Source organism: Pseudomonas sp. UFMG81 (assembly GCF_015354575.1).
GTDB lineage: Bacteria > Pseudomonadota > Gammaproteobacteria > Pseudomonadales > Pseudomonadaceae > Aquipseudomonas.
The window spans coordinates 230,282-277,680 of the sequence record NZ_JACAFQ010000002.1 but is presented as its reverse complement, the minus strand read 5'-3'; the positions used below and the strand labels follow the sequence as shown (position 1 = coordinate 277,680).

General features: G+C 64.3%; 33 protein-coding genes and 1 other RNA gene (1 of these 34 cut by a window edge). 12 read left to right on the top strand and 22 right to left on the bottom strand.

The window, feature by feature from the left end; translation table 11 throughout:
* The 8 genes from IX761_RS03035 to IX761_RS03000 all read right to left on the bottom strand — a co-directional run.
* The coding region (locus tag IX761_RS03035; protein ID WP_194787856.1) for a transposase at positions 1 to 280 on the bottom strand (280 nt) is incomplete at its 3' end.
* A 201-nt stretch (positions 281 to 481) separates the two neighbouring features.
* The gene (locus IX761_RS03030; RefSeq protein WP_194788154.1) at positions 482 to 2,428 is read right to left on the bottom strand and encodes a hypothetical protein; all 1,947 of its coding nucleotides are present in this window, start codon (positions 2,426 to 2,428) and stop codon (positions 482 to 484) included.
* Between the two features lie 27 nt (positions 2,429 to 2,455).
* Positions 2,456 to 2,842 carry a hypothetical protein gene (locus IX761_RS03025; protein ID WP_194788152.1) on the bottom strand — a complete coding sequence of 129 codons (387 nt, stop codon included), beginning with the start codon at positions 2,840 to 2,842 and terminating at the stop codon, positions 2,456 to 2,458.
* 163 nt (positions 2,843 to 3,005) lie between these two features.
* An RNA gene (ffs, locus tag IX761_RS03020) (signal recognition particle sRNA small type) lies at positions 3,006 to 3,102 on the bottom strand.
* Positions 3,103 to 3,292: 190 nt separating this feature from the next.
* Positions 3,293 to 5,647 carry an NAD-dependent DNA ligase LigA gene (gene ligA, locus IX761_RS03015; RefSeq protein WP_194788150.1) on the bottom strand — a complete coding sequence of 785 codons (2,355 nt, stop codon included), beginning with the start codon at positions 5,645 to 5,647 and terminating at the stop codon, positions 3,293 to 3,295.
* A 99-nt stretch (positions 5,648 to 5,746) separates the two neighbouring features.
* Entirely contained in the window at positions 5,747 to 6,625 is an 879-nt protein-coding gene (gene zipA / locus IX761_RS03010; protein WP_194788146.1) for a cell division protein ZipA, read from the bottom strand.
* 204 nt (positions 6,626 to 6,829) lie between these two features.
* Positions 6,830 to 10,318, bottom strand: a complete 3,489-nt coding sequence (gene smc / locus IX761_RS03005; protein WP_194788143.1) for a chromosome segregation protein SMC — start codon at positions 10,316 to 10,318, stop codon at positions 6,830 to 6,832.
* A gap of 3 nt (positions 10,319 to 10,321) precedes the next feature.
* The gene (locus IX761_RS03000; RefSeq protein WP_194788138.1) at positions 10,322 to 10,981 is read right to left on the bottom strand and encodes a GntR family transcriptional regulator; all 660 of its coding nucleotides are present in this window, start codon (positions 10,979 to 10,981) and stop codon (positions 10,322 to 10,324) included.
* A gap of 270 nt (positions 10,982 to 11,251) precedes the next feature.
* Between IX761_RS03000 and xdhA the strand changes: the two genes are divergently transcribed.
* The 4 genes from xdhA to guaD all read left to right on the top strand — a co-directional run bounded on the left by xdhA (position 11,252) and on the right by guaD (position 17,413).
* Positions 11,252 to 12,706: a xanthine dehydrogenase small subunit gene (gene xdhA, locus IX761_RS02995; RefSeq protein WP_194788136.1), complete on the top strand. Its 1,455-nt coding sequence runs from the start codon at positions 11,252 to 11,254 to the stop codon at positions 12,704 to 12,706.
* A complete protein-coding gene (xdhB, locus tag IX761_RS02990; protein ID WP_194788134.1) occupies positions 12,699 to 15,098 on the top strand; it encodes a xanthine dehydrogenase molybdopterin binding subunit in 2,400 nt (799 codons plus the stop codon). The genes xdhA and xdhB overlap by 8 nt, the downstream gene beginning before the upstream one ends.
* A gap of 153 nt (positions 15,099 to 15,251) precedes the next feature.
* On the top strand, positions 15,252 to 16,097 hold the full coding sequence (gene xdhC, locus IX761_RS02985) for a xanthine dehydrogenase accessory protein XdhC (protein WP_194788132.1): 846 nt from the start codon (positions 15,252 to 15,254) through the stop codon (positions 16,095 to 16,097).
* A gap of 11 nt (positions 16,098 to 16,108) precedes the next feature.
* A complete protein-coding gene (guaD, locus tag IX761_RS02980) occupies positions 16,109 to 17,413 on the top strand; it encodes a guanine deaminase (RefSeq protein WP_194788129.1) in 1,305 nt (434 codons plus the stop codon).
* Positions 17,414 to 17,790: 377 nt separating this feature from the next.
* On the opposite strand, the gene aqpZ is transcribed toward guaD, so the two are convergent.
* Positions 17,791 to 18,489 (bottom strand): aquaporin Z, encoded by a 699-nt coding sequence (gene aqpZ, locus IX761_RS02975; RefSeq protein WP_194788127.1) that lies wholly within the window; start codon positions 18,487 to 18,489, stop codon positions 17,791 to 17,793.
* Positions 18,490 to 18,642: 153 nt separating this feature from the next.
* Positions 18,643 to 19,398 (bottom strand): GntR family transcriptional regulator, encoded by a 756-nt coding sequence (locus tag IX761_RS02970; RefSeq protein WP_194788125.1) that lies wholly within the window; start codon positions 19,396 to 19,398, stop codon positions 18,643 to 18,645.
* Positions 19,399 to 19,755: 357 nt separating this feature from the next.
* Between IX761_RS02970 and IX761_RS02965 the strand changes: the two genes are divergently transcribed.
* Entirely contained in the window at positions 19,756 to 21,105 is a 1,350-nt protein-coding gene (locus tag IX761_RS02965) for an NCS2 family permease (RefSeq protein ID WP_194788123.1), read from the top strand.
* Between the two features lie 41 nt (positions 21,106 to 21,146).
* Here the strand turns inward: IX761_RS02965 and IX761_RS02960 are convergent, their stop codons facing one another.
* Both IX761_RS02960 and rlmKL read right to left on the bottom strand, forming a co-directional pair.
* The gene (locus tag IX761_RS02960) at positions 21,147 to 23,543 is read right to left on the bottom strand and encodes a diguanylate cyclase (protein WP_194788121.1); all 2,397 of its coding nucleotides are present in this window, start codon (positions 23,541 to 23,543) and stop codon (positions 21,147 to 21,149) included.
* Positions 23,544 to 23,638: 95 nt separating this feature from the next.
* The gene (gene rlmKL, locus IX761_RS02955; RefSeq protein ID WP_194788119.1) at positions 23,639 to 25,837 is read right to left on the bottom strand and encodes a bifunctional 23S rRNA (guanine(2069)-N(7))-methyltransferase RlmK/23S rRNA (guanine(2445)-N(2))-methyltransferase RlmL; all 2,199 of its coding nucleotides are present in this window, start codon (positions 25,835 to 25,837) and stop codon (positions 23,639 to 23,641) included.
* A gap of 550 nt (positions 25,838 to 26,387) precedes the next feature.
* On the opposite strand from rlmKL, the gene rmf reads away from it, so the two are divergent.
* A complete protein-coding gene (gene rmf / locus IX761_RS02950; protein ID WP_023533691.1) occupies positions 26,388 to 26,603 on the top strand; it encodes a ribosome modulation factor in 216 nt (71 codons plus the stop codon).
* Positions 26,604 to 26,761: 158 nt separating this feature from the next.
* On the opposite strand, the gene IX761_RS02945 is transcribed toward rmf, so the two are convergent.
* Complete coding sequence (locus IX761_RS02945; RefSeq protein WP_194788116.1) at positions 26,762 to 27,784, bottom strand: quinone-dependent dihydroorotate dehydrogenase; 1,023 nt, start codon at positions 27,782 to 27,784, stop codon at positions 26,762 to 26,764.
* A gap of 125 nt (positions 27,785 to 27,909) precedes the next feature.
* On the opposite strand from IX761_RS02945, the gene IX761_RS02940 reads away from it, so the two are divergent.
* The 5 genes from IX761_RS02940 (at position 27,910) to cobA (ending at position 33,724) form a co-directional block, all read left to right on the top strand.
* Entirely contained in the window at positions 27,910 to 29,124 is a 1,215-nt protein-coding gene (locus tag IX761_RS02940; RefSeq protein ID WP_194788113.1) for a CmpA/NrtA family ABC transporter substrate-binding protein, read from the top strand.
* A gap of 10 nt (positions 29,125 to 29,134) precedes the next feature.
* Positions 29,135 to 29,710 (top strand): ANTAR domain-containing response regulator, encoded by a 576-nt coding sequence (locus tag IX761_RS02935; RefSeq protein WP_194788111.1) that lies wholly within the window; start codon positions 29,135 to 29,137, stop codon positions 29,708 to 29,710.
* Positions 29,711 to 30,030: 320 nt separating this feature from the next.
* Positions 30,031 to 31,242, top strand: coding sequence for a nitrate/nitrite transporter (locus IX761_RS02930; protein WP_194788106.1), 1,212 nt, complete (start codon positions 30,031 to 30,033; stop codon positions 31,240 to 31,242).
* Between the two features lie 9 nt (positions 31,243 to 31,251).
* Positions 31,252 to 32,922, top strand: coding sequence for a bifunctional protein-serine/threonine kinase/phosphatase (locus IX761_RS02925; RefSeq protein ID WP_194788104.1), 1,671 nt, complete (start codon positions 31,252 to 31,254; stop codon positions 32,920 to 32,922).
* A 28-nt stretch (positions 32,923 to 32,950) separates the two neighbouring features.
* Positions 32,951 to 33,724, top strand: a complete 774-nt coding sequence (cobA, locus tag IX761_RS02920; RefSeq protein ID WP_194788102.1) for a uroporphyrinogen-III C-methyltransferase — start codon at positions 32,951 to 32,953, stop codon at positions 33,722 to 33,724.
* 115 nt (positions 33,725 to 33,839) lie between these two features.
* Here cobA and IX761_RS02915 read toward each other — a convergent pair whose 3' ends face one another.
* The 8 genes from IX761_RS02915 to ppsA all read right to left on the bottom strand — a co-directional run bounded on the left by IX761_RS02915 (position 33,840) and on the right by ppsA (position 42,165).
* Positions 33,840 to 34,877, bottom strand: coding sequence for an OmpA family protein (locus IX761_RS02915; protein ID WP_194788099.1), 1,038 nt, complete (start codon positions 34,875 to 34,877; stop codon positions 33,840 to 33,842).
* Positions 34,878 to 34,987: 110 nt separating this feature from the next.
* Positions 34,988 to 35,554, bottom strand: a complete 567-nt coding sequence (gene sigX / locus IX761_RS02910) for an RNA polymerase sigma factor SigX (protein ID WP_194788097.1) — start codon at positions 35,552 to 35,554, stop codon at positions 34,988 to 34,990.
* Positions 35,555 to 35,668: 114 nt separating this feature from the next.
* Complete coding sequence (locus IX761_RS02905) at positions 35,669 to 36,493, bottom strand: mechanosensitive ion channel family protein (RefSeq protein WP_194788093.1); 825 nt, start codon at positions 36,491 to 36,493, stop codon at positions 35,669 to 35,671.
* Between the two features lie 2 nt (positions 36,494 to 36,495).
* Entirely contained in the window at positions 36,496 to 36,759 is a 264-nt protein-coding gene (locus IX761_RS02900; RefSeq protein WP_194788088.1) for a CrfX protein, read from the bottom strand.
* A 202-nt stretch (positions 36,760 to 36,961) separates the two neighbouring features.
* A complete protein-coding gene (locus tag IX761_RS02895) occupies positions 36,962 to 37,957 on the bottom strand; it encodes a zinc transporter ZntB (protein WP_194788086.1) in 996 nt (331 codons plus the stop codon).
* Positions 37,958 to 37,984: 27 nt separating this feature from the next.
* A complete protein-coding gene (gene rraA, locus IX761_RS02890; RefSeq protein WP_194788084.1) occupies positions 37,985 to 38,476 on the bottom strand; it encodes a ribonuclease E activity regulator RraA in 492 nt (163 codons plus the stop codon).
* A gap of 160 nt (positions 38,477 to 38,636) precedes the next feature.
* A complete protein-coding gene (locus tag IX761_RS02885) occupies positions 38,637 to 39,629 on the bottom strand; it encodes an alpha/beta fold hydrolase (RefSeq protein ID WP_194788081.1) in 993 nt (330 codons plus the stop codon).
* 160 nt (positions 39,630 to 39,789) lie between these two features.
* The gene (ppsA, locus tag IX761_RS02880; RefSeq protein ID WP_194788079.1) at positions 39,790 to 42,165 is read right to left on the bottom strand and encodes a phosphoenolpyruvate synthase; all 2,376 of its coding nucleotides are present in this window, start codon (positions 42,163 to 42,165) and stop codon (positions 39,790 to 39,792) included.
* Between the two features lie 182 nt (positions 42,166 to 42,347).
* Between ppsA and IX761_RS02875 the strand changes: the two genes are divergently transcribed.
* Positions 42,348 to 43,166 (top strand): pyruvate, water dikinase regulatory protein, encoded by an 819-nt coding sequence (locus IX761_RS02875; RefSeq protein WP_194788075.1) that lies wholly within the window; start codon positions 42,348 to 42,350, stop codon positions 43,164 to 43,166.
* A 1,171-nt stretch (positions 43,167 to 44,337) separates the two neighbouring features.
* On the opposite strand, the gene IX761_RS02870 is transcribed toward IX761_RS02875, so the two are convergent.
* Positions 44,338 to 47,399, bottom strand: partial view of an NAD-glutamate dehydrogenase gene (locus tag IX761_RS02870; protein ID WP_194788073.1) — the 3' portion only. The gene runs 1,804 nt beyond the window's last position; only the last 3,062 of its 4,866 coding nucleotides appear in the window; the start codon falls outside the window, past its right edge; its stop codon occupies positions 44,338 to 44,340.

Genomic DNA, 47,399 nt, shown 5'->3' with positions numbered 1-47,399 from the left:
TGGCAAAGAACACTGCCGCCTTTTTTAAGATTTCACGCTCCATCTTGAGCTCAGCGATTTCGGCTCGTAACCGCGCTAGTTCGCTGTCTTCCTTGGTGATGGTTTTACGCTCGGGAGAGCTCAGCGGCAGGCCTTTACGCGTAGCATCAACCCAGTTGTCGAGCGTTTTGACGGACATCTCAAGCTGACGTGCAGCTTCAGTTCTGCCAACGCTTTCGGCTAGAGCTACGGCTTGCGTTTTGAACTCATCGGTGTAGTTGCGGCGAGTACGTGGGTACATGGCGACCTCCAAGAGAACGATGTAAGTATCGCTTCTTGGCGTCCGTTGTCAGGGGACAGGCCCAATGAGCCTTTTCTCAAGAAATAGCGGGAAATTCCTAAAAGTGAGTAGGACCAATCCATACACGGCCTTGTTATTTTAAACGCTGCACTTTTCTCAAGACATGCGCCAAGGCGCGGGATGGATGTAAGCGCCAATGCCTCAGTAACCGTGCAGCTCCCGGAACGGCTGGCTCTTGTGGTAACTGATCCACTCTTCCACGTCGTACGGCAGGTACAACTGGCGCCGTGCCCGTGACAGGGCGATGTATACGGCGCAGATGCGTGCATCGAAGGCGTAGGCATCCTTGAAGCGGTTGGTACTCATCAGCTCGGGGGTCAGCAGTACCTGATCGAACTCCAGGCCGCCGGCCTCCTGCGCTTGCATCAGCATGAGACTGGCGCGCTGCTCGGCGACACGCGCTGCCAGCACGGTGAGATCGGCCAGCTTGAAACCGGCCTGCAACCGCGCCTCGACCCACAGGAACGAGGCGTCGAAACGCTCGGACTCGCGTACCTGCTGCCAATCGAGCAGGTGCGCGAAATACGGATGCGGGCCTTCGGCATCCTGCAAAGGACCTTGAAACGCCGCCCGGAAGAGGCTGATCGCGGTGGCCATGAAGCGGCGCATGTCGGGCCAGTCGGGGAACCTCAGCAGGCAGGCAGACTCGCCCAGTTCCATCGCCCAGCGCATGCTGTCCCAGCGCGAGGCGGTCAGCACCACGCAGCCTTCGGGTGGGATGAAGCCCTGGGGGAAGTGTTCGATGCCGACATCGACGCTGCGCGCTGCCTCGAAGGCGACCTTGGATTTCTGCGAATGCACGTCGATCAGCGGGTTGATCAGCCGCTCGACCTTGGGCCCCGAGCGCACGGCGAAAGCGATGTCCTTGTGCCGCACCTGCCGCTCGCGGCGCACCACCGCACCGTCGGCTTTCTGGTATTCGTCGCCCAAGGTGATCAGCACCTGGCGCCCGCGCTCGATCACTTGCAGCAGCGCTGCGGGCACATCCTGGCTCTCGTCGATGACGACATGGCTGAACCGCGCGGGTACACCGCAGCCGGCCAGGCTGGCGCGCTTGATCAGCAGCAGCGCCTCGAAACCGGTCTGCGCGCCCCACGCGGGGTGCCCTTCCAGATAGCGCCACAGGCGACTGGCGTACTCCAGCAGCACCTGGGCATCGAGGTTCGACAGCGCCTGGCGGAAGAACGGCAGGTGGCGGCTGGACAGGCTGTAGTCGCGCGACTCGCAGTAGCTGTGCAGCACTTCCAGGCAGATATCCAGCGCATGCCCGGCGTCGTACTGGCGCAGCCCGACAATGCCCAGCTCCTCGGCCAGCCGTTGCTTGCCTGGGCCGCGCGCCGCCGCCCGCGAGGAGACTGGCTGGGCATCCTTGAGCAGCGCCTTGGCGAACTGGCCAAAGGTCATGCCGACCTTGGCCTGCGGGTCCAGCCCCATGCGCTGGCGCAGCGTAGCCAGCTTGGCCGGGGTGCGCGCCAGGGGCAGCACCTTGCCACGCGGCAGGCAGTCCATCAGCGCGCCGAGCAGGTAGCTTTTGCCGATGCCGGCATAGCCTTGCACGTGCAGGTCTTCGTCCAGGTTGGCGCGCACCACCTTGAGCAGCTTGTCCTGTTCGACAGTGAGCCAGCGCTCCCGGTCGAACCCCGTCACCACCCGCTGGCTGAACGGGTTGTCGTCATGATGGCGACGGATGCGGAAGTCGAAATCCCATTTGCCGTCGGCCAGCAGGTACGCCCGTTGCTGCACCTCTTCGGCACCGAGCAGGCGCAACCCGGAACCCTTGATCACTTCGAGGCCGAAATACAGCTTGCGCGCATCGAACAGCCGGCGCGCCTCAGACAGCAGGCTCACCTGGGCCGAATGGCGCCCGTCGACGGCCCATGCCAGCAGGCGGCCCAGCACCTTTTCCGCGGCCTGCGCATCGACCTTGCCACCCTGGGCCAGGTTCTGGATCACCAGCAGGGCCGCCAGCTCAGGCTCGCACAGGGCGTCCAGCGCAGGCGCGCCCTCGGCCTGCAGCAAGCCTTGGCAGACCTCGGCGCAGATCGGCAGGTAGACAGGGCGGGAGAAGTCGAAGTGTTCGGGTTGCATGTTCGCTCTAGGTCCGGGCGGCAGGGGTCACTCGAGGTTGCACGGGCTGACGTGCAGGTCGAACTGGTAGGCACCCAGCGAACCTGCCATGCCACCTGGGTGGCTGGCGCCCGGTTCTGAATCGTCGAGCACGCCATCGAGTTCGTGCAAGGCCAGTTCGAGCAACTTGCGCAGGTCGCGCGCATTCTGCGCCGACACGTTCAGGCGTAGCTCGAGTGCCGCGCCGGTGTCGGGTTGCGCTACAACCGTCGTCGCCTCGCCGAGAATACGCTCATGCTCTTCTTCCATCTGGTCGAGCACCTGCGACAGCTCCAGCACCCGCTCGGGGTGGTTGGCCATCTGGTCCTTGATTTCCAGGCGGCGCAGCTGCCATTCCCGGATCTTGTGACGGGTGAGGTCGTCGACATGTTCCACGATCGCTATCTCCTGGCCGAACGAACTGACACGCGGACAGACATGATAAGGCGCCGCGAGGGATTGTGCAGGGGCAAAGGCTTGCAGAGGGGTAAAGAAAGGTGACAGGCGGGGTGCGAACGCTGGGCGGCGTGGAAAAAGCCTACGCCCAAAATGGAGGCGGCCCCACCAGCCACACCCCGGCACTCGATGTTCCCGCTATGGCTGCTCCCTTCCGGGCCTGACCAGGTTAACGGGTAATCAATGCGGGGGGACCGATGGGGCCACCACGACGGCTCGCCATGCGACGAGCCGCGCCATTGTACAGCGCCAGCGCGAAGTTACAACCTCTGCCTGAGAAAAAACCATCATTTCTCAAGGACTTGTGGTGACCTCATCGCGGGCAAGCACGCTCACACAGGGGCCTGGTGTCCTGTGGGGGCGGGCTTGCCCGCGAATAAGTCGTCGGATTCAGAGCTCGATACCCTGCCCGGCCATGAAGGCGACGAATTGCTCCTCGTCCAGCACCTTGACCCCCAGTTCGTTGGCCTTGGCCAGCTTGGAGCCGGCACCGGGGCCGGCGACCACGCAGTGGGTCTTGCCGGACACCGAGCCGGCCACCTTGGCGCCCAGGCTCTCCAGCTTGTCCTTGGCGACATCGCGGCTCATGCGCTCCAGGGTGCCGGTGAGCACCCAGGTCTGACCCGCCAACGGCAAGCCTTCGGCAGCTTTCTTCTCGCACGACCAGTGCATGCCGAAGNCCAGCAGCTGGGCTTCGATGGCGCGGGCCAGGCGCTGGTTGGCCTCGTCCTTGAAGAACTCGCGCACGCCCTCGGCCTGCTTGGTATTCAGCGCCTGGCGCAGGTCGATGCCGTCGGCAGCGATGATCTTGTCCAGGGTGCCCAGCTTATCCACCAGTTTCTCGGCGCCGGTCGGGCCGACCGAAGGGATGTCGAGCTTGGCGAGCATCCCGGCAAGGGTGGTGCTGGCGGCGAACTCGGCGCCCAGGTCGCCTTCGTCTTGCAGTTGCATGCCGCTGGCCAGCAGCTGCGCGATCACTTCGCGGTTGTGTTCGTCCTCGAAGAAGTTGTGGATCTCGAAGGCGACCTCCAGACCGATGTCCGGCAGGTAGGTAAGTACCTGCGGCAGGGCAACTTGTACCCGCGCCAGGCTACCCAGCGAGCGGGCCAGGACCTTGGCGGTCTCCTCGCCGACATCGGGGATGCCCAGGGCGTAGATGAAGCGAGCCAGGGTCGGGCGCTTGCTGGCCTCGATGGCAGCCAGCAGCTTGTTGCTGGAAACCTCGGCAAAGCCCTCCAGGCCGACGATCTGTTCGAATTGCAGCGTGTACAGGTCGGCCGGCGAGCGGATCAGGCCCTCGTCGACCAACTGCTCGACGCTCTTCTCGCCCAGGCCATCGATGTCCATGGCGCGGCGCGACACGTAGTGGATGATCGCCTGCTTGAGCTGGGCGGCGCAGCTCAGGCGCCCTACGCAGCGATACACCGCACCCTCGCTGGTGGTTTCCTTGCCCTTGCTGCGCTTGACCAGCTGGGTGCGCTCGACCTGCGAGCCGCACACCGGGCATTCGCTGGGCACCTGCACTGGGCGTGCACCTTCTGGGCGGCGCTCAAGCACCACCTGCGTCACCTGCGGGATCACATCGCCGGCGCGGCGGATGATCACCGTATCGCCAATGCGCAGGCCCAGCCGGGCGATCTCGTCCATGTTGTGCAGGGTGGCGTTGGACACCGTGACCCCAGCCACTTTCACCGGCTTCAGCCGGGCAACGGGGGTCACCGCCCCGGTACGGCCAACCTGGAACTCGACGTCGAGCACTTCGGTGAGTTCTTCCATGGCCGGGAACTTGTGGGCGATCGCCCAGCGCGGTTCACGGGCGCGGAAGCCCAGTTCGCGCTGGGAGGCCAGGCTGTTGACCTTGAACACCACGCCGTCGATCTCGTAGGGCAAGTCATTGCGCCGGGCGCCGATGTCGCGGTAGTAGGCCAGGCATTCTTCGATGCCGGCGGCGCGCCGTAGCTCGCGGCTGATCGGCAGGCCCCAGGCCTTGAGTTTTTCGAGGATGCCGATATGGCTGTCACCAAACGGCTCGGAGACCTGGCCCACCCCATAGCAGCAGAACTCCAGCGGGCGGCTGGCGGTGATCTTCGAGTCCAGCTGACGCAGGCTGCCGGCCGCGGCGTTGCGCGGGTTGGCGAAGGTCTTGCCACCGGCCTCGGCCTGGGCGGCATTGAGGCGGTCGAAGCCCGCCTTGCTCATGTACACCTCGCCACGCACCTCGAGCAGCGCTGGCCAGCCTTCACCCTGCAGTTTCAGCGGGATATTGCGCACCGTGCGCACGTTGGCACTGATGTCTTCGCCGGTGGTGCCATCGCCACGGGTAGCCCCCTGGACCAGTTGGCCGTCACGGTACAGCAGGCTGACCGCCAGGCCGTCGAGCTTTGGTTCGCAGCTATAGTCCACGGCGGCCTGGGTGGCGAACAGGTCGCCAGCCGGCAGGTCGAGGCCTTCGACCACGCGGCGGTCGAAATCGCGCAGGTCGTCTTCTTCGAAGGCGTTGCCCAGGCTGAGCATGGGCACTTCGTGACGCACCTGGCTGAACGCCGCCAGGGCCGCGCCGCCGACACGCTGGGTGGGTGAGTCGGGGGTCACCAGGTGCGGGTGTTCGGCTTCCAGCGCCTTGAGCTCGTTGAACAGCCGGTCGTATTCGGCATCGGGCACGCTGGGCTCGTCGAGCACGTAGTAGCGGTAGTTGTGCTGGTCGAGCTCGGCGCGCAGTTCGTGGATTCGGGATTCGGCGTTCATCTTTCTCTTCTCTTGCAAAGCAAAAGAGCAGCCCCAGGCTGCTCTTTTGCTTGAATCATCGCGGCGCGGACCGAGGCGGGATCCGACCGCGGGGCTGGATCAGCGTTTTTGCGTCAGCGCGCGGCGCTCGAACTCGACGATGCGCTGGCGGTAGTGCTCGATGGTCTGGGCGGTGAGCACGCTGCGCTGGTCATCCTTGAGCTCGCCATTGAGCTCGTGGGCCAGCTTGCGCGCGGCGGCGACCATCACGTCGAAGGCTTGCTTGGGGTGACGCGGGCCTGGCAGGCCCAGGAAGAAGCTCACCGCGCGGGTGCTGAAGTGGTCGATGTCGTCCAGGTCGAACACGCCGGGCTTGACCGCGTTGGCCATGGAGAACAGCACTTCGCCGTGGCCGGCCATGCTTTCGTGGCGGTGGAAGATGTCCATTTCGCCGAAACGCAGGCCGCTTTCCAGGATGTTCTGCAACAAGGCCGGGCCCTTGAAGCCGCCTTCGTCGCGAGAAATTACGCTGATCACCAGGACTTCTTCCGCCGGTGGCAGCTCCTTGGCGGGGGTGCTGGCGGCGAAACCGCTGTTGCGATTGCTGTCGGCAGCCAGTGGCTCATCGCTGTCGGCGAACAGGTCGGGCTCGCGCTCGGCGGCCAGGTTGAGGTCGCCCTGCTGCGGTTCGCTGTGGTTGCGCTTGCCGCGCTTGGGCTGCTTGGCCGGCTTCGGCTCGCGTTCACGTTCGCGCGCGGGCGCGCTGAGCGAAGGCAGGTCGGTCTCGTCCAGCTCGGGCTCTTTGTGTGTTTCCAGCACCCGCGAAGGGCCGAGCACCTCAGCGCCGCCCTCTTCGTCCGGAGCGTTGGCGTAGCTACGATCCAGACGGAACTTCAACTTGCCCTTGCCGCCGCGCATGCGGCGCCAGCCGTCGAAAAGAATACCGGCGATGACAATGATGCCGATGACGATCAGCCACTCGCGCAGACCGATTTCCATGTAATCCCGTGCCTCTAAGAAAAATATGCTTGAAAACAAAGGCTTCAAAGGCCTTTAACACGTGGCGCCAACTCTATGTTCTGACAGGCGTTTTACCCACGCAAAAACAAGTGACGTAAAGCTAGCACGACCAAAGGCAACTTTACACCGTCTGTCGCACCTGCTGGGCTTTTTGCCTGCATGTTCACACCCTGAACGGGCTCGTCAGGCGTCGACCATGGCCATGGCCTCCTCCACGTCGACGGCGACCAGACGCGAGCAACCCGGTTCGTGCATGGTCACCCCCATCAATTGATCGGCCATTTCCATGGCAATCTTGTTGTGGGTGATGTAGATGAATTGCACACTTTCGCTCATTTCCTTGACCAGGCGGGCGTAGCGCCCGACGTTGGCGTCGTCCAGCGGTGCGTCGACTTCGTCGAGCATGCAGAACGGCGCCGGGTTCAGTTTGAAGATGGCGAACACCAGGGCGAGGGCGGTCAACGCTTTCTCGCCACCGGACAGCAGATGGATGGTGCTGTTCTTCTTGCCCGGGGGGCGCGCCATGATCGTCACCCCTGTATCGAGTAGATCTTCGCCCGTCAGTTCCAGATAAGCGCTGCCACCGCCGAAAACTTTCGGGAAAAGTGCCTGTAATCCGGCATTTATCTGATCAAAGGTATCCTTGAAGCGGTTGCGGGTTTCCTTGTCGATCTTGCGAATGACGTTTTCCAGGGTCTCCAGTGCCTCGACCAGGTCGGCGTCCTGGGCGTCGAGATAGCGCTTGCGCTCGGACTGCTGCTCGTACTCTTCGATGGCCGCCAGGTTGATCGCGCCCAGGCGCTGGATGCGGGCTTCGAGCTGCTCCAGTTCCTGCTCGGTGCCCTGCTCGCTGGCCTCGGCGCCGAGGGTGGCGAGCACGCCTTGCAAGTCGTAGCCGTCGGCGAGCAACTGCTCCTGCAAGGTCTTGCGGCGCACATCCAGGCCTTGCGACTCCAGGCGCTGCTGCTCCAGCTGGCCGCGCAACAGTTGCGACTGCTGCTCGGCCTGGGTGCGCCGGCGCTCGGCATCGCGCAGTTCGCGGTCGGCTTCATCCATGTGCAGCCGGGCCTGGCGCATTTCCTCATCGACGCTCATGCGCCGTTCAAGCAGCTCTTCGAGCTTCAGGCGCAGCTCTTCTTGTGGTGCCTCGCCCTCTTCCAGGTTCAGGCTCAGCTGCTCCTGGCGCTCGCTCAGGCGCGCGGCCTGTTGCTCCAGGCGTTCGAGGGCCTGACGGGTGGAATCGTGCTGGGCGCGTAGCGAGCCCAGGCGAACCGCCAACTGGTGGGCGTGATCCTTGTGCTGGCGGGCCTCCTGGCGGATGCGGTCGAGGCCTTCGCGCAGGGTGTCGCGACGGGCCATGAGTTGCTCGCGCTGCTCGGTGTCCTGGGCCATCAGGTCGAGGGCGTCCTGCAACAGCAGGCGCGCTTCACCCAGTTGCTCGTGTTCTACGGCGCGCTGTTCCTGCAGCTCGGCCAGTTCCTCTTCCAGGCGGCGGCGGCGCAGCTCGAGCTGTTCGGCGCGGGCTTGGCCGGCGGACAGGCGTGCCTTGAGTTCGCCGTGCTGGCGGTTTTCATCCTGGCTGCGGCGGCGCAACTGCTCGCGCTGCTCTTCCAGGTCGAGTTGCTGCTCGCGCAGGCGTTGCAACTGTTCTTCCAGTTGCTCCAGCTGCGCCTGCTGCTCAAGCTGCTCCTGGCCCAGGCGTTCGATTTCCTGGCCGCGGGCCAGCACACCACCCTGGGACTCACCGCCACGGCTGACCCGCAGGAAGTGCCGGCCAACCCAATAGCCGTCACGGCTGACCAGGCTCTGGCCGTCGGCCAGCGTCGGACGCAGCGCCAGCGCCTGCTCCAGGCTTTCCACCGGCTTGACCTGACCGAGCCAAGGCGACAGGTCGGCTCGACCTTCGACCTTGTCGAGCAGGCTGCCGGCCACCCGCGCGCCCTCACCTGCGCCCATCAGCAGGCGCAGTTCGCCTTGCTCCAGCGCAGCGAAGTCAAGGTTGTCGAAGCTGTCCAGCAGCACGGCCTGCAGGTCGGCACCCAGCACGGTCTCCACCGCCAGTTCCCAACCGGCCTCGACGCGCAGGCCCTCGGCCAGGCGCGGCCGCTGCGCCAACCCCTGCGCGCCCAGCCAGTCGGCAGCCCCGGCACCCGGCTCCAGCGCGGCCTGTTGCAGCGCCTCGAGCGAGGCCAGGCGGCCGCCCAGACGTTGCAGGTCGCCCTGCTGTTGCTGTTGCGCCTGGCTGGCCTGCTGCAACTGGTCGCGCAGGCTTTCCAGCAACTCGATCACTTGTTGCTCTTGCAGCTGCAATTCGTCGAGCAACATTTCGCTGCCGGCCAGCTGCTCAGAGAGCTCGAGCATGTCGTGCTCCTGCGGGTCGGCGCCGAGCTGGTCGTTTTCCTCACCCAGCTTGCGCTGGCGTTCGGCCAACCGCTCGAGGCTGGCCTCAAGCTGGGCCTGGCGCGTTTGCTGCACTTCGGCCTGGCGGCGCGGCTCGGCGGAGCGGGTGTTGAACGTGTCCCACTGTTCCTGCCAGCCGTGCATGCCCTGCTCGGCTTCTTCCAGCGTGGCGGCGGCTTCCTCGGCGGCGGCCAGGGTCAATTCCTGCTCGGGCTCGAGCATCGCCAGCTCTTCACCGAGGGTGGCCAGCAGGGTACGGTCGTGGCCCAGGTGCGACTCGGTTTCCAGGCGCGTACGTTCGGCTTCCTTCAGATCGTCGTGCAACTGGCGCAAGCGCTGCTGGCCATGCTGGATGCTCTGCTCGACGCGGGCGATGTCGCCGGCCACCGAATAGAAGCGCCCTTGCACCTGGTTGAAACGCTCGGACAACTCGTGGTGGCCATCGCGCAGGCGTTCGATGCTGGCGTCCGCATTGCGCTGCTCGGCCACCAGCGCCTCGAAGGCGATTTCCTGATCACCAATGACGCTTTCGCGCTGGCGCACGCGCTCATCCAGGTCGCGCCAACGCAAGGCTGAGAGTTGCGCCTTGAGCTGGCGCTCCTGGGCCTTGTACTCGCGGTATTTCTCGGCGGCCTGGGCCTGGCGGTGCAGGCGTTCGAGCTGGCGCTCCAGCTCTTCGCGCAGGTCGGTCAGGCGCGCGAGGTTCTCCTGGGTGCGGCGGATGCGGTTCTCGGTCTCACGGCGGCGCTCCTTGTACTTGGAGATGCCCGCCGCCTCCTCGATGAAGTTGCGCAGTTCTTCGGGCTTGGCCTCGATCAGCTTGCTGATCATGCCTTGTTCAATGATCGAGTAGCTGCGCGGCCCCAGGCCGGTTCCGAGGAAAATGTCGGTGATGTCACGCCGACGGCACTTGGTGCCGTTGAGGTAGTAGGTGTTCTGCGCGTCGCGGGTAACCTTGCGACGGATCGAAATCTCGGCGTAGGCGGCGTACTCGCCGACCAGCGTATTGTCGCTGTTGTCGAACACCAGTTCGATGCTCGCCTGGCTGACCGGTTTGCGACTGGTGGAGCCATTGAAGATGACGTCGGTCATCGACTCGCCGCGCAGATTCTTGGCCGAGCTTTCGCCCATCACCCAGCGCACCGCGTCGATGATGTTGGACTTGCCACAGCCGTTGGGGCCGACCACGGCCGCCATGTTGCTGGGGAAGTTGACGGTGGTCGGGTCGACGAACGACTTGAACCCGGCCAGGCGGATGCACTTCAGGCGCATCGGTCAGACACGCGCCAGCGCCGCCAGCACCAGTTCGCAACTGCGCTGGCAATAGGCGGCGAGCACCTCGCGGATGCACGGCTGGTCGCGGGCGACCACGGCTTCGAGCAAGCGGGCGAACAGGTTGAGGTAGTCGACCATGTTGGCCTGACGCTGGTCGAGGGCGAGGTAGTAGGCACGGCTCATGGCCGGCTGCAGGTTCTCGACGGTTTCCTGAAGGTAGGGGTTGTTGGCGAACGGGTAGGCAGCGCGCATCACCGCGAAACTGTCGGCAACGAAGGCCTTGATGTCCTGGCTGGCATGGGCCTGCGCCAGGCGCTGCTGGATCTCCAGGAATGGGCGCAGATCGGCCTCGGTGCGCCAATGCAGGGCGACGGCGTTGCCCAGCAGGATGTAGAACTCGCTCATCAGGGCGCACAGGCTGCGCACGCTGTTCTCGTCCAGCTCGGTTACATGGGCACCGCGCCGGGGCAGGATCGCCACCAGGTGGCGGCGTTCGAGAATCAGCAGCGCCTCGCGCACCGAACCACGGCTGACGTTGAGGGCCTGGGTGACTTTCTGCTCCTGGATGCGTTCGCCGGGCGCGAGTTCGCCGCGGATGATCCGCTCGGCCAGGTAGTGGGCAATCTGCTCGGAGAGGCTGTCCGGCGCCTTGAACGTCATGGTTTTCCTTCGAAACTTAAGTCGCTGTGCACAAGCGCGCGATTGTAGCGCACTTGCCCGCCACTCGCGCAGCGGGAGCGCGTGCTTTCTGCGACTGCCGGGCAACTTTCCTACACGGCGCGAACTATGCTTGGGAAAAGGCTGATGAGGCAGTTCGGAAGGCATTTGAGCGCTTTCTTGACCTTTGAGTCAGAAATTTATTGACCACAACGTCAAGCGTTGCTTAGAGTCCGCCCGAACAACAATAAAACCATTGCGAGGCCCTCCCCCGTGATCCAGTTTCTCGTCAACCAGGAGCTGCGCAACGAGCACGCCCTGGACCCGAACATGACGGTGCTGCAATACCTGCGTGAGCACCTGGGTAAACCCGGCACCAAGGAAGGCTGTGCCAGCGGTGACTGCGGCGCCTGCACCGTGGTCGTCGGCGAACTCGTCAGCGATGACCAGGGCAGCGACAGCATCCGCTACCGCAGCCTCAACTCATGCCTGACGTTCGTCTCTTCCCTTCACGGCAAACAGCTGATCAGCGTCGAGGGCCTCAAGCATCAGGGCGAACTGCACAGCGTGCAGAAGGCCATGGCCGATTGCCATGGCTCGCAGTGCGGCTTCTGCACCCCCGGCTTCGTCATGTCGCTGTTCGCCCTGCAGAAGAACAGCGAAGGCCACGACCTGCATCAGGCCCAGGAAGCCCTGGCCGGCAACCTGTGCCGCTGCACCGGCTACCGGCCGATCCTCGACGCCGCCGAGCAAAGCTGCGCCCGCCCCTGCCGCGACCAGTTCGACGCGCAACAGGCGCAGACTATCGCACGCCTGAAGGCCATCGCCCCGCAACAGACCGGCGAGCTCAACAGTGGCGACAAACGCTGCCTGGTGCCGCTGACCGTGGCGGACCTCGCCGACCTCTACAGCTCGCACCCCGAAGCGCGCCTGCTGGCCGGCGGCACCGACCTGGCACTGGAAGTCACCCAGTTCCACCGCACCTTGCCGGTGATGATCTACGTCGGCCATGTCGCCGAGCTCAAGCGCATCGACAAGACTGCCACGCACCTGGAAATCGGTGCCGCCACGCCGCTGACCGACTGCTACACCGCCTTGAACGAGGAATACTCCGACTTCGGCGATCTGCTGCACCGCTTCGCCTCGCTGCAGATCCGCAACCAGGGCACCCTGGGCGGCAACATCGGCAATGCCTCGCCGATCGGCGACTCGCCACCCCTGCTGATCGCCCTGGATGCACAGATCGTCCTGCGCCAGGGCCAGCGCCAGCGCGTACTGCCACTGGAAGACTACTTCATCGATTACCGCATCACCGCGCGCCAGGACAGCGAGTTCATCGAAAAGATCATCGTGCCCCGCGCCACCAGCGATTGGGCGTTCCGCGCCTACAAGGTGTCCAAGCGCCTGGATGACGACATCTCGGCGGTGTGCGCGGCGTTCAACCTGAGCATCGAGAACGGCGTGGTCAGCGGCGTGCGCGTGGCCTTCGGCGGCATGGCGGCGATCCCCAAACGCGCCCGCGCCTGTGAAGCCGCCCTGCGCGGCAAGCCTTGGAACCAGGCTACCGTCGAGCGCGCCTGCCAGGCCCTGGCCGAGGACTTCACCCCACTCAGCGACTTCCGCGCCAGCCGCGAGTACCGCCTGCTGACCGCGCAGAACCTGCTGCGCAAGTACTTCATCGAACTGCAATCGCCGCACATCGAAACCCGGGTGACCGACTATGTCTAACCATCACGCCGTCAAGAGCCAGGCCGAGATGGCCGAACTGTTCAGCCAGGACCTGACCACCGGGGTCGGCCGCAGCCTCAAGCACGACAGCGCCGACAAGCACGTGGCAGGCGAAGCGGTGTACATCGACGACCGCCTGGAATTCCCCAACCAGTTGCACGTCTATGCGCGCACGTCGGACCGCGCCCATGCGCGCATCCTGCGCATCGACACCACGCCGTGCTACCAGTTCGAAGGCGTGCGCATCGCCATCACCCACGAAGACATCCCTGGCCTGAAGGACATCGGCCCGGTGGTGGCCGGCGACCCGCTGCTGGCCATCGACAAGGTCGAGTTCTTCGGCCAGCCGGTGCTCGCCGTGGCCGCTCGCGACCTGGAAACCGCACGCCGCGCGGCGATGGCGGCGATCATCGAGTACGAAGACCTGGAGCCGGTGCTCGACGTGGTCGAGGCCCTGCGCAAGAAGCACTTCGTGCTCGACAGCCACACCCACCAGCGCGGCGACTCGGCCGCCGCCCTGGCCAGCGCCCCGTACCGCATCCAGGGCACCTTGCACATCGGTGGCCAGGAGCACTTCTACCTGGAAACCCAGATCAGCTCGGTGATGCCCGCCGAAGACGGCGGCATGATCGTCTACTGCTCCACGCAGAACCCCACCGAGGTGCAGAAGCTGGTCGCCGAAGTGCTCGACGTACCCATGCACAAGATCGTCCTCGACATGCGCCGCATGGGCGGCGGCTTCGGCGGCAAGGAAACCCAGGCGGCAAGCCCGGCGTGCCTGTGCGCGGTAATCGCGCGGCTGACCGGCCAACCCACCAAGATGCGCCTGCCGCGGGTCGAAGACATGACCATGACCGGCAAGCGCCACCCCTTCTACGTCGAGTACGACGTGGGCTTCGACGACAGCGGCCGCCTGCACGGCATCAACTTCGACCTGGCCGGCAACTGCGGCTACTCGCCTGACCTGTCGGGCTCGATCGTCGATCGCGCCATGTTCCACTCCGACAACGCCTACTACCTGGGCGATGCCACGGTGCACGGCCACCGCTGCAAGACCAACACCGCCTCCAATACCGCCTACCGCGGCTTCGGCGGCCCACAGGGGATGGTCGCCATCGAGCAGGTGATGGACCATATCGCCCGCCACCTGGCCCTCGACCCGCTGGCGGTGCGCAAGGCCAACTACTACGGCAAGACCGAGCGCAACGTCACCCACTACTACCAGACCGTCGAGCACAACATGCTCGAGGAGATGACCGCAGAGCTCGAGGCCAGCAGCGACTATCACGAGCGCCGTGAGTCGATCCGCCGTTTCAACGCCAACAGCCCGGTGCTGAAGAAAGGGCTGGCGCTGACCCCGGTGAAGTTCGGCATCTCGTTCACCGCCACCTTCCTCAACCAGGCCGGCGCGCTGATCCACATCTACACCGATGGCAGTATTCACCTGAACCACGGCGGCACCGAAATGGGCCAGGGCCTGAACACCAAGGTCGCGCAGGTGGTGGCGCAGGTATTCCAGGTCGATTTCAACCGCATCCAGATCACCGCCACCAATACCGACAAGGTACCCAATACCTCGCCAACCGCCGCCTCCAGCGGTGCCGACCTGAACGGCAAGGCCGCGCAGAACGCCGCCGAGATCCTCAAGAAGCGCCTCACCGAATTCGCCGCACGGCACTACAACGTCACCGAGGAAGACGTCGAGTTCCGCAACGGCCATGTACGCGTGCGCGACCAGATCGTCAGCTTCGAGCAACTGGTGCAGCAGGCCTACTTCGCCCAGGTGTCGCTGTCGACCACCGGTTTCTACCGCACGCCGAAGATCTTCTACGACCGCTCCCAGGCCCGCGGCCGGCCGTTCTACTACTTCGCCTTCGGCGCCGCCTGCGTGGAAGTGATCGTCGACACCCTCACCGGCGAGTACAAGATGCTGCGTGCCGACATCCTGCATGACGTGGGTGACTCGCTGAACCCGGCGATCGACATCGGCCAGGTGGAAGGCGGCTTCGTCCAGGGCATGGGCTGGCTGACCACCGAAGAGCTGGTGTGGAACGCCAAGGGCAAGCTGATGACCAACGGCCCGGCCAGCTACAAGATCCCGGCGGTGGCCGACATGCCGATCGACATGCGTGTGAAGCTGGTGGAGAACCGCAAGAACCCCGAAGACACGGTGTTCCACTCCAAGGCCGTGGGCGAGCCGCCGTTCATGCTCGGCATCGCGGCCTGGTGCGCGATCAAGGACGCCGTGGCGAGCATTGCCGACTACCGCGTACAGCCGAACATCGACGCGCCGTCGACGCCGGAGCGGGTGCTGTGGGGCTGCGAGCAGATGCGCAAGGCGGTGGCACAGCAACAGCCGACCGAGGCCGAACTGGAAACCGTCACTCACTGACAGCGCAAGATCCTGTAGGAGCGGCCTTGTGTCGCGAAAGGGCCGCAACGCGGCCCCAGGGTTTCGGAGTTGCCGAACAGATTGCCGAGGCTGCTGCGCAGCCCTTTCGCGACACAAGGCCGCTCCTACAATGGACCGAGGAGGATTCGGAACATGCACCAATGGATCAACGCCCTCGCCGATCATCAAGCCCGCGGCGAACCCTGCGTGCTGGTGACCATCATCGAAGAGCGCGGCTCCACCCCGCGCAACGCTGGCTCGAAGATGGTGGTCAGCAAAAGTGCCCTGTACGACACCATCGGCGGTGGCCACCTGGAGTTCAAGGCGCTGCACATCGCCCGGCAGATGCTCGAGGAGCACCGCTCCACGCCCCACCTGGAGCGTTTCAGCCTGGGCGCCAGCCTCGGCCAGTGCTGCGGTGGCGCTACCGTGCTGCTGTTCGAGCCCATGACCGGCGTGCAGGCCGAGATCGCCGTGTTTGGCGCAGGCCATGTCGGTCGGGCTCTGGTACCCTTGCTCGCCGCGCTGCCCTGCCGGGTGCGCTGGATCGATTCGCGCGAGCAGGAATTCCCCGAGCTCATCCCCAACGGGGTGAGCAAGATCGTCAGCGAGGAGCCGGTCGACGAAGTCGCGGACCTGCCGCCAGGCAGCTACTGCATCGTCATGACCCACAACCACCAGCTCGACCTGGAACTCACCGCCGCCATTCTCAAACGCAATGATTTCACCTGGTTCGGCCTGATCGGCTCGAAGACCAAACGGGTCAAGTTCGAGCACCGCCTGCGCGAGCGCGGTTTCGAGGACGCGCTGATGGCGCGGATGCGCTGCCCGATGGGCCTGGCCGAAGTGAAAGGCAAGCTGCCGATCGAGATCGCCGTGTCCATCGCCGCCGAGATCATTGCCACCTACAACGCCTGTTTCGGCCAGCACGACGCTGGCGCCAACTCAGGCCCGATTGCCCAGTTGCTGCCGCCGTCCCGGCGCAGCCAGACCCTTTGACGAGCGTACCCATGACCGCAACCCGCAAAGCCTACCGCGCCGCCATCCTGCACAGCATCGCCGACCCCGCCGAAGTCGGCCTGGAGGCCTCCCAGGAGTACTACGAGGACGGCCTGCTGGTGATCGACGGTGGTCGCATCAAGGCCCTCGGCCATGCCAGCGAGCTGCTGCCGACCCTGGATGCCGACATTGAAGTGGTGCATTACCAGGATGCCCTGATCACCCCAGGCTTCATCGACACCCACATCCACTTCCCGCAGACCGGCATGATCGGTTCCTACGGCGAACAGCTGCTGGACTGGCTGAACACCTACACCTTCCCCTGCGAGAAGCAGTTCGCCGACAAGGCCCACGCCGACAAGGTGGCGAAAATCTTCCTCCAGGAGCTGCTGCGCAACGGCACCACCACCGCCCTGGTGTTCGGCAGCGTGCACCCCGAGTCGGTCAACGCCTTGTTCGAGGAAGCTGAGCGCCTGGATCTGCGGATGATCGCCGGCAAGGTGATGATGGACCGCAACGCCCCGGACTACCTGACCGACACCGCCGAAACCAGCTACCGCGACAGCAAGGCGCTGATCGAGCGCTGGCATGGCAAGGGCCGCCTGCACTACGCGGTCACCCCACGCTTCGCCCCCACCAGCACGCCAGAGCAATTGTCGGTGGCCGGCCAGTTGCTCAAGGAGCATCCGGGCGTGTACATGCACACCCACCTGTCGGAGAACCTCAAGGAGATCGAGTGGGTCAAGGCGCTGTTCCCCGAACAGAACGGCTACCTGGACGTCTACGACCACTTCGAATTGCTCGGTGAGCGCTCGGTATTCGCCCACGGCGTGCACCTGTGCGACGACGAATGCAAGCGCCTGGCCGAGACCGGCTCGGCCATCGCCTTCTGCCCCACCTCCAACCTGTTCCTCGGCAGCGGCCTGTTCAACCTGCCCCAGGCCGAGCGCTTCAAGGTCAATGTGGGCCTGGGCACCGACGTCGGCGCCGGCACCAGCTTCTCGCTGCTCAACACCCTGAACGAAGCCTACAAGGTGATGCAGATGCAAGGCGCACGCCTGCACCCGTTCAAGTCGTTGTACCTGGCCACCCTGGGCGGTGCCCGCGCCCTGCGTCTGGACGACCGTATCGGCAGCCTGCGCCCGGGCAACGATGCCGACTTCGTGGTGCTCGACTACAAGGCCACGCCACTGCTGGACTACCGCATCCAGCAGTCCGGCAGCATCGAGGAAACCCTGTTCGTGCTCACCACCCTGGGCGATGACCGCACCGTGCGTGAAACCTACGCCGCCGGGCGTTGCGTGCACCAGCGCTGACACGCGAACCCGCCCCCGCATCTTGCGCGGTCTCTGTAGGAGCGGCCTTGTGTCGCGAAGGGGCCGCACAGCGGCCCCGGCGATCTTGGGCGTACTCGAGAACCTGGGGGCGCTACGCGCCCCTTTCGCGGCACGAGGCCGCTCCTACAGATTCATGCGCAAGACAGTTGCTCCCACCTGGTGGCTGCATGCGCTCACCTGCAGGAGCGGCCTTGCCGGAGCGCCGGACCTTCCGGAAAGGGCCGCGCAGCGACCCCGGCGACCTGGGGCGTACTCGAGATCCTGGGGGCGCTGCGCCCCCCCTTTTCGCGACACAAGGCCGCTCCTACAGAAACGGTGTGGGAGCGGGCTTGCCCGGCGATGAGCCACCCGCTGTTTCAGGACTGTTTTGCCAGCCCCCGATACAGCATGCCGCCAATTGCCGCCCCGATCAGCGGCGCCACCCAGAACAGCCACAGTTGTTGCAGCGCCCAGCCCCCCACGAACAACGCCGGCCCAGTGCTGCGCGCCGGGTTCACCGAGGTGTTGGTTACCGGGATGGAGATCAGGTGGATCAGCGTCAACGCCAGGCCAATGGCAATCGGTGCGAAGCCCGCCGGTGCCCGGGTATCGGTGACGCCCATGATCACCACCAGGAACATCGCCGTCATCACCACCTCACTGACGAAGCCCGCCGCCAGCGTATAGCCGCCTGGCGAGTGTTCGCCGTAGCCGTTCGATGCCAAGCCATTGGCCAACTCGAACCCGGCCTTGCCGCTGGCGATGAAATAGATGACCGCCGCCGCAAGGATCGCCCCGATGACCTGGGCGATGACGTACGGCAGTAGCTCTTTAGCCGGGAAACGTCCACCCACCACCAGGCCGAACGACACGGCAGGGTTGAGGTGGCAACCGGAGATATGGCCGATGGCGAACGCCATGGTCAGGACCGTCAGGCCAAAAGCGAAGGCGACACCGAGAACACCGATGCCGAGTGGTGAACTGGCGGCCAATACCGCACTGCCACAGCCTCCCAGCACCAACCAGAAAGTGCCGACCAGCTCGGCACCCATGCGCACACCTAAAGACGTCGTCATTTGACCTCTCCTCAAGTAATTGGACGCAACGGCTGCGCAAGCCCAACCACATTGAAAAGGGGTTTGCAACTAGTAAATCTATCAGGGTTCGGATAAACGGCCAGTTATTAAAAAGGGGCTGCTACGCAGCCCCTCAATGTTTCAGGCAAACGATCAACCCTTGGCGGTAGCCTTGGGCTTTTTCAGCAGATGCGAGAACACCGCGTGCAAATCGTCCGAGGCACTTTCCTCGTCGAGGTTGAGTTTGCTGTCGATATGGTCCATGTGGTGCATCATCAGGCTCACCGCCTGCTGCGCATCACGGGCCTCGATGGCATCGATCAACTGCATATGCTCGTCGTACGAGCAGTGCGAGCGGTTGCCGCTCTCGTACTGGGCGATGATCAGCGAAGTCTGTGACACCAGGCTGCGCTGGAAACTCACCAACGGCGCGTTGCCGGCGGCCTCGGCCAGCTTGAGGTGGAATTCACCGGAAAGGCGGATACCGGCACCGCGGTCGCCACGGGAGAAACTGTCGCGCTCTTCACGCACCATCTGGCGCAATTCGTTGAGCTGATCCAAGGTGGCATGCTGCACGGCCAGCTCGGTGATGGCGCGCTCGACCATGCGCCGCGAGAAGAACACCTGGCGCGCTTCTTCGACCGTGGGGCTGGCCACCACCGCACCGCGATTGGGCCGCAGCAGCACCACGCTTTCATGGGCCAGGCGCGACAGGGCGCGACGGATGATGGTGCGGCTGACGCCAAAGATCTCGCCCAGCGCTTCCTCGCTCAACTTGGTGCCCGGCGCCAGGCGCTGTTCGAGAATGGCCTCGAAGATATGCGCGTAGACGATGTCGTCCTGGGTACCGCTGCGGCCGGCCTTGCCGGTGCGCGCAGGTTTTTTCAGAGGTTGCAGCTGTTCGTTCATGGGCGCTCGAGCACAAGGGATCTGCCAGTCGGACCGTGACTGTAATGCCTGTCAGCGGGTGGGTGGCAAGTCCGGGAAGAAAATGATGGGCCAAGGTATGGCGCCATTGTACACAGGCTGACCCGTTTCTGCAGGGGGCCTTTAACCTATATAGCCGTTGTTCGGCAGATTGTGCGCACAAAACATAAAACATTATTTGCATTATTTGTACACAAAAGCATAATCCTGCGAGCAACTTCCTGACCCATAAGTCAACAAAATGGTCGGACGTCTGCCACACACCCCCCTCGCGAAGCCCCCAAGTGCACTGCTCAGGCCAGGCTTCGAACAACAAGAAAGACTTGAGGAGTACTCGCTGTGGAAAGCCGCAAATCCGAAGCCCCTACGCTGGATCTCGCCCCGCCGCTCGAAACGAGCTTGCTGGAGCGGATTTTCAAACTCAAGCGACATGGCACGACCGTAAGAACCGAGCTGATCGCCGGGGTGACCACCTTCATCACCATGGCCTACATCATTTTCGTCAACCCCAACATCATGGCCGACGCAGGTATCGACCATGGAGCGGCCTTCGTCGCCACCTGTATCGCCGCTGCACTCGGATGCCTGCTGATGGGCCTGTACGCCAACTGGCCGGTGGGCCTGGCACCGGGCATGGGGCTCAACGCCTTCTTCACCTACACCGTGGTCGGGACCATGGGCTACACCTGGCAGGCCGCGCTGGGTGCAGTGTTCATCTCGGGCGTGTTGTTCATGTTCCTCACCTTGTCGCGGGTCCGCGAGTGGCTGCTCAACAGCATCCCCGTAAGCCTGCGCCATGCCATGGGTGCCGGCGTCGGATTGTTCCTCGGACTGATCGGCCTTAAAACCGCGGGCATCATCGTCGACAGCCCGGCCACGCTGGTCAAGCTGGGCTCGCTGCACGAGCCAGGCCCACTGCTGGCGGCCGTGTGCTTCCTGCTGATCGCGATCCTCAGCTACAAACGTGTGTTCGGCGCGATCCTCATCAGCATCATCAGCGTCACCCTGGCCGGCTGGGGCCTTGGGCTGGTCAAGTTCGGCGGGGTGATGTCGATGCCGCCAAGCCTGGCGCCTACCTGGATGGCCATGGATGTGGCGGGCGTGTTCAACGTCAGCATGATCAGCGTGGTCTTCGCGTTCCTGTTCGTGCACATGTTCGACACCGCCGGCACCCTGATGGGTGTTGCCCAGCGCGCCGGCCTGGTGTCAGCGGATGGGCGCATCGAGAACCTGTCGCGGGCGTTGAAGGCCGACAGCGCCTCGAGCGTGTTCGGTGCGGCAGTGGGCGTGCCACCAGTGACCAGCTACGTGGAAAGTGCCGCAGGTGTCGCCGCCGGTGGCCGTACCGGCCTGACTGCGGTGGTGGTTGGCCTGCTGTTCGTCGCCGCGATGTTCTTCGCCCCGCTGGCGGGCATGATCCCGGCCTACGCCACCGCCGGTGCGTTGATCTACGTGGCGATGCTGATGATGGGCAGCATGGCGCACATCGAGTGGGATGAAGCCACCGACAGCATCCCGGCGATCGTGACGGTGATCATGATGCCGCTGACCTTCTCCGTGGCAGACGGTATCGCCCTGGGCTTCATCAGCTACGTGGCGCTGAAGGCGGGTGCCGGCAAGTTCAAGGAGATTTCGCCAAGCCTGTGGGTACTGGCCGTGATCTTCATTGCCAAGTTCGTGTTCCTGTAACCTGCAACACCCGTGGCCTGGCGGCGTCGCCAGGCCACGAACTAAGGCAGTTCCGCCTCGACCCGGTCACGGCCGGCCTGCTTGGCGGCATATACGCCCGCATCCGCCCGCAACAACAGGGCATCGGCACCCTCGCCATTGCGCCATCCCGCCACCCCGAAGCTCGCCGTCACCCGCCCGACACCTTCGATCGGCACGCTGCGTACCCCCTGCCACAACTCCAGTGCCAACAAGCGCGCTTGCTCGGCATTGCTGCCCGGGCACAGCACCATGAACTCCTCGCCCCCCAACCGGCAGAACACATCGGTGCGCCGCAGGCGGTTGCCGATGCGTTGGCACAAGCTGCGCAGCACCAGGTCACCCACCGCATGCCCATGCAGGTCGTTGATCCGCTTGAAATGGTCGATGTCGAGCATGATCACCGCCAGCTCCGACCCATCCCGTTGAGCACGGTCGAGCTCGCTGCGCAGCCGCTCCTGGAAGTAGCGCCGGTTGTGGATACCGGTGAGGGCATCGGTGATCGACAGCGCCCGCAGTTCCTCTTCCACGCGCTTGAGGTCGGAGATGTCGGTCTGATACCCATGCCAGAGCGTGCAGTCATGATCACCTATCTCCGGCGTCGCCTCGCCCCGTATCCAGCGCAGGCCCGCCCTGGGCAGGCACACCCTGTACTCCTCGCGCCAAGGCGTCAGGTGCTCGGCGGAATAGCGCACCGAGCGACGCACCCGCTCCAGGTCGTCGGGGTGGATGCGCTCGAACACCGGCGTGGCATCCTGCTGCAGCACCGCCAGGTCGATCTCGTAGATGTCGTGCAGCCCCTGGCTGGCGTAGGGGAAGCAGGAGTGGCCATCTGCATCGAGCCGGTATTGGTAGATCCCACCCGGCACCTCGGCGGTGAGTTTCTCCAGCAGGCGGTCGCGCGCCGCCAACGCCTCATGCACGCGACGCCGCTCGGTGACATCGATGCAGATCGCCAGGTAGCCCACCCACAAGCCCTGCTCATCGAGCAATGCGGTCACCAGCATGTTGGCCAGCAGATGGCTGCCATCCTTGCGCACCAGCGTCCACTCACCTGGCTCCGCGCCGCCTTCCTGCACGGTTTCGGCGAACATCGCCTGGCCGGCGCCGACCTCACGCCCATAGCGCAAGCTCAAGGCATGGGCGCGGCGGTGCAACTCATCGTGCAGCACCAGGTCCTCTAGGGTGAGATGCCCCAGCGCCTCGTCGGCCGAATAGCCGAGCAGGCGCTCGGCCCCGGCGTTGAATGTACTGATCACGCCCCTGAGGCTGGTGGCGATGATCGCCACCTGAGTCGCCGCATCGAGCACGCTGCGCAGCTGGTTGTGGGTTTCACGCAGCGACTGCTCGCTGACACGCAGCTCGGCCGTGCGCCGGGCGACCAGGCCCAGGGCGCGCTGGCGCTGGCTGAACAGGCTGTAGAGCAGCGTCGCCAACAGCATGCTGAGCAGCCCGCCCAGCAGGCCCACCACCTGCACCGCAGCGGAGCGGTTGGCGGCCAGGAAACCCAGGCTGGGCCGGATGTCGAGCTGGTAATGGTGATCGGCCAGGTGCAGCAGGTGATTGCTGGCCAGGGCCATGCTCGCCACCGGGTTGGCGGAATCGAACAGCACCTCGTGGCCACCGTCGGTGGACAGGTCGAGGATGCGCACCACCAGGTTGTCGTCGGCAACCGTCGGCAGGCTCTCGACGATCAGCTGGCGCAGGCTGAGCAGCGCCATGACATAGCCACTGGGCGGGCCACCGGTGGGCGCCGAATCGGCGAACACCGGGGCGACCATCAGCAGGCCACGGCTGTACGACGGGTTGACGTTGAGCATGTCCAACGGTGCCGATACCGCCATGCTCCCCGGCGTGATCGCCCGGGCCAGGGTCGCGGCGCGCACCGTCTGGCCGAGCAGGTCGAAGCCGTAGGGTTGGCTCTCCTGGCTTACCGCCTGAGTGTAGAGCACCGGGTAGTACAGATCGCGGGCAGGCGCGGGCAGCCAGCCACCTTGGGCGTCAGGGTCGCGGATCTGGTAAGGCCGACCCAGCAAGTTGCCGGCGCGCTGCTCGAATGCCTGACGCTGGTCAGCCGCCACCCTCGGCGCCCAGGAGTAGGCCTGGGTGCGGTGCAGCAGCGGTCGGGCATAGCCATCGAATTCGCGGGGGGTAATTTCAGTGGAGAACTCGAAGAACCGGCGCAGCCCAGCCAGGCGTTGCTCCTGCTCCTCGAATCGTTCGGCGATGCGGCTGTAGCGCTCGGCGGCCAGCAGCTCGAAGCGCTGGCGCAGCTGCTGCTTGTAGAAGCCCTGGGTGGCGATGGCCAGCGCGGCCGTGAGCATGCCGCCGGCGACCAGTGCCGCCAGGGCCACGGCCCAGGCGGACAGCTCGTCGCCGAGCAGCCCGAAGCGCTTCGCAGGTGTGCCCGACTTCGGCATAGAGGACTCTCACCACTGTCAGCGTCCTGCGAATGGATTAACCCTTACGTGCTTTATAGCCACTGGCCAGCAGCCGCGCCATGTACCTCGTCGCCTCAGCGCAGGCGCAGCTGCCAGGCACGGTGGATGCGGTTGTTGCGGGCGAAGTCCGGGTCCAGCGTTTGCGCGCTGATTTCCTCCACCACGTAACGTGTCGCCAGGTGTTCGTCGAGCTGGAACTTGCGGAAGTTGTTGGAGAAGTACAACACCCCACCCGGTGCCAGGCGCGCCATGGCCAGGTCGAGCAGCTCGACATGGTCGCGCTGCACATCGAACACCCCTTCCATACGCTTGGAGTTGGAGAACGTCGGCGGGTCGATGAAGATCAGGTCGTAGCTGTCCGTCGCCCCTTGCAACCAGGCCATCACATCGCCCTGCTCCAGGCGGTTGCGCTCGGAGAAGCCGTTCAACGACAGATTGCGCCGCGCCCAATCCAGATAGGTCTTGGACAAGTCGACGCTGGTAGTGCTGCGCGCGCCGCCCTTGGCTGCGTGCACACTGGCCGTGGCCGTATAGCAGAACAAGTTGAGGAAACGCTTGCCGGCCGCTTCGCGCTGGATGCGCATGCGCATTGGCCGGTGGTCGAGGAACAGCCCGGTGTCGAGGTAGTCGGTCAGGTTGACCAGCAGCTTGGTGCCGCCCTCGTTGACTTCCATGAAGCGCCCCTCGGTGGCCTGGCGCTCGTACTGGCGGGTACCGCTCTGCCGCTCGCGGCGCTTGAGCACCACGCGCTGCGGGTCGACACCCAGGGCCTGGGGGATCGCCGACAGGGCATCGAGTAGACGCGCCTGGGCCTTTTCCGGGTCGACCGAACGCGGGGCGGCGTATTCCTGCACGTGCACCCAGTCGTGGTACAGGTCGACGGCCAGGGCGTACTCCGGCATGTCGGCATCGTACACGCGGTAGCAATCGACCTTTTCGCGGCGAGCCCACTTGCCCAGCTGCTTGAAGTTCTTCTGCAGACGGTTGGCGAACATCTGCGCGCCTTCGGACAGGCGCGCCGGCTCGCTGGCCACAGGCGCTGCGCGACGCGGCTCGTTGTCGGCAGCCTGCTCAGCGCCCTGGCGACGCTCGCCGGTGACGAACTGATCGGGTTGCACCTTGAACAGCAGCAGCTTGCACGGCAGCGCGCCGTTCCAGAAGGCGTACTGCTTGTGGCTGCGGATCCCCATGCGCTTGCCCAGCTCCGGCGCACCGGTGAACACCGCCGCCTCCCAGCCCATGCAGGCCTGACGCAGGCGCTCGCCGAGGTTCTGGTAGAGATACAGCAGGCTGGCCTCGTCACCCAGGCGCTCGCCGTAGGGTGGGTTGCTGATCACCAGTCCCTTCTGGTTCTGGTCCGGGCGCGGCTCGAAACTGGCCACTTCGCCCTGGTAGATCTTCACCCAGTCGCCCAGCCCTGCGCGCTCGACGTTGTTGCGCCCCGGCTGGATCAGCCGTGGGTCGGCCTCATAACCACGAATCCACAGCGGCGGCTTGGCCAGGCCAGCCTGGGCGCGGGCCTGGGCCTCGTCGTGCAGCTTGCGCCAGAGCGCCGGCACATGGCCGAGCCAGGCACTGAAGCCCCAACGTTCGCGCTTGAGGTTGGGGGCGATGTCGGCGGCGATCATCGCCGCCTCGACCAGGAAGGTACCCACGCCGCACATCGGGTCGGCCAGGGCGCCACCTTCGGCGGCGATGCGCGGCCAGCCAGCACGGATCAACACCGCTGCCGCGAGGTTTTCCTTGAGCGGCGCGGCGCCCTGCTGCAGGCGGTAGCCACGCTGGTGCAGGCTGTGCCCGGACAGGTCGAGCGAGAGGATCGCCTCGCCACGGTCCAGGCGCAGGTGCACCCGCACGTCCGGGTCGACCTTCTCCACCGATGGGCGCAGCCCTTCACGGTTGCGCAGTTTGTCGACGATGGCGTCCTTCACTTTCAGGGCGCCGAAGTGGGTGTTGTCGATGCCCGAGCCATGGCCGCTGAACTCCACCGCCAGGGTGCCGTCGGCCGCCAGGTGATCGGCCCAGTCGACGGCGTGCACGCCGTCATACAGGTCGTCGGCGTTCTTCATCGAGAAACGCTTGAGCACCAGCAATACCCGGTTGGCCAGGCGCGACCACAGGCACAGGCGGTAGGCGGTTTCCATGTCGGCGTCGCCACGAATGGCCGAGGTGTGTTCGCGCACTTCGGTCAGGCCCAGTTGGCGGGCCTCATCGGCGAGCAGGCCTTCCAGGCCTTTGGGGCAGGTGAGATAAACTTCGAAACGGTCCGACATGGTTGATCCAGAGCCTTTGGCTAAGTAGATGGCAGCCGACGCATCGGCCTGCCGAGGTTTTCCCGCACACCCTTTCAACAGGCATCCAGGTGGCCCGCGAGGTATCTCGCCAGGCCTGGCCGCCCGACGCAGCATGCCATCGCCAGGTGGCAAATGACGCTTTGATCGTCGAGCAGTATGAAAATTCGCGCCCGATGGGCCCAGATGTGACCCTTCGTCGCATTACCAGTTGTTTCAAGCCATCGTACCGAGACGCTGGCCAATTGACGTCAATGTTGACTAAACCCTGATCATAGCGGGCTCAACGGCAAACAAGGTTGAGTCGCATTTATTTACTTATCCTTTCACCCTCAGAAAGGTTACGTCCTTATGACAAATCGATCATTCACACTGTGACCTGCATTCGTTAGAACTGGTCTCAGGCCGCCCCGCAATGGGTCGGCACTTTCAGCCCGCGACGCCGGCAGCGGGCGCACACCGGCAGAACGATTCTGCCCGGCCTCGGAGAGGCCGACGGGACATTACAGTCAACAAGTGAGGGCAACACCCTATGAGAAGACTTAAGCGTGATCCGTTGGAAAGAGCATTTTCACGTGGCTACCAGTATGGGGTCACCGGCAAATCCCGCGAACTTTGCCCATTTACTCTACCTTCTGTACGCCAAGCCTGGATCAATGGCTGGCGCGAAGGTCGCGGTGATAACTGGGACGGCATGACCGGCACCGCTGGCATCCATAGACTCAACGAAAATCACGCCGTTGGCTGAACGAGGACACTGAATTCGAGTCACCATGCGCGCCCCATCCGGGCGGCGGGCTGCGGCCCAGGGGGCCCCATGCGGGGCCCCTTTTTTATGTTCATGCGTCCCATCTTGCTCCTGAGCCGACTTCTTCGCCGGTAAACCCGCGAACAGGTCCTGTCAGCTCAGCGCTTCATCGCCGCAATGGCATCCACCGCCTCGCGGATCAACGCCGGGCCCTTGTAGATGAAGCCCGAGTAGATCTGCACCAGGCTCGCACCAGCGGCGATCTTCTCAGCCGCGTGGCGCCCTTCGGTGATACCACCGGCAGCAATGATCGGCAGCTTGCCGCCCAGCTCGCCCGCCAGCACCTTCACCGTGTGGGTGCTCTTCTCCAGCACCGGCGCACCCGACAAGCCACCGGCCTCGCCACCGAACGGCAGCCCCTCGACCCCTTCACGCCCCAGGGTGGTGTTGGTGGCGATCACCGCGTCCATCCCCGATTCCATCAGCGCCGCGGCGACCAGCGCGGTCTCCTCGTCGCTCATGTCCGGTGCGATCTTGATCGCCAGCGGCACGCGCTTGCCATTGGCCACGGCCAGTTGCTCACGGCGCTCCGCCAGGGCATCGAGCAATTGCTTGAGCGAATCGCCGAACTGCAGCGAGCGCAGGCCGGGGGTATTGGGAGAGCTGACATTGACGGTGATGTAGCTGGCGTCGTTGTACACCTTCTCCAGGCAGATCAGGTAGTCGTCCTGGGCCCGCTCCACCGGGGTGTCGAAGTTCTTGCCGATGTTGATCCCCAGCACGCCCTTGTAGCGCGCAGCCCGCACCCGCGCCAGCAGGTGGTCGACGCCCAGGTTGTTGAAGCCCATGCGATTGATGATCGCGGTGGCTTCCGGCAGGCGGAACAGCCGTGGCTTGGGGTTGCCCGGTTGGGGTCGTGGGGTGATGGTGCCGATTTCGACGAAACCGAAGCCCAGCTGGGCGAAGCCGTCGATGGCCGCGCCGTTCTTGTCCAGGCCCGCGGCCAGGCCGACCGGGTTGGCGAAGTTCAAGCCCATGACATTCACCGGCAACGCCGTCGGCTGCTTGCACAGCACGCCATTGAGACCAAGGCGGCCACCGGCGCCGATCAGGTCCAGCGACAGGTCATGGGAGGTTTCCGGGGAAAGCTTGAACAGCAACTGGCGGGCCAGGGTATACATGGGTGGGCGGACTCGCGGTGTGTGAGGGGTGCGATTATAGCCAGCGCATCGCCACGGCGACAGGGCCATGGCACATGGGTTGCTTGATTGAACCCATGCAGCCCGCTGAACGCCCGAGGAACTACGTGAACACAGCTCCCCCGACATTGCCCCTGGCCTGGGTCAACGGCAGCGATGCGCCGGAAAAACCCAGCCTGGACATCGGCTTCATGGCCCTGAGTGACTGCGCCTCGGTGGTGGTCGCCGCCACCCAGGGTTTCGCCCAGCAACAAGGCCTGACCCTCAACCTGCGCCGCCAGGCGTCCTGGGCCGGGCTGCGCGACAAGCTGGTCAGCGGCGAGCTCGACGCCGCCCACTGCCTGTACGGTTTGGTCTACGCCGTGCAACTGGGCGTGGGTGGCGGCCCGGCCAGCGACATGGCGGTACTCATGGGGCTCAACCAGAATGCCCAGGCCATCAATCTCTCGCCCACCCTGCAGCGCAAAGGCGTGACCACTCCCGAGGCACTGGCGCGCCTGGTGCACCAGGGTGGCGCACGCCTGACCTTCGCCCAGACCTTCCCCAGCGGCACCCACGCCATGTGGCTTTACTATTGGCTGGCCAGCCAGGGCATCCACCCCTTGCATGACGTCAACAGCGTGGTCGTGCCACCCGCGCAGATGCTCGCTCATCTGCAAGCCGGGCGCATCGACGGCTTCTGTGCCGGCGAGCCGTGGTCGGCCGAGGCCATCGCCCAGGGCCAGGGTTTCACCCTGGCCACCAGCCAGGCGATCTGGCCAGACCATCCGGAAAAGGTCCTGGCCTGCGCGCGCGGTTTTGTCGAGCAGTACCCCAACAGCGCCCGGGCGCTGATCCAGGCGATCCTCGCCGCCGGCCGCTTCATCGAAAGCAGCGTGGAAAATCGTCGCAGCACCGCCCAACTGCTCAGTGGCAGCGCTTACCTGGACACCCCGGCGAGCAGCATCGAGCCGCGCCTGCTTGGCGACTACCACGACGGCCTGGGCAACCGCTGGCATGACCGGCATGCCCTGCGCCTGTTCGACCAGGGCCGCGCCACCCTACCCTACCTGTCCGACGGTATGTGGTTCATGACCCAGTTCCGCCGCTGGGGCATCCTGCGCGACGACCCGGACTACCTCGGGGTGGCGCGCCAGGTCCAGCAGCTGGCGCTGTATCGCCAGGCCGCCGAAGCGATGGGCGTGCCCTGCGCCGACCTGCCCATGCGCAGCAGCCTGCTGATCGACGGCAACCGCTGGGACGGCAGCGACCCCCACGGTTACGCGCGCAGCTTCCGGCTGCACGCCCTGGACGCGGCGCCCGACGCCCGCGTCGGCGGATGAGGGCACAAACATGCTGCGCATCCTGCTGATCGACGACACCGAGAAAAAAGTCGGCCGCCTCAAGGCTGCCCTGGTCGAGGCCGGCTTCGAGGTGATCGAAGCCGCCGGCCTGACCATCGACCTGCCCGCCTGCGTCGAAACAGTGCACCCGGACGTGGTGCTGATCGATACCGAGTCACCAGGCCGCGATGTGATGGAACAAGTGGTGCTGGTCAGCCGCGACCAGCCCCGGCCGATCGTACTGTTCACCGACGAGCACGACCCAGGGGTGATGCGCCAGGCGATCCAGGCCGGGGTCAGCGCCTACATCGTCGAGGGCATCCACGCCGCGCGCCTGCAACCGATCCTCGATGTGGCCATGGCCCGCTTCGAAAGCGACCAGGCACTCAAGGCCCAGTTGCTGGCCCGCGACCAGCAGTTGGCCGAACGCAAGCGCATCGAGCAGGCCAAGGGCCTGCTGATGAAGATGAAGGACTGCAACGAGGAACAGGCCTACACCCTGATGCGCCGCCAGGCCATGAGCCGCCAGCAGAAGCTGATCCAGGTGGCGGAACAGATCATTGCCATGTCGGAGATGCTTGGCTGAAACCCCATTTTTCAACTGTAGGAGCGGCCTTGCCGGGGCGCCGGACCGGCCGGAAAGGGGCGCGCAGCGGCCCCAGGATCGCGATTCCATCTCAAGATTGCAGGGGCTGCTGCGCAGCCCTTTCGCGACACAAGGCCGCTCCTACAGCTACCGGCGCCAACACACTTGGCCCGGCTCTTGCTCAGTGAACCCTCAGGTAGCCAACGGCGGTTGCCCTCCCATACCCCGACAAAGACGTCGCTCCCCCTCCACAGCCGTGGACCGGGCAGCGGCGTCTTTTTCGTTTCCGCCCCTGTGTTGCACGCCGAACGAGGTGTTCGATGAATACGAGCTTCTGGAAATCCGGGCATGTGCCCACCCTGTTCGCTGCCTTCCTGTATTTCGACCTGAGCTTCATGGTGTGGTACCTGCTCGGCCCGATGGCGGTGCAGATCGCCACCGACCTGCAACTGACTGCACAGCAACGGGGCCTGATGGTGGCCACGCCAATCCTCGCCGGTGCGGTGCTGCGCTTCGCCATGGGCCTGCTGGTAGACCGCCTGTCACCCAAGACCGCCGGGCTGATCGGCCAGGTGGTGGTGATCGCCGCCCTGGCCTGCGCCTGGCACCTGGGCGTGCACAGCTACGAGCAGGTACTGCTGCTGGGTGTGTGCCTGGGCGTCGCCGGTGCTTCGTTCGCCGTCTCGCTGCCGCTGGCTTCGCAATGGTACCCACCGCAGCACCAGGGCAAGGCCATGGGCATCGCTGGCGCCGGCAATTCCGGCACGGTGTTCGCCGCGCTGCTGGCACCAGTGCTGGCGGCGGCCTATGGCTGGAACAACGTGTTCGGCTTCGCCGTGCTGCCCCTGCTGCTGACCCTGGCGCTGTTCGCCCTGCTGGCGCGCAACGCACCTCAGCGGCCCAAGCCCAAGGCCATGGCCGACTACCTCAAGGCCCTCGGTGACCGCGACAGCTGGTGGTTCATGTTCTTCTACAGCGTCACCTTCGGCGGCTTCATCGGCCTGGCCAGCGCCCTGCCCGGCTACTTCAGCGACCAATACCAGCTCAGCCCGGTGACCGCCGGCTACTACACCGCCGCCTGCGTCTTCGCCGGCAGCCTGATGCGCCCGCTAGGGGGTGCCCTGGCTGACCGTTTCGGCGGCATCCGCACCTTGCTGGCGATGTACAGCGTGGCCGCCGTGTGCATCGCCGCAGTCGGTTTCAACCTGCCCAGCGCCGCGGCGGCGCTGGCCCTGTTCGTCAGCGCCATGCTCGGCCTGGGCGCCGGCAACGGCGCGGTGTTCCAGCTGGTGCCACAGCGCTTCCGCCAGGAGATCGGGGTGATGACCGGGCTGATCGGCATGGCCGGCGGCATCGGCGGCTTCGTATTGGCGGCGGGCCTGGGCACCATCAAGCAGCACACCGGCGACTACCAGCTGGGCTTGTGGCTGTTCGCCAGCCTTGGCCTGCTGGCCTGGTTCGGCCTGCACGGCGTGAAACAGCGCTGGCGCACCACCTGGGGCTCGGCCGCCGTCACTGCGGCGCGGGTCTGAGGCGCTGCCATGAGCCTGCAACTTAGCTTCGCCCAGGCCAGCGCCACCGGGCCGCGCGCGGAGAACCAGGATGCCCTGCGCCTGGTCACCCCCGCGCCGGAACTGGCGGCGAGCAAGGGTTACCTGTTCGCCCTCGCCGATGGTGTCAGCCACTGCGCCGACGGCGGCCTGGCGGCGCGGGCCAGCTTGCAGGCCCTGGCGCTGGACTACTACGCCACCCCCGCCACCTGGGGCGTGGCCCAGGCCCTGGACCGACTGCTGCTGGCGCAGAACCGCTGGTTGCGAGCCCAGGGCAATGGCCAACCCCTGCTCACCACCCTCAGCGCCCTGGTGCTACGTGGGCGGCGCTTCACCCTCGCCCACGTCGGCGACTGCCGCATCTACCGCTGGCACGACGGCCAGCTGCACTGCCTGAGCGAAGATCATGTCTGGGACCAACCCGGTATGCAGCATGTGCTCAAGCGCGCGCTAGGCCTGGACCAGCAACTGCTGGTCGACTACCTGGACGGTGAACTGCGCGAAGGCGAGTGCTACCTGCTGCTCAGCGATGGGGTATGGGCCAGTGTTGGCGACCAGCGCATCCAGACAATCCTGCGTGAACAACCTGACTTGCAGGACGCCGCCGACACGCTGGTGGCCACCGCCCACCACTGTGGTAGCCAGGACAACGCCAGCGCCCTGCTGGTGCGGGTCGAGCAGTTGGGTGCGACGAACCTCGGCGACACCTTGGCGCAGCTGGGACAATGGCCACTCCCCGGCCCACTGCGTGAAGGGCAGACGCTCGATGGCTGGCAGATCGAAGGACTGGTGGCCCAAAGCCGACAATCACTGCTTTATCGAGCACGCGACGAGCACGGTCAGCACTGGCTGCTCAAGACGTTGCCCCAAGCCCGAGACGACGAACCCGGGGCCGCCCAGGGCCTGCTGCTGGAGGAGTGGTTCCTGCGCCGGGTCGCCGGTCGCCATTTCCCCGAAACCCACCCTGCCGGTCAGCGCCAGCACCTCTATTACCTGATGCGCGAGTACCCCGGCACGACGCTCGCCAACCTGCTCAAGACCAACGGGCCACTGCCCTTGCCACAATGGCTGGAGACGGCCCGCCAGCTGCTGCAGGCTGTCGGTGTGCTGCACCGGCGCAACCTGCTGCACCGTGACATCAAGCCGGAAAACCTGCACCTGGGCGAAGACGGTCAATTGCGCCTGCTCGACTTCGGCCTGGCCTACTGCCCGGGGCTGTCCGAAGACCAACCCCACGCCCTGCCAGGCACACCGTCCTACCTCGCCCCGGAAGCGTTCGACGGCGTGCCCCCGAGCCCGCGCCAGGATATCTACGCCGCCGGTGTAACCCTGTACCACCTGTTGACCGGCCACTACCCCTACGGCGAAGTCGAGGCGTTTCAGCGCCCGCGCTTCGGCGTACCGGTCAATGCCGGACGCTACCGCCCCGACCTGCCGGAATGGTTGCAGCGCAACCTCGAGCAAGCGGTGGCCGCCGACCCTGCCCAACGCTTCGAAACCGCCGAGCAATGGTTGCTGCTGCTTGAGCGAGGTGATCGCCAGGCGCTGCCTGAGCGCCCGCGCCCGTTACTGGAACGTGAGCCCTTGAAGGTCTGGCGCACCCTGGCGCTGCTGGCCCTGCTGTTCAACCTGATCCTGCTGTTCGCCCTGTTCAAGGGCTGAGCGGCGCCTGCCAATGAGGAACCCCGTGATGAATGCAAAAGTCTGGCTGGTCGGTGCCGGCCCCGGCGACCCCGAGCTGCTCACCCTCAAGGCCGTGCGCGCATTGACTGAGGCCCAGGTGGTGATGATCGACGACCTGGTCAACCCTGCCGTGCTGGCCCACTGCCCGCAGGCGCGGGTGATTGCCGTGGGCAAGCGCGGTGGCTGCCGCTCCACGCCCCAGGCCTTCATCCAGCGCCTGATGCTGCGCCACGCGCGTCAGGGGCGCTGCGTGGTGCGGCTCAAAGGTGGCGACCCGTGCATCTTCGGCCGCGGCGGTGAAGAGGCGCTTTGGTTGCAGGGGCATGGCATCGAGGTCGAGGTGGTCAATGGCATCACCGCAGGGCTGGCCGGCGCGACCCAATGTGGTATCCCACTGACCTTGCGTGGCGTCAGCCGAGGCGTGACGTTGCTGACGGCGCATACCCAGGATGACAGCGAACTGGACTGGCAGGCCCTGGCCCGGGGCGGCACAACCTTGGTGCTGTACATGGGCGTGGCGCGCCTGGAGCAGATTCGCCAGGGTCTGCTGGAAGGCGGCATGGCGCCTGGTACGCCCGTAGCAATGATCGAGAACGCCTCTTTGCCCCAGCAGCGCGAATGTCGTAGCCACCTGGCGGCACTGGAGGCAGACGCGCGGGCCTTTGGCTTGCGCAGCCCGGCGATCCTGGTGATTGGTGAAGTGGTGCGGCCCTCTGTAGTCGCGGCCTTGTGTCGCGAAAGGGCCGCAGAGCGGCCCCGGCAATTGATGCATCAAGGCTAAGATCCTGGGGCCGCGATGCGGCCCCTTCGCGACACAAGGCCGCTCCTGCAGATCACAAACCCCAGGCAAAGAAAAACCCGGCCGAGGCCGGGTTTTTCGTGAAGCGTCAAACCAATTACTTGGCCTGGGCTTCTACCTGAGCTTCTACGCGACGGTTGACGGCGCGGCCAGCGTCGGTGGCGTTGTCGGCGACCGGACGGGTCTCACCGTAGCCAACCGAGTCAACACGGCTGGATTCGATGCCGTACTGCTGGGTCAGGACCTGCTTGACAGCGCTGGCACGACGCTCGGACAGCTTCTGGTTGTAAGCGTCTGGGCCGACGGAGTCAGTGTGACCTTCCACGGTGGTGGTGGTCTGAGGGTACTGCTTCATGAAGTCAGCCAGGTTCTTGATGTCGCCGTAGCTGTTTGGCTTGACGACCGACTTGTCGAAGTCGAACTTGACGTCCAGCTCAACGCGAACGACTTCGGCAACAGCCGGGCAGCCATCAGCGTCAACGGTAACGTTGGCTGGGGTGTCAGGGCACTTGTCGACGTTGTCGCAGACGCCATCGTTGTCGCTGTCGGAGCAGACTTCGGCAACTGGAGCCGGAGCCGGGGCAACTTTGCCACCGCTGCCACCGAAGTTCAGACCCAGACCAACGGTCGGACCCCACTCGGTGTTGCCGTTGTCGATGTTGTACATGGCTTCTACGCCAGCACGGGCGAAGAACATGTCGGTGATGTACCACTTGGCGCCAGCGCCAACGTTGGCGAAGGTGGAGTGGTCGCGGCCGCTGCGAGTGGCCTGGCCCAGGCTCTCGTGAGCGAAACCAGCGGAAACGTACGGACGCAGAGCGTCACCCACGGTACCGAAGTGGTAGGTGGCGTCGAGCTTGGTCTTGGAACCCTTGATGTCCTTGTTGAAGACTTCACCACGGGCGTTGTGGGTTTCGTTGTAACCCAGGTCCAGGGAGACGTCGTCGGTCAGGAAGTAACCCAGGCGCACGCCAGGGTTGGTGCCGTCGTTCTTGAAGTTACGTTCGCTGTCGTAGTACTGCTTGGTGACGTTACCTTCGATCTCGACTGCGCCTTGGCCTTGAGCCAGAACGCCGAACGAAGTAGCGGCTACGAGCGAGCCAATGGCCAAGCCCAAGGTGTTTTTCAATTTCATCCGTTAAATCCCCATCTGGTGATAGTTAAGCAGTCCCACCAACATCCGGGGGACAACTCGACGGCAAGTCTAGCAGAACTCGCCGGTTGGTTAGAGATATTTGCTGGCCACTAAGTTTCAGTGAGACCTGCAAATTTCTCTCTAAGCTTGTCTAGCGCCCGCTTGTAGCGCATTTTCGTGGCGCTCAGGCCCATGTGCATGATGTCGGCGATCTCCTGGAACTCCAGCTCTGCGACAAATCGCAGCACCAGGATTTCCCGGTCGATCGGGTTCACATGCACCAGCCATTTATCCAGCCCACCCTTCTCTTCCGGCTTCGGAGCCTTGTCTTCGGACGCCTCTTCAATAGGGTCGAGACTCAGGGCATCCATCAGCCTTCGCTTGCGCCGCTCCTTGCGGTACTGGGTGATGCATTCGTTGTAGGTGATGCTGTAGAGCCAGGTCTTGAACTTGGATTTACCCTCGAAGTTCTTCAGACCGTACAGCACCTTGAGCATCACCTCCTGACAGACATCGTCAGCGTCCCGGTCGTTCCCCAAGTAACGCGCACACACGTTGAACAGCGTGCGCTGGTAGCGCCGCATGAGCTCCTCATAGGCGCGGGTAACGTGAAACAGTTCCTCATGGGAACGTGCCACCAACTCCTCGTCGGTGAGCTCACGGGGGTCATAACGCATGGGCGGCGAGTGAACTCTATTCAAAACGGATCTGGCCGACAGTACAGGTCAATGACGCCGCTCAGCCCCAAGGGCCGATTTTTGCGGCGGCATACATTAACAGCTTTTGTGCGGTTAGCGGCTATTTACACGCTGCTCGAGCAGGACACGGTTGGACAGCGACACCAGTTCGCCATCATCGGTGAGCAGCGTCGTCTTGACCGTGCCGATCTCTTCGATATGGCCTTCGACCTCGCCAATACGCACGTGCTGGCCCACTTCGTAGAGTTCGCGCACATAAATGCCGGCCAGAATCTGCCCGGCGATTTCGCGGCTGCCCAGGCCCATGGCCAACGCAATTGCCAGACCAACGGTAATCAAACCGATGACGATCACGTGGTTGAGCAGGTCGGTCTTGACCTCGAGCTGGCTGATCGCCACCGAGATGCTGATGATGATCACCAGGCCCTGGGCGATGCGCCCGAGGCCCGCCGCATATTCCAGGCCAATGCCTTCGGCGGCGCCACGCACCAGGCCGTTGGCCAGTTGCGCCAGGAGCACGCCGGCCAGCAGCACCAGCGCCGCGCCGAACACCTTGGGCAGGTACAGGGCGAGCATGTCGAGGGTTGCGGACACCCGCTCCAAGCCCAGGGATTCCGCGGCCGAGACCAGGAAGATCAACAGCACGAACCAGTAGACGATCTTGCCGATCAGCGTCGAGATCGGCACCTGAATGCCCACCCGCGCCAGCATCTTGGTCAGCCCGGTGCCGCTCATCAAACGGTCGAGGCCGAACTTGGCCAGCACCTTGGAGAGCAGGGTGTCGAGCAGTTTCGCCACGACGAAACCGAGCAGCACCACCACCAGCGCGCCGAACAGGTTGGGGATGAAGTTCGCCACCTTGGTCCAAAGGGCAGTCATGGCGGTGACCAGGCTCTGGGTCCAGAGATCGAGTTCCATAATCAATCGGCCTTATCTACGTTGCTGCCGGCGGCAGGTTTTCGGGTAGCGTTGCGACGCACCGGCGCGACATGCGCCGAGCCATTGTTGACCGCGATCAGCAGCGCCTGGCTCCAACGGCCCAGCAGGCTGAACAGATCGCCCGCACCAACCTGGCGGTTGGCGGTCTTGAGCACGCGCCCCAGGCACGCAGCGTCGTCACGGTCCTGGCCGGACGGCGACGCCTTGAGCAGGTCGCGCAGGGATTCTTCAAACGGATCGTGCATGGGCACCTCGCGCAGTGTCAGTCAAAGACGAGGGCTGCGAGCGATGGGTCACACAGGGATGTGGGACGAATGTTTCAAGATGCGTTTCACACAATTGCGCCGACCCCATCGCTGGCAAGCCAGCTCCCACAGCACTGGAGGCACCCCGAAACCTGTGGGAGCCGGCTTGCCGGCGATGGGGCCAGTACGGACCAATGACCATCTACACCCACCGCAACTTGCGGAACAACCACCACTGTCCCACCGCCAGCCCCAACACAATCAAGCTGGCGAACAGGAAACCATACGGGCTGCTGGAGCCCGGGATACCGCCGACATTGATGCCCAGCAAACCGGTGACGAAGCTCATGGGCAGGAAGATGCAGGTGATGATGCCGAACCGGTACATGGTCCGGTTCATCCGTTCGCTGCGCCGCCGGTCCTCGCTTTCCAGCACCAGCGCGGCACGCTCACGGGCCAGTTCGAGTTCTTCCAGATAGCGGATCAGGCTGTTGTTGAGTTCGTTCCAGTAGTCGCCATCGGGGTCGGCGAACCAGCTGCACTTGTTGCGCGACAACTGGGCATAGATGTCACGTTGCGGCGCGAGAAAACGACGCAGGCCGGCGGCGCGGCGACGAATCTGCTGCAGGCTGCCCTGCTCGGGGGTGTACCGTTCGTCGGCTTCCACCTTCTCTTCTTCGAGGTCGACCGCTTCCGACAGGTCGCTGACCAGCGCCTGGACCTTGGCGGTGAGCAGTTCGCCCATCAACAACAGCAGCTCCGAGGCCGATTTCGGTCCCCTGCCCTCATCCAGCTGCTGAAGCACCTCGTCGCTGGCGCGCAGTGGCCGCAAACGCAGCGAGATCACCCTGCGCGCTTCGGCAAAAATACGCACCGAGACCATGTCTTCGGGTTCAGCCCCGGGGTTGAGGTTGACCCCACGCAGGAACAGCAGCATCTGCTCGTTGGCCATCTGCAACACGCGTGGGCGGGTGTTTTCCTCCAGCAGCAGGTCGCAGGCGAACTCGCTCAGGCCGCTGTCGTGCAGCAACCAGGTGCGGGTCTGCGGATGGCTGCGATCCCAGTGCAGCCACAGGCTCTCCAGAGGCTGCAGCTGCAAGCCGTCTAACTCGGTGCGAGCAATCGAACGCGCGCCGCCCTTGCCATCGAGCACCAGGGCATGCACCAGCCCCCACTGCGCGTTGTCTTCCTCGAACATCAAAGCTCCATCAGCGCGCGCGGCGCGTCACTCCGGCATTTTCAGCGGGCTGGGCGAGACGATCACGCCGTTGTTGTCGGCATACACGTATTCGCCCGGGCGGAAGGTCACGCCAGCGAAGGTTACCGCGACGTTCAGGTCGCCGATGCCGCGCTTGTCGGTCTTCATCGGGTGGCTGGCCAGCGCCTGCACGCCCACGTCGGTCTGGATCAGCACATCGACGTCACGCACGCAGCCGTAGATCACCAGGCCTTCCCAACCGTTCTTCGCGGCTTTTTCCGCCAGCATGTCGCCCAGCAGCGCCCGGCGCAGCGAACCACCGCCGTCGACCACCAGCACCTTGCCCTTGCCGTCGAGCTCCACTTGCTCCTTGACCAACGAGTTGTCTTCGAAGCATTTGATGGTGACGATCTGGCCACCGAACGAATCGCGGCCGCCGAAGTTGCTGAACATGGGTTCGAGCACCTGGACCAGGTCCGGGTAGGCGTCGCACAGGTCGGGCGTTACGTAATGCTGCATGGGGAAACTCCTGTCAGTCACAACGAAAGCGAAGGTGGGATCAAGGCTACACCGTAGCAGGCATGACCGTCATCCGGGACCGGACAGTCAATTTTGTACCGTCCAGACTGGCCTTATCGCCGACAAGCCGGCGATAAGGCCAGATGCAGCAACCAAAGTTTCAGCTGGCGGCCAATGGCTCCGCCACCACCGTCGACTCATGCACCGGCAGCAGCGGATCGCGCAACCACCGCTCCACCAACGGCCACACCTGAACCTGCGCGGCCTTGCTGACCAGCATGTCGACATGCCCGAAGGCGTCGAAACCCTGCTCGCGCCCCAAGCACAGGAACTGCTTGTTGTCGCCACCCAATTGCTCGAACAGCTTGCGGCAGGCCCACACCGGGTCCTGGAAGTCCCCTGCACCCGCCACCGCCAGCACCGGCACTTCGACCTCAGCCAACCCCGCCCACCAATCGCGATCCTTGTCGCCAAAGCGACCGAACAGACCATTCCAGCGCAGGCTTTCCAGCGCCAAGCCGATCGGTTCGTCTTCCGGGCCACGCTTGAGCCGCGACCCGGAGATCTGCGCAAAGCGCTTGATCAACAGCTTCGCCCCCCAGGCTACCGGCGGCACCTTCAATGGCCAGTACACACGGCTGACCTGGGCACCGAAGAACGCCGCGCTGGCCACCATATGACTGGCCAGGTAGCCACTGCCCAGCGCAGCGGCCAGGGTGGTGCCGCCCAGGGAATGGCCCAGCCAGTGCGGCGCGCGCCCGGCCTGCTCCTGAACGAAGGCGCCGATCACCGGCAGGTCGTAGCGGGCGTAGTCGGCCACTTGGTTGTGCCGCCAGTCACGGTTGCGCGGCGACAGGCCATGGCCTCGCATCTCCGGGATCCACACATCGAAGCCGGCACGGGCGAGATGAGCGCCCAGGCCGATACCCTTGGGGGAGTACCAGAAGCGTCGGTTGGAAAAACTGCCGTGCAGCAGGATGACCGGCACGCCCTGGGCGCGCCCTTGGTCGGCCAGGCCCAGGCGGGTGACGGCGAGTTCGACGCTCGGGTCGGGGCTGTTGGCGGCCTTGATCCGGTAGACGTCTTCACTGAGGTCGCCGCGGCGCTCGGCACTGAGCAACGCGACGGGAAACTGGGTGCTGCTGCTTTGCATGGGTTCACAAACAAACTGGGGAAACACAACGTGGGAGCGGGCTTGCCCCGCGACAGCGCCAGATCGGACCACACAGTTGTCCTTGCTGACGCTATCGCGGGGCAAGCCCGCTCCCACAGGTTCGATGCGCAGGTGCCAGGGCACCCGCGCGCTCACCACATCAGGCCGCGCCCTGGCCTTCGGCCAGGAAGAACCAGGTCTCGAGCACCGAGTCAGGGTTCAGCGAGACGCTCTCGATGCCCTGCTCCATCAGCCACTTGGCCAGGTCCGGGTGGTCCGAAGGGCCCTGGCCGCAGATGCCAATGTACTTGCCGGCCTTGTTGCACGCCGCGATGGCATTGGCCAGCAGCTTCTTGACGGCTGGATTTCGCTCGTCGAACAGGTGGGCGATGATGCCCGAGTCCCGGTCCAGGCCAAGGGTGAGCTGGGTCAGGTCGTTGGAACCGATCGAGAAGCCGTCGAAGTATTCGAGGAATTCTTCGGCCAGGATGGCGTTGGACGGCAGCTCGCACATCATGATCACGCGCAGGCCGTTGTCACCGCGGGCCAGGCCGTTCTCGGCGAGCAGGTCGACAACCTGGCTGGCTTCGCCCAGGGTGCGCACGAACGGCACCATGATCTCGACGTTGGTCAGGCCCATCTCGTTGCGCACGCGCTTGAGCGCACGGCATTCGAGCTCGAAGCAGTCACGGAACGACTCGCTGATGTAGCGCGAGGCGCCGCGGAAGCCCAGCATCGGGTTCTCTTCTTCCGGCTCGTAGAGCTTGCCGCCGATCAGGTTGGCGTATTCGTTGGACTTGAAGTCCGACAGGCGCACGATGACCTTTTTCGGGTAGAACGCTGCGGCCAGGGTGCTGATGCCCTCGACCAGCTTCTCGACATAGAAGCCAACCGGGTCGTTGTAACCCGCGATGCGCTTGTCGACGCTCTCTTTAAGCTCCGGCGGCAGGCCTGCATAGTTCAGCAGCGCCTTGGGGTGCACGCCGATCATGCGGTTGATGATGAACTCCAGGCGCGCCAGGCCCACACCTTCGTTGGGCAGCTGGGCGAAGTCGAACGCGCGGTCCGGGTTGCCGACGTTCATCATGATCTTGAATGGCAGCTCGGGCATGGCGTCCACCGAGTTCTGCTTGACGTCGAAGCCCAGTTCGCCTTCGAAGATGAAGCCGGTGTCGCCTTCGGCGCAGGAAACGGTCACGCCCTGGCCATCCTTGAGCAGCTGGGTGGCGTTGCCGCAACCGACAACCGCCGGGATACCCAGTTCACGGGCGATGATCGCCGCGTGGCAGGTACGCCCGCCGCGGTTGGTGACGATGGCGCTGGCGCGCTTCATCACCGGCTCCCAGTCCGGGTCGGTCATGTCGGAGACCAGTACGTCACCGGGCTGGACCTTGTCCATTTCCGACACGTCCTTGATCACGCGAACTTTGCCGGCGCCGATGCGCTGGCCAATGGCACGGCCTTCGACCAGCACGGTGCCCTTCTCCTTGAGCAGGTAGCGTTCCATGACATTGGCGCTGGCGCGGCTCTTCACGGTTTCAGGGCGGGCCTGGACGATGTACAGCTTGCCGTCGTCACCGTCCTTGGCCCACTCGATGTCCATCGGGCGCTGGTAGTGCTGCTCGATGATCATCGCCTGCTTGGCCAGCTCCGCCACTTCGGCGTCGCTCAGGCAGAAGCGCGCGCGCTCGGCGCGGTCGACTTCGACGGTCTTGACCGAACGACCGGCCTTGGCTTCGTCGCCATAGACCATCTTGATCGCCTTGCTGCCCAGGTTGCGGCGCAGAATGGCCGGACGGCCAGCCTGCAGGGTGTTCTTGTGCACGTAGAACTCGTCAGGGTTGACCGCACCCTGCACCACGGTTTCACCCAGGCCGTAGGCGCCGGTGATGAATACCACGTCACGGAAGCCCGACTCGGTGTCGAGGGTGAACATCACACCGGCGGTACCGGTTTCGGAGCGAACCATGCGCTGCACACCGGCGGACAGGGCGACCAGCTTGTGGTCGAAGCCCTGGTGTACGCGGTAGGCGATGGCACGGTCGTTGAACAGCGAGGCAAAGACTTCCTTGGCCGCGCGGATCACGTTGTCGACGCCACGGATGTTGAGGAAGGTTTCCTGCTGACCGGCGAACGAGGCGTCCGGCAGGTCTTCGGCAGTGGCCGAGGAGCGCACAGCCACGGCCATGTTGTCGTTGCCAGCGGCCATGGCGGTGAAGGCCGTACGGATTTCCGAATCAAGACGTGCCGGGAATTCGGCTTCCATGACCCACTGGCGGATCTGTGCGCCGGTCTTGGTCAGCGCATTGATGTCGTCGACGTCCAGCGCGTCGAGCGCGGCATGGATACGGTCGTTCAGGCCACTCTGTTCGAGAAAGTCGCGGTACGCCTGAGCCGTAGTGGCAAAGCCGCCCGGCACCGACACACCGGCACCAGCAAGATTGCTGATCATCTCGCCCAGGGATGCGTTCTTGCCCCCCACATGCTCCACATCATGGACGCCGAGCTTATCGAGGGAAACTACGTACTCTACCAAGGTGATCTCTCCACTAACTGTATTGGAAAAGCTCAAGGGCGCCCGCCTGTCTGCTCTGCGACTGGGCCGGGACGCTTGTGGCCTGGACCTGGAAAATAAGTGAGAATGCCGAGCAACCGCGTTCGGCAAACCGAACCTATCATATCCAGAAATCTTCGGCAGCTTAAGGCCCCCAGGTGCAAATGAAACGAACTGCGTTTTTCATCTCCGACGGTACCGGCATCACTGCAGAAACGCTGGGCCAGAGCCTGCTCGCACAATTCGAGAGCATTCCGTTCAATAAATTCACCCGTCCCTACATCGACACGCTGGACAAGGCCCGGGCCATGGTCCAGCAGATCAATGCGGCGGCCGAGCGCGACGGGGTTCGCCCGATCATCTTCGACACCATCGTCAACCAGGACATCCGTGAGGTCATGGCCACGTCCAATGGCTTCATGATCGACATCTTTTCGACGTTTTTATCCCCACTCGAGCAGGAATTGACCGCCCATTCGTCGTATTCGGTGGGCAAATCCCACTCGATCGGCGGCAACTCCAACTACATGGAGCGCATCGAGGCGGTCAACTTCGCCCTCGACAACGACGATGGCGCGCGCACGCACTACTACGACAAGGCCGACCTGATCCTGGTGGGCGTGTCGCGCTGCGGCAAGACCCCAACTTGCCTGTACATGGCCATGCAGTTCGGCATTCGCGCTGCCAACTACCCGCTTACCGAGGATGACATGGAGCGCCTGCAGCTGCCGGCGGTGCTGAAGAAGCACCAGAACAAGCTGTTCGGCCTGACCATCGACCCCGACCGCCTGACCGCGATCCGCCACGAGCGCAAGCCCAACAGCCGCTATTCGAGCTTTGCCCAGTGCGAGTTCGAGGTACGTGAGGTGGAGAACCTGTTCCGTCGGGAGAACATTCCCAACATCAACTCCACGCATTTTTCGGTGGAGGAGATCTCGGCGAAGATCCTCGTGGAGAAAGGCGTGGAACGGCGGTTCAAGTAACGGGTGGCTGGCAGGTAGAGCCGATCTGTCGCATTCGCTGCAATGCTCGAGCAGTACACCGAACTGTGCGGGCGGGTTTAGCCGTGAAGAGGTTGGTAGCGTTGGTGCGCGGTCGCGGTCGCGGTCGCGGTCGCGGTCGCAAATTTAGCGTGTGGGTGTTGGTACTGCGTGAATATCCATTGGCGATGGAGACGCTGACTCACCTTTCCGCCCTTACGGCGGGTAACTTTTTGAAGGATCAAAAAGTCACCAAAAAATCCTTGCTCCATTCATCCGGCCCCTACGCTTCGCTCCGGGGTTCCCTCACTCCGGCCTTGCTCCCGCGTGGACGCACCGAAGGGCCATCCATGGCCCATCGGTGCTCGATGGGCATCCATGCCCATCGCCCCGCTCCGCAAGTCCTACGTTCGGCCTCCTGAAGTCGCGTTTGGCGGTGACTGGACTATCGCGCGCTTAGAAGCAAGAGCAAGAGCAAGAGCAAGAGCAAGAGCAAGAGCAAGAGCAAGAGCAAGAGCAAGAGCAAGAGCAAGAGCAAGAGCAAGAGCAAGAGCAAGAGCAAGAGCAAGAGCAAGAGCAAGAGCAAGAGCAGCGAGTATTTAATTGTTATTGATGTGTTGTTTTTAATGACCTGCTCGCCGGCAAGCCGGCTCCTACGGACGGGGTGTGCAATTAACAGTTCGTACACGCGTAGGAGCCGGCTTGCCGGCGAATGCAATTTGATATCCAACACAACAAGCAACTAGCGACAGCAGCGCCAATATAGGCGCCGCCCCTAACTTCGCGACTTCAGGAGGCCGATCGAAGGGCTTGCGGAGGGAGGCGACGGGCATGGATGCCCGTCGAGCACCGATGGGCCATGGATGGCCCTTCGGTGCGTACTCCCGGGAGCAAGACCGGAGTGAGGGAACCCCGGAGCGCAGCGTAGGGGCCGTATGAATGGAGCGAGGATTTTTTGGTGACTTTTTGATCCTTCAAAAAGTTACCCGCCGTAAGGGCGGAAAGGTGAATAAGCGTCACCATCGAAAATGGATATACTCACAATCTTCAGAACCAACCAACTAACCAACTAACCAACTAACCAACTAACAACTCATCACATCCACCCATACCCAAGATCAAATAAAAAAGCCCCAGCATCACTGCCAGGGCTTTTTTCACCTCAACGCTAGAATCAGGACGGAATCACCGCCGCCTGCCCACTCATCGCCAGGTCAACCAGCTCACGGTTGGCCACCGCATACATCGCATAGTCGGTACCCGTAGCGTTGCGCAGGTCATCGAGCATGGCGCGCCAGCGCTCCACCATCACCCGATGCTGCTCGCACCACAGCGCCACACGGGCATCCATGTCTTCCGGCGCATCGGCCATCTGCAACACCGAGATCGTGATCGCCCGCTGCTGCAAGTCGATATCGTCGCGGAACGCCTCGCGGGCCAGGGCTTGCCAGTTGTTCTCCACCTGCAGGTTGCTAACCTCCTGCAAGTACCAGGTCAGGTCGAGCGAACTGCCCACGGCAAAGAACGCCTTGGCCACCTGCGCAGGATCATGCCCAGTCACGTCCGATGCCTCGATGATCGGCAGCAGGGTGTACAGATGGGTGGTACCAGCCACCATCCGCGCCAAAAGCTCCGGCACCCCGGCTTCGACGAAGCCCTGGTAACGAACCATCCAACGCTCGCGGGTCGGGCCTTCCAGCAACTCGTCGAGCTTGAGCCCCAGCTGGGCGATCTTCGGCCCGAAGTGCGCCACGTCACGACCAGCGTCCTGTTCATTACGACGGCTACGCAGGAACCAGCGAGTAGCACGACGCCCCAGGCGCATCAGCTCGTCCATCAGCGTCAGCTGGATCTCCGCCGGCACTTGGTAGTCCAGGGCCTCGATCTGGCGGAACCAGTGCGGCAGGTGGAAGATGTCGCGCACGATCACATAGGCGCCAGCCACGTTGGCCGGGCTCATGCCAGTGGACTCCTTCAAGCGCTGCACGAAGGTGATGCCCATGTTGTTGACCAGGTCGTTGGCGATCTGGGTGCTGACAATCTCGCGCTTCAGGCGATGGCGACGCATGGAGTCGGCGAACTTGCTCACCAGCGACGGCGGGAACGCGGTCTCCATGTCGCGGGTGAGGTAGTCGTCGTCCGGTACCAGCGACTTGAGCAGTTGCTCCTTGAGGTCGATCTTGCTGTACGAGATCAGCACCGACAGCTCGGCGCGGGTCAGGCCTTGACCCGCGGCCAGGCGCTCGGCCAGCTGTTCTTCGGTGGGCAGGAACTCGATGGCACGATCCAGCTTGCCACGGGCTTCCAGATCGGCCATCAGGCGCTTGTACTCGGCGATCCGCTCACGGGCACGGCGCGCAGCCAGCGACAGCGCTTGCGTCTGCTTGTAGTTGTTGCCCAGCACCAAGCCGGCAACCTCATCGGTCATGCTGCCCAGCAGCTGGTTGCGCTGCTTCTCGGTCATGTCGCCGCCCTGCACCACTTCGTTGAGCAGGATCTTGATGTTGACCTCGTGGTCGGAGCAGTCCACGCCGCCGGCGTTGTCGATGAAGTCGGTGTTGGTGGCGCCGCCATTCAAGCCGAACTCGACACGGCCGAGCTGGGTCATGCCCAGGTTGCCGCCCTCGCCCACCACCTTGCAACGCAGCTCGTTGCCGTTGACGCGCAGGGCATCGTTGGCCTTGTCACCGACGTCGGCGTGGCTTTCTGTACTGGCCTTGACGTAGGTGCCGATACCGCCGTTCCACAGCAGGTCCACCGGAGCTTGCAGCAAGGCATGCAACAGCTCGGTCGGGGTCAGCCGGTCGGCTTCGATGGCGAAGCGTTCCTTCATCTGCGGGCTGATGGCGATGCTCTTGGCGCTACGCGGGAAGATCCCGCCGCCTTCGGACATGATGCTGGTGTCATAGTCGCTCCAGGCCGAGCGCGGCAGGTCGAACAGACGCTTGCGCTCGACAAAGCTGGTGGCCGGGTCCGGGTTCGGGTCGATGAAGATGTGCAAGTGGTTGAACGCCGCCACCAGTTGCAGTTTCTCCGACATCAGCAAGCCGTTGCCGAACACGTCACCGGCCATGTCGCCGACACCCACCACGGTGATCGGGTCTTCCTGCACGTTGATGCCGCGCTCGCGGAAGTGACGTTGCACCCCCACCCACGCGCCACGGGCGGTAATGCCCATCTTCTTGTGGTCGTAGCCGGCCGAGCCGCCCGAGGCGAACGCGTCGCCCAGCCAGAAGCCGTAGTCGATGGCAATGCCGTTGGCGATGTCGGAGAAGGTCGCGGTGCCCTTGTCCGCCGCCACCACCAGGTACGGGTCGTCGTCATCGTGACGCACCACGTTCGCCGGCGGCACCACGCCACCGTCCTTGAGGTTGTCGGTGATGTCGAGCAAGCCCGAGATGAAGATGCGGTAGCACGCCACGCCTTCGGCGGCGATTTCGTCACGGCTGCCGCCCAGTGGTAGGCGGCGCGGCAGGAAGCCGCCCTTGGCGCCGACCGGCACGATCACCGAGTTCTTCACCTGCTGCGCCTTGACCAGGCCCAGCACTTCGGTGCGGAAGTCTTCTTCGCGGTCCGACCAGCGCAGGCCGCCACGGGCGACGTTGCCGAAGCGCAGGTGCACGCCCTCGACCCTTGGCGAGTAGACGAAGATCTCGAACTTCGGCACCGGTTTCGGCAGTTCGGGGATCAGCTTGGGGTTGAACTTGAAGCTGAAGTACGACTTGTTCTGCCCGTTCACATCTGGTTGGTAGAAGTTGGTGCGCAGGGTGGCCTTGATCAGGTCCAGGTAGCGGCGCAGGATGCGGTCCTCGTTGAGCACCTGGACGTCGTCCAGGGCGGTGAGGATCGCCTGCTCCAGGCGCTGCTGCTTGTCGTCGAGGTCTTCCTGGGTCAGTTTGCGCGCCAGGTAGAAGCGGGTCTTGAACAACCGGGTCAGTTCGCGGGCGATGTCGGTGTGGTTGTTCAGGGTGCTGGCGATATAGCCCAGGTCGAAGCCCAGGCGGATCTGCTTGAGATAGCGGGCGTAGGCGCGCAGCAGCGCCACGTCACGCCACGGCAGGCCGGCGGTCAGCACCAGGCGGTTGAACGCATCGTTCTCGGCGTCGCCCTTGACGATGTGGACGAAGGCGTCCTGGAAGGTGTCATTGAGTTGCTGGATGTCGAGGTTGAGGCCTTCGCTGTAGGTGAATGCGAAGTCGTGGATCCAGAACTCACGGCCGCTGGCATGGCGCAGGC

Coding starts and splice junctions, on each gene's coding strand:
- IX761_RS03030 (WP_194788154.1), bottom strand. CDS start 2,428: ATGCAACCCGAACACTTCGACTTCTCCCGCCCTGTCTACCTGCCGATC.
- zipA (WP_194788146.1), bottom strand. CDS start 6,625: ATGGAAATCGGTCTGCGCGAGTGGCTGATCGTCATCGGCATCATTGTC.
- smc (WP_194788143.1), bottom strand. CDS start 10,318: ATGCGCCTGAAGTGCATCCGCCTGGCCGGGTTCAAGTCGTTCGTCGAC.
- IX761_RS03000 (WP_194788138.1), bottom strand. CDS start 10,981: ATGACGTTCAAGGCGCCGGACAGCCTCTCCGAGCAGATTGCCCACTAC.
- xdhB (WP_194788134.1), top strand. CDS start 12,699: ATGTCTAACCATCACGCCGTCAAGAGCCAGGCCGAGATGGCCGAACTG.
- xdhC (WP_194788132.1), top strand. CDS start 15,252: ATGCACCAATGGATCAACGCCCTCGCCGATCATCAAGCCCGCGGCGAA.
- guaD (WP_194788129.1), top strand. CDS start 16,109: ATGACCGCAACCCGCAAAGCCTACCGCGCCGCCATCCTGCACAGCATC.
- aqpZ (WP_194788127.1), bottom strand. CDS start 18,489: ATGACGACGTCTTTAGGTGTGCGCATGGGTGCCGAGCTGGTCGGCACT.
- IX761_RS02970 (WP_194788125.1), bottom strand. CDS start 19,398: ATGAACGAACAGCTGCAACCTCTGAAAAAACCTGCGCGCACCGGCAAG.
- IX761_RS02960 (WP_194788121.1), bottom strand. CDS start 23,543: ATGCCGAAGTCGGGCACACCTGCGAAGCGCTTCGGGCTGCTCGGCGAC.
- rlmKL (WP_194788119.1), bottom strand. CDS start 25,837: ATGTCGGACCGTTTCGAAGTTTATCTCACCTGCCCCAAAGGCCTGGAA.
- rmf (WP_023533691.1), top strand. CDS start 26,388: ATGAGAAGACTTAAGCGTGATCCGTTGGAAAGAGCATTTTCACGTGGC.
- IX761_RS02945 (WP_194788116.1), bottom strand. CDS start 27,784: ATGTATACCCTGGCCCGCCAGTTGCTGTTCAAGCTTTCCCCGGAAACC.
- IX761_RS02935 (WP_194788111.1), top strand. CDS start 29,135: ATGCTGCGCATCCTGCTGATCGACGACACCGAGAAAAAAGTCGGCCGC.
- IX761_RS02930 (WP_194788106.1), top strand. CDS start 30,031: ATGAATACGAGCTTCTGGAAATCCGGGCATGTGCCCACCCTGTTCGCT.
- IX761_RS02925 (WP_194788104.1), top strand. CDS start 31,252: ATGAGCCTGCAACTTAGCTTCGCCCAGGCCAGCGCCACCGGGCCGCGC.
- cobA (WP_194788102.1), top strand. CDS start 32,951: ATGAATGCAAAAGTCTGGCTGGTCGGTGCCGGCCCCGGCGACCCCGAG.
- IX761_RS02915 (WP_194788099.1), bottom strand. CDS start 34,877: ATGAAATTGAAAAACACCTTGGGCTTGGCCATTGGCTCGCTCGTAGCC.
- sigX (WP_194788097.1), bottom strand. CDS start 35,554: ATGCGTTATGACCCCCGTGAGCTCACCGACGAGGAGTTGGTGGCACGT.
- IX761_RS02905 (WP_194788093.1), bottom strand. CDS start 36,493: ATGGAACTCGATCTCTGGACCCAGAGCCTGGTCACCGCCATGACTGCC.
- IX761_RS02900 (WP_194788088.1), bottom strand. CDS start 36,759: ATGCACGATCCGTTTGAAGAATCCCTGCGCGACCTGCTCAAGGCGTCG.
- IX761_RS02895 (WP_194788086.1), bottom strand. CDS start 37,957: ATGTTCGAGGAAGACAACGCGCAGTGGGGGCTGGTGCATGCCCTGGTG.
- rraA (WP_194788084.1), bottom strand. CDS start 38,476: ATGCAGCATTACGTAACGCCCGACCTGTGCGACGCCTACCCGGACCTG.
- IX761_RS02885 (WP_194788081.1), bottom strand. CDS start 39,629: ATGCAAAGCAGCAGCACCCAGTTTCCCGTCGCGTTGCTCAGTGCCGAG.
- IX761_RS02875 (WP_194788075.1), top strand. CDS start 42,348: ATGAAACGAACTGCGTTTTTCATCTCCGACGGTACCGGCATCACTGCA.